This window comes from Azospirillum endophyticum, assembly GCF_016595245.1.
Classification (GTDB): Bacteria; Pseudomonadota; Alphaproteobacteria; order Azospirillales; family Azospirillaceae; genus Azospirillum; species Azospirillum endophyticum.
This window is the reverse complement of sequence record NZ_JAENHM010000060.1, coordinates 1-55,451: the sequence shown is the minus strand read 5'-3', so window position 1 is coordinate 55,451 and position 55,451 is coordinate 1. Positions and strand designations below refer to the sequence as shown.

At 66.4% G+C, this 55,451-nt stretch carries 55 protein-coding genes and 1 tRNA gene (1 of these 56 running past the window's edge); 36 read left to right on the top strand and 20 right to left on the bottom strand.

What is annotated here, in order from left to right; translation table 11 throughout:
- The 3 genes from JHL17_RS21575 to JHL17_RS21565 form a co-directional block, all read right to left on the bottom strand.
- Window positions 1–998: the 5' portion of a c-type cytochrome gene (locus JHL17_RS21575; protein ID WP_200196298.1), read on the bottom strand. It extends 193 nt beyond the left edge of the window; only the first 998 of its 1,191 coding nucleotides appear in the window; its start codon is at window positions 996–998; the stop codon falls past the left edge of the window.
- Window positions 999–1,002: 4 nt separating this feature from the next.
- Window positions 1,003–1,839, bottom strand: a complete 837-nt coding sequence (locus JHL17_RS21570; protein WP_200196296.1) for a cytochrome c oxidase assembly protein — start codon at window positions 1,837–1,839, stop codon at window positions 1,003–1,005.
- A 344-nt stretch (window positions 1,840–2,183) separates the two neighbouring features.
- On the bottom strand, window positions 2,184–2,984 hold the full coding sequence (locus JHL17_RS21565) for a DUF2243 domain-containing protein (RefSeq protein ID WP_200196294.1): 801 nt from the start codon (window positions 2,982–2,984) through the stop codon (window positions 2,184–2,186).
- Window positions 2,985–3,502: 518 nt separating this feature from the next.
- On the opposite strand from JHL17_RS21565, the gene JHL17_RS21560 reads away from it, so the two are divergent.
- Both JHL17_RS21560 and JHL17_RS21555 read left to right on the top strand, forming a co-directional pair.
- Window positions 3,503–4,666 (top strand): OpgC family protein, encoded by a 1,164-nt coding sequence (locus tag JHL17_RS21560; protein WP_200196292.1) that lies wholly within the window; start codon window positions 3,503–3,505, stop codon window positions 4,664–4,666.
- A 68-nt stretch (window positions 4,667–4,734) separates the two neighbouring features.
- Window positions 4,735–5,031 (top strand): hypothetical protein, encoded by a 297-nt coding sequence (locus JHL17_RS21555; protein ID WP_200196290.1) that lies wholly within the window; start codon window positions 4,735–4,737, stop codon window positions 5,029–5,031.
- 86 nt (window positions 5,032–5,117) lie between these two features.
- Here JHL17_RS21555 and JHL17_RS21550 read toward each other — a convergent pair whose 3' ends face one another.
- Both JHL17_RS21550 and JHL17_RS21545 read right to left on the bottom strand, forming a co-directional pair.
- Window positions 5,118–5,558 (bottom strand): PRC-barrel domain-containing protein, encoded by a 441-nt coding sequence (locus JHL17_RS21550; RefSeq protein ID WP_200196288.1) that lies wholly within the window; start codon window positions 5,556–5,558, stop codon window positions 5,118–5,120.
- 137 nt (window positions 5,559–5,695) lie between these two features.
- The gene (locus JHL17_RS21545) at window positions 5,696–6,322 is read right to left on the bottom strand and encodes an ATP-dependent Clp protease proteolytic subunit (RefSeq protein WP_200196286.1); all 627 of its coding nucleotides are present in this window, start codon (window positions 6,320–6,322) and stop codon (window positions 5,696–5,698) included.
- Window positions 6,323–6,574: 252 nt separating this feature from the next.
- On the opposite strand from JHL17_RS21545, the gene JHL17_RS21540 reads away from it, so the two are divergent.
- The 5 genes from JHL17_RS21540 (at window position 6,575) to JHL17_RS21520 (ending at window position 12,610) form a co-directional block, all read left to right on the top strand.
- Window positions 6,575–7,426 (top strand): glycosyltransferase family 2 protein, encoded by an 852-nt coding sequence (locus JHL17_RS21540; protein ID WP_200196284.1) that lies wholly within the window; start codon window positions 6,575–6,577, stop codon window positions 7,424–7,426.
- Window positions 7,427–7,520: 94 nt separating this feature from the next.
- The gene (locus JHL17_RS21535) at window positions 7,521–7,868 is read left to right on the top strand and encodes a hypothetical protein (RefSeq protein WP_200196282.1); all 348 of its coding nucleotides are present in this window, start codon (window positions 7,521–7,523) and stop codon (window positions 7,866–7,868) included.
- Window positions 7,869–7,971: 103 nt separating this feature from the next.
- Window positions 7,972–9,123 carry an efflux RND transporter periplasmic adaptor subunit gene (locus tag JHL17_RS21530; protein WP_200196280.1) on the top strand — a complete coding sequence of 384 codons (1,152 nt, stop codon included), beginning with the start codon at window positions 7,972–7,974 and terminating at the stop codon, window positions 9,121–9,123.
- Between the two features lie 4 nt (window positions 9,124–9,127).
- Window positions 9,128–12,223, top strand: coding sequence for an efflux RND transporter permease subunit (locus tag JHL17_RS21525; protein ID WP_200196278.1), 3,096 nt, complete (start codon window positions 9,128–9,130; stop codon window positions 12,221–12,223).
- A gap of 18 nt (window positions 12,224–12,241) precedes the next feature.
- Window positions 12,242–12,610, top strand: coding sequence for a response regulator (locus JHL17_RS21520; RefSeq protein WP_200196276.1), 369 nt, complete (start codon window positions 12,242–12,244; stop codon window positions 12,608–12,610).
- A gap of 134 nt (window positions 12,611–12,744) precedes the next feature.
- Here JHL17_RS21520 and JHL17_RS21515 read toward each other — a convergent pair whose 3' ends face one another.
- The 3 genes from JHL17_RS21515 to folK all read right to left on the bottom strand — a co-directional run bounded on the left by JHL17_RS21515 (window position 12,745) and on the right by folK (window position 14,229).
- Window positions 12,745–12,903, bottom strand: a complete 159-nt coding sequence (locus JHL17_RS21515; RefSeq protein WP_200196274.1) for a hypothetical protein — start codon at window positions 12,901–12,903, stop codon at window positions 12,745–12,747.
- A 293-nt stretch (window positions 12,904–13,196) separates the two neighbouring features.
- Complete coding sequence (locus JHL17_RS21510) at window positions 13,197–13,604, bottom strand: tunnelling fold family protein (RefSeq protein ID WP_200196272.1); 408 nt, start codon at window positions 13,602–13,604, stop codon at window positions 13,197–13,199.
- A 94-nt stretch (window positions 13,605–13,698) separates the two neighbouring features.
- The gene (folK, locus tag JHL17_RS21505; RefSeq protein ID WP_200196270.1) at window positions 13,699–14,229 is read right to left on the bottom strand and encodes a 2-amino-4-hydroxy-6-hydroxymethyldihydropteridine diphosphokinase; all 531 of its coding nucleotides are present in this window, start codon (window positions 14,227–14,229) and stop codon (window positions 13,699–13,701) included.
- Window positions 14,230–14,428: 199 nt separating this feature from the next.
- Between folK and JHL17_RS21500 the strand changes: the two genes are divergently transcribed.
- From JHL17_RS21500 to JHL17_RS21490, 3 genes are all read left to right on the top strand, one after another.
- Window positions 14,429–14,887, top strand: coding sequence for a hypothetical protein (locus JHL17_RS21500; RefSeq protein WP_200196268.1), 459 nt, complete (start codon window positions 14,429–14,431; stop codon window positions 14,885–14,887).
- Between the two features lie 151 nt (window positions 14,888–15,038).
- Window positions 15,039–15,818 (top strand): SRPBCC family protein, encoded by a 780-nt coding sequence (locus JHL17_RS37730; protein WP_282189343.1) that lies wholly within the window; start codon window positions 15,039–15,041, stop codon window positions 15,816–15,818.
- 130 nt (window positions 15,819–15,948) lie between these two features.
- Window positions 15,949–16,329: a c-type cytochrome gene (locus JHL17_RS21490; protein ID WP_200196264.1), complete on the top strand. Its 381-nt coding sequence runs from the start codon at window positions 15,949–15,951 to the stop codon at window positions 16,327–16,329.
- A gap of 116 nt (window positions 16,330–16,445) precedes the next feature.
- Here the strand turns inward: JHL17_RS21490 and pepN are convergent, their stop codons facing one another.
- From pepN to JHL17_RS21475, 3 genes are all read right to left on the bottom strand, one after another.
- A complete protein-coding gene (gene pepN / locus JHL17_RS21485; RefSeq protein ID WP_200196262.1) occupies window positions 16,446–19,103 on the bottom strand; it encodes an aminopeptidase N in 2,658 nt (885 codons plus the stop codon).
- 161 nt (window positions 19,104–19,264) lie between these two features.
- Window positions 19,265–19,882, bottom strand: coding sequence for a hypothetical protein (locus JHL17_RS21480; protein WP_200196260.1), 618 nt, complete (start codon window positions 19,880–19,882; stop codon window positions 19,265–19,267).
- 25 nt (window positions 19,883–19,907) lie between these two features.
- Window positions 19,908–20,354, bottom strand: a complete 447-nt coding sequence (locus JHL17_RS21475; protein ID WP_200196258.1) for a hypothetical protein — start codon at window positions 20,352–20,354, stop codon at window positions 19,908–19,910.
- Between the two features lie 299 nt (window positions 20,355–20,653).
- On the opposite strand from JHL17_RS21475, the gene JHL17_RS37200 reads away from it, so the two are divergent.
- The 4 genes from JHL17_RS37200 (at window position 20,654) to JHL17_RS21455 (ending at window position 25,336) form a co-directional block, all read left to right on the top strand.
- Window positions 20,654–21,130 (top strand): outer membrane lipoprotein, encoded by a 477-nt coding sequence (locus tag JHL17_RS37200; RefSeq protein ID WP_247893722.1) that lies wholly within the window; start codon window positions 20,654–20,656, stop codon window positions 21,128–21,130.
- Between the two features lie 23 nt (window positions 21,131–21,153).
- Window positions 21,154–21,774, top strand: a complete 621-nt coding sequence (locus tag JHL17_RS21465) for a YajG family lipoprotein (protein WP_247893721.1) — start codon at window positions 21,154–21,156, stop codon at window positions 21,772–21,774.
- A gap of 438 nt (window positions 21,775–22,212) precedes the next feature.
- A complete protein-coding gene (locus JHL17_RS21460) occupies window positions 22,213–23,250 on the top strand; it encodes a ParA family protein (RefSeq protein ID WP_247893720.1) in 1,038 nt (345 codons plus the stop codon).
- An 838-nt stretch (window positions 23,251–24,088) separates the two neighbouring features.
- Window positions 24,089–25,336 (top strand): tyrosine-type recombinase/integrase, encoded by a 1,248-nt coding sequence (locus JHL17_RS21455; protein WP_200196254.1) that lies wholly within the window; start codon window positions 24,089–24,091, stop codon window positions 25,334–25,336.
- A 246-nt stretch (window positions 25,337–25,582) separates the two neighbouring features.
- On the opposite strand, the gene JHL17_RS21450 is transcribed toward JHL17_RS21455, so the two are convergent.
- Both JHL17_RS21450 and JHL17_RS21445 read right to left on the bottom strand, forming a co-directional pair.
- Entirely contained in the window at window positions 25,583–26,152 is a 570-nt protein-coding gene (locus tag JHL17_RS21450; RefSeq protein WP_200196252.1) for a hypothetical protein, read from the bottom strand.
- Between the two features lie 63 nt (window positions 26,153–26,215).
- Window positions 26,216–26,452, bottom strand: a complete 237-nt coding sequence (locus tag JHL17_RS21445; protein WP_425599640.1) for a helix-turn-helix domain-containing protein — start codon at window positions 26,450–26,452, stop codon at window positions 26,216–26,218.
- A gap of 167 nt (window positions 26,453–26,619) precedes the next feature.
- On the opposite strand from JHL17_RS21445, the gene JHL17_RS21440 reads away from it, so the two are divergent.
- Window positions 26,620–27,189: a hypothetical protein gene (locus JHL17_RS21440; RefSeq protein ID WP_200196250.1), complete on the top strand. Its 570-nt coding sequence runs from the start codon at window positions 26,620–26,622 to the stop codon at window positions 27,187–27,189.
- Window positions 27,190–27,219: 30 nt separating this feature from the next.
- Here JHL17_RS21440 and JHL17_RS21435 read toward each other — a convergent pair whose 3' ends face one another.
- Window positions 27,220–27,756 (bottom strand): hypothetical protein, encoded by a 537-nt coding sequence (locus tag JHL17_RS21435; protein WP_200196248.1) that lies wholly within the window; start codon window positions 27,754–27,756, stop codon window positions 27,220–27,222.
- Window positions 27,757–27,917: 161 nt separating this feature from the next.
- Between JHL17_RS21435 and JHL17_RS21430 the strand changes: the two genes are divergently transcribed.
- From JHL17_RS21430 to JHL17_RS21395, 8 genes are all read left to right on the top strand, one after another.
- Window positions 27,918–28,157 carry a helix-turn-helix domain-containing protein gene (locus JHL17_RS21430; RefSeq protein WP_200196246.1) on the top strand — a complete coding sequence of 80 codons (240 nt, stop codon included), beginning with the start codon at window positions 27,918–27,920 and terminating at the stop codon, window positions 28,155–28,157.
- Window positions 28,158–28,177: 20 nt separating this feature from the next.
- Complete coding sequence (locus tag JHL17_RS21425; protein ID WP_200196245.1) at window positions 28,178–28,408, top strand: hypothetical protein; 231 nt, start codon at window positions 28,178–28,180, stop codon at window positions 28,406–28,408.
- A 3-nt stretch (window positions 28,409–28,411) separates the two neighbouring features.
- Window positions 28,412–28,690, top strand: coding sequence for a hypothetical protein (locus JHL17_RS21420; protein ID WP_200196244.1), 279 nt, complete (start codon window positions 28,412–28,414; stop codon window positions 28,688–28,690).
- A gap of 2 nt (window positions 28,691–28,692) precedes the next feature.
- Window positions 28,693–28,989, top strand: a complete 297-nt coding sequence (locus JHL17_RS21415) for a hypothetical protein (protein ID WP_200196243.1) — start codon at window positions 28,693–28,695, stop codon at window positions 28,987–28,989.
- The gene (locus JHL17_RS21410; protein WP_200196242.1) at window positions 28,989–31,445 is read left to right on the top strand and encodes a DUF927 domain-containing protein; all 2,457 of its coding nucleotides are present in this window, start codon (window positions 28,989–28,991) and stop codon (window positions 31,443–31,445) included. Before JHL17_RS21415 ends, JHL17_RS21410 begins: the two co-directional genes overlap by 1 nt.
- A complete protein-coding gene (locus tag JHL17_RS21405) occupies window positions 31,438–31,731 on the top strand; it encodes a hypothetical protein (RefSeq protein ID WP_200196241.1) in 294 nt (97 codons plus the stop codon). The genes JHL17_RS21410 and JHL17_RS21405 overlap by 8 nt, the downstream gene beginning before the upstream one ends.
- A 372-nt stretch (window positions 31,732–32,103) precedes the next feature.
- Window positions 32,104–32,595 carry a hypothetical protein gene (locus JHL17_RS21400; protein WP_200196240.1) on the top strand — a complete coding sequence of 164 codons (492 nt, stop codon included), beginning with the start codon at window positions 32,104–32,106 and terminating at the stop codon, window positions 32,593–32,595.
- Window positions 32,596–32,599: 4 nt separating this feature from the next.
- Window positions 32,600–34,096, top strand: coding sequence for a phage major capsid protein (locus JHL17_RS21395; protein WP_200196239.1), 1,497 nt, complete (start codon window positions 32,600–32,602; stop codon window positions 34,094–34,096).
- 295 nt (window positions 34,097–34,391) lie between these two features.
- Here the strand turns inward: JHL17_RS21395 and JHL17_RS21390 are convergent.
- The 4 genes from JHL17_RS21390 to erpA form a co-directional block, all read right to left on the bottom strand.
- Window positions 34,392–34,481: transfer RNA gene (locus tag JHL17_RS21390), tRNA-Ser, on the bottom strand.
- A gap of 72 nt (window positions 34,482–34,553) precedes the next feature.
- Complete coding sequence (locus tag JHL17_RS21385; protein ID WP_200196237.1) at window positions 34,554–35,126, bottom strand: hypothetical protein; 573 nt, start codon at window positions 35,124–35,126, stop codon at window positions 34,554–34,556.
- Window positions 35,127–35,260: 134 nt separating this feature from the next.
- Window positions 35,261–36,034, bottom strand: a complete 774-nt coding sequence (gene xth / locus JHL17_RS21380; RefSeq protein WP_200196235.1) for an exodeoxyribonuclease III — start codon at window positions 36,032–36,034, stop codon at window positions 35,261–35,263.
- A gap of 34 nt (window positions 36,035–36,068) precedes the next feature.
- Window positions 36,069–36,431: an iron-sulfur cluster insertion protein ErpA gene (gene erpA, locus JHL17_RS21375; protein WP_200196234.1), complete on the bottom strand. Its 363-nt coding sequence runs from the start codon at window positions 36,429–36,431 to the stop codon at window positions 36,069–36,071.
- Window positions 36,432–36,610: 179 nt separating this feature from the next.
- Between erpA and JHL17_RS21370 the strand changes: the two genes are divergently transcribed.
- The 13 genes from JHL17_RS21370 (at window position 36,611) to JHL17_RS21310 (ending at window position 49,841) form a co-directional block, all read left to right on the top strand.
- A complete protein-coding gene (locus JHL17_RS21370; RefSeq protein ID WP_200196233.1) occupies window positions 36,611–37,810 on the top strand; it encodes a deoxyguanosinetriphosphate triphosphohydrolase in 1,200 nt (399 codons plus the stop codon).
- Between the two features lie 59 nt (window positions 37,811–37,869).
- Window positions 37,870–39,630, top strand: a complete 1,761-nt coding sequence (gene argS / locus JHL17_RS21365; RefSeq protein WP_200196231.1) for an arginine--tRNA ligase — start codon at window positions 37,870–37,872, stop codon at window positions 39,628–39,630.
- Entirely contained in the window at window positions 39,627–40,694 is a 1,068-nt protein-coding gene (locus tag JHL17_RS21360; protein ID WP_200196230.1) for an SPOR domain-containing protein, read from the top strand. Before argS ends, JHL17_RS21360 begins: the two co-directional genes overlap by 4 nt.
- Window positions 40,666–41,742 (top strand): beta-N-acetylhexosaminidase, encoded by a 1,077-nt coding sequence (nagZ, locus tag JHL17_RS21355; protein ID WP_200196228.1) that lies wholly within the window; start codon window positions 40,666–40,668, stop codon window positions 41,740–41,742. Before JHL17_RS21360 ends, nagZ begins: the two co-directional genes overlap by 29 nt.
- 16 nt (window positions 41,743–41,758) lie before the next feature.
- Window positions 41,759–42,436: a site-2 protease family protein gene (locus JHL17_RS21350; protein ID WP_200196226.1), complete on the top strand. Its 678-nt coding sequence runs from the start codon at window positions 41,759–41,761 to the stop codon at window positions 42,434–42,436.
- Between the two features lie 10 nt (window positions 42,437–42,446).
- A complete protein-coding gene (locus JHL17_RS21345) occupies window positions 42,447–43,277 on the top strand; it encodes a segregation and condensation protein A (RefSeq protein ID WP_200196224.1) in 831 nt (276 codons plus the stop codon).
- Between the two features lie 6 nt (window positions 43,278–43,283).
- Window positions 43,284–43,901 (top strand): SMC-Scp complex subunit ScpB, encoded by a 618-nt coding sequence (gene scpB / locus JHL17_RS21340; protein ID WP_200196222.1) that lies wholly within the window; start codon window positions 43,284–43,286, stop codon window positions 43,899–43,901.
- Between the two features lie 172 nt (window positions 43,902–44,073).
- Complete coding sequence (locus JHL17_RS21335; RefSeq protein WP_200196220.1) at window positions 44,074–44,328, top strand: twin-arginine translocase TatA/TatE family subunit; 255 nt, start codon at window positions 44,074–44,076, stop codon at window positions 44,326–44,328.
- 74 nt (window positions 44,329–44,402) lie between these two features.
- Complete coding sequence (gene tatB, locus JHL17_RS21330; RefSeq protein WP_200196218.1) at window positions 44,403–44,933, top strand: Sec-independent protein translocase protein TatB; 531 nt, start codon at window positions 44,403–44,405, stop codon at window positions 44,931–44,933.
- Window positions 44,934–44,948: 15 nt separating this feature from the next.
- Window positions 44,949–45,737 (top strand): twin-arginine translocase subunit TatC, encoded by a 789-nt coding sequence (gene tatC / locus JHL17_RS21325; RefSeq protein WP_200196216.1) that lies wholly within the window; start codon window positions 44,949–44,951, stop codon window positions 45,735–45,737.
- 156 nt (window positions 45,738–45,893) lie between these two features.
- Window positions 45,894–48,563, top strand: coding sequence for an alanine--tRNA ligase (alaS, locus tag JHL17_RS21320; RefSeq protein ID WP_200196215.1), 2,670 nt, complete (start codon window positions 45,894–45,896; stop codon window positions 48,561–48,563).
- A 75-nt stretch (window positions 48,564–48,638) separates the two neighbouring features.
- Complete coding sequence (locus tag JHL17_RS21315; RefSeq protein WP_200196213.1) at window positions 48,639–48,971, top strand: DHCW motif cupin fold protein; 333 nt, start codon at window positions 48,639–48,641, stop codon at window positions 48,969–48,971.
- Window positions 48,972–48,998: 27 nt separating this feature from the next.
- Window positions 48,999–49,841: an AAA family ATPase gene (locus JHL17_RS21310; RefSeq protein WP_200196211.1), complete on the top strand. Its 843-nt coding sequence runs from the start codon at window positions 48,999–49,001 to the stop codon at window positions 49,839–49,841.
- Window positions 49,842–49,864: 23 nt separating this feature from the next.
- Here the strand turns inward: JHL17_RS21310 and JHL17_RS21305 are convergent, their stop codons facing one another.
- Complete coding sequence (locus JHL17_RS21305; protein WP_200196209.1) at window positions 49,865–53,626, bottom strand: AAA family ATPase; 3,762 nt, start codon at window positions 53,624–53,626, stop codon at window positions 49,865–49,867.
- On the bottom strand, window positions 53,626–54,867 hold the full coding sequence (locus JHL17_RS21300; RefSeq protein ID WP_200196207.1) for an exonuclease SbcCD subunit D C-terminal domain-containing protein: 1,242 nt from the start codon (window positions 54,865–54,867) through the stop codon (window positions 53,626–53,628). The genes JHL17_RS21305 and JHL17_RS21300 overlap by 1 nt, the downstream gene beginning before the upstream one ends.
- Between the last annotated feature and the right edge of the window lie 584 nt (window positions 54,868–55,451).

The window sequence follows — 55,451 nt, the reverse complement described above, 5'->3', positions numbered from 1 at the left end:
CCGTCCAGCGACGGGTAGCGCGTGTCGCGGGCATGGCGGGCGTCGCCATCCACCCCGCCATGGCATCCTGAACAGGCGGCCACGCCGTCTCCGGGGGCTCCGGAAGCCGCGATCCGCCGGCCGAGTTCCAGGCGTCCGGGAGAGGGATCGGCGTCTGCAGACGTTGCCGTTGCAGGCTTTTGCGCGGCGTAATGCCCGGCCAGCGCGCGGAGCGCGTCGTCGTCCAGCCCGGCGGCGACCGGCTGCATGATGCCGCTGAAGCGGTCGCCGCCGGCATAGGCCCGCAGCGTCTCGTACAGGTAATCCGCCGACTGCCCGGCGATCCGTGGGAAGGCGCCGGCGGTGTCGCCATTCCCGTCATAGCCATGGCAGCGGGCGCAACCCTGGAGGGCTGCGCCCAATCCAAGGCCTGCCGGGCCGCCGGCCGGAGCGCCGGTCGGACCGGTCAGCTCGGCCACATGGGCATGTCCATCGGCCTGCGCCCGACCGAAAGCGAGGCTGCGATACTCTTCCGCGCTCATCCCTTTGAGACGCAGGAGAAAGGCGGTAACCGCCCAGGGCTCGTCCGTGCGCTGCTGGGCCGGCCAAGCCGGCATGCCGGCATATTTGATGCCGTGCAGGGTGATCCAATACAGCTCCCTCGGCTTCCAATCCGCTACCTTGTCGGGCAGGTAGGGCGGTTCCGGCATCATGTGGCGGGAGATCGGGTTGCGCGGCGCATCGGGCGCGCCGTGGCAGGGCGCGCAGCCATCCTCGTAATGGCCCGCGCCGCGGCGGACCAGCGCCGGATCATCCAGACTGGGCAGATCGGGCGGCGGATCGGTGAAAGCGGCGTGCGTCTCGACCGAACGGCGCATCGCCATCTCGAAGAACATCTCGACGGGCGCCCAATGCTCCCGGCTCGCCGCGACGCTGTACAGGCCCGACCAGGCGAACAGGAGCCCGCCGATCGCGGCCGCCATCCCTGCAAGGGCGAGAGTCTTCAAGGTCCGCCGCATGCGCTCAACCGGCCCTTCGGCTGGAGAGCGGCCGGTCTTCGCCCAGACCCACCCCTCGCCGCAACCAGCCCGCCATCCCGGCCAGGACCAGCGCCACATAGGCCAGCGACCCGACGACCCCCATGATCAGGCCGCCCAACTGCTGGTCGGCCAATGGCGACAGGCCCCAGGGCGTGGTGGTGGTGAGATGGTAGGGGAACAGCGGCGTCCCGGCGAAGATCAGCAGAGCCGCCAGCATCGCCAAATGAACCGAGGTGCCGAAGGCGGCCAGCAGCCCGCGCAGGCGCATGGCGTCGTCCGCCGGCGCCAGCACCGTTCGCCATGCAGCGACCGCCCCGGCGAACAGCGTGGCGTGCATCAGCCAGAGCACCGCATCGTTCGCCAGTGCCACCATGTAGGGCCCCGGCAGGTGCCAGACCCACAGGGTGATGCCAAACAGGCCCCAGGCCAGCTCCGGCTTTCGCAGCGGCCTTGCCGCACGCCGCAGCGGCTGCGGCCAGCGCGGTCCCCTGGCTGGCCAGCCGAGCACGAACAACGGTGCGGCGACCTGGATGGTCAGCAGATGCTGGGCCACGCGGGCGGAAAACAGGGCGGAGGTCAGGCTGCACAGGGGGGAAACGAAGGCGACGCCCAGCGCCAGCCAGCCGGCGGCGAGGCACCAGGGCCGGGCCCCCACGCCAACACCGCTCGCGTCCGCCCGGCGCACGACCATCGCCAACCCGACCACGGAGAGCGCGAAGGCGGCGAGCAGCACCGGATCGGTGTTCCAGGCGGTCGACAGGTCGCCCGGCACCGGCGGGACGCCGCAATAGGGGATGAAGGGAAGGCTATCGGTCGCCATGGCGCGGCCTCACGGATTCCGGGGTCTCTGCAAGCTCTCCAATAAGCGGAATGGCGGGATGTTCCCGGAACAGGCAGTGTTTCCTCCAGAGGATGACCCGATGGGCAGGGAGCGGAAAGGCCGCTTGGGTGTTGATCCGCGCAAGGACAATCGGAAACGTCGCCGGAGACGACCATGTCCGCCGCCTCGCCGCCGACCGCTTGACGAGCCGGTGCTCGCCGCCGAGCTGAGCCGGCGCTTGAACCTGTCGCGCCAGCGCATCGGCCAGATCGAAGCGGCGGCGATGCAGACCGCCCGCAAGGCGGTTCTCGCCGGACGGGCCGCCCAGGCATCCCGCAAGCCGCCTAAAGCGCGGCCGGCCGGGGCTCCGCGCCTCGGCGAGCGGCGGCCTGTTCGGGGGCGGGCCTGAACCAGTCCAGGCAGCCGGCCGGAACCACGCCGTTGCTGACCAGCAGCGCGCCGCGCTGGTAGAGGCCGAGCGTGCCGGCCCCATCGGCCATGTCGATGGCCCAGAGCCGGCCGGTGGGATCGCTCCATACCGTGCGGCCATCGACGGAGGCCAGTGCACTCAGCGCCTCGGCCGGGGCGGTGCCCGGGCGGAACAGCACCAGCGTGGCGGTGGTGCCCGGCGGCGGCACGGTGGCGACCGCCCCGGCAATCCCGACCGCGAGCGCCAGCAGCAGCGGCACCGCCACCCGGTTCCTGCCGCTCGGAGGTCCGCTCTCCGCGCGCGTCAGCAGCCATCCGGCCAACATCACGGCGATGCCGAAGACGAAGAACCACACCAGGTCCCAGAACAGCTTGTTCTCCACATCCATGCGGATGCGGTGAAGGCCGAGCAGCCAATGGGACATCAGCCCGTCCAGGACGTGCCAGACGCCGAAACCCAGCAATGCCCACCCCATCAGCCGGCGTCCGCCGATCTGGGCCAGCCCCGGCCGGCCGCGCCACAGCAGCCACAACCCGATGGCGGCGATGACATACATCAGCGCGTGGAACACCCCGTCGGCCAGGATTTGCACCCCGATGTCGGCAAAGGCCGGGTTGGTGAGGCCGGACAGCAGATGGTGCCACTGCAGGATCTGATGCAGCAGGATGCCGTCGAAGAAGCCGCCCAGTGCGAAGCCCAGGCAGAAGCCGCCCAACAAAACGGTCCGTCCCGGTCCTTGAAGGTCCGACATCGGGAGCGGGTGCGGCAGGGGATCGGCGGCGCTCATCGGACGGTTCCATGATCTGTCGGCCATCCGGTTTGCGGCGGCCTCGCCACTCCAACAGGGCCGTCCGTGTGCTGTTCCCCCTCTTGGGGTATTCCGATAACGGGTTGGTTCCCGCTGCCGCCATAAGAAGGGTTTAACGCTTTTTCCTCTATGCGCCGCGTTGGAAGGATCCCACCATCGCGTTGGACACCCTGGCGTGGAAAGTGGCCATGGTGGACTACATCCGTCGTGGCGGCACGGCATGCGTGACGGTCCTGTGCTGCCATGGTTCGTCTGCCCACACAACAAATGGTAGGCCGCGCGTCCTGTCCGGCGGATATGGGCCGGGATGCGACATGGCATCGCGGCGCGGACGGCGCCGGGCCGCCAGTGTTGAGGGGAACGCGCCGACCCGAAGGGGCACTCGCCTCGAGAGGGAGCCGCGAAAGTTGGAGAGGCATGGCTGCATGCAGCAACGTCAAGCACGTGACCCACGGCTCGATCTGTTCAAGGGCATGGCCCTTCTCATCATCTTCATCAACCATGTCGGGGGAAACCCGCTGGCGAAGCTGATGCCGGCCCGCTTCGGACCTTCGGATTCGGCCGAGATCTTCGTCTTCATCTCCGGCTACGCCATTGCGCTGGCCTACGCCCCGGTGCTGGCGGAGCGCGGCTTCGCCGCGTGCCAGCGCAAGGCGCTCGACCGCTGCCGCCAATTGTGGGTGGCGAACATCCTGACCATGCTGGTCAGTGCGCTGGTGGTGGCGCTCGCCGTCCATATCGGCGATTTGCCGATGGCGGCGTCCAACCGCCTGCAGAGCTTCGCGCCGTTGTTCGACACCCCGGTCACCGCCATGGCGTGGAACCTGGTGCTGATGTACCTGCCTTTCGCCTTCGACATCCTGGCGCTCTACATCCTGCTGGTGGCGGTGGCGCCGCTGTTCCTGTGGACTTATGCCCGCTTCGGCTATGCGGCGATCGCAGTGTCGCTGCTGCTCTATCTGGTCGCTCAGGCGGCGCCCGGCCTGATCCCGCCGAACCTGTGGGACGAGGACTGGAACTTCAGCCCGCTGGCTTGGCAGTGCGTGTTCTTCCTGGGTACCAGCCTGGCGCTGATCGTACGCAGCGGGCGGGTCCGGCTGCCGCGCTCACGGTGGCTGCTGGGCAGTGCGCTGGCGCTGCTGGCCGGCATGGCGGTGTGGAAATTCGCGGCATCCGACATCGGCCAAGCCTTGGCCCCCGCGGCGCTCCGGGACTGGCTGCCCGAGGAGACGATCCCCTGGGCCGACAAGGACACGCTGGGCCCGATGCGGCTGCTGCATTTCCTGGCTCTGGCCTGCGCGGCGGCGTTGCTGGTGCCGCGGGATGCCGGGTGGCTGCGTTCCGCCCCCGCCCGGTTGCTGGTCGCCTGCGGCCGGCATTCGCTGCCGGTCTTCTGCGTCGGCGTGGTGTTGTCCATCGCCGGGTCCGCCCTGCTGGTGGCGGAGGATGGCGCCTTCATGGTCCTGGTGGTCAATATGGTCGGCATCGCCGTTCTGCTGGCGATGGCGCTGGTGCTGGAGCGGCGGCGGACCCGTCGGCAGTCCGTCAAGTCCGCCGTTCCTTCGGCGGCGATGGCTGAGACGCCGTGAATGCCGGGGCCCAAGCTCTGGCTGGGCTTCCTGTTGAATCCTGCGCCGGGTGAGCGCATGATCGGGACATGCAATTCAACCCGGCCATACCGTCCTACCAGACGCTGAAGCCGACGCCGCAGCTGAGTCCCGCGGCGCAGGTCGCCCTGTCCCCGGCGGTCCAGGCGGCGCAGCAGACGGCACCGGCGGTCCGCACGCAGACCGTGACGGCACCACAGGCGGCCGGCAAATCCGACCAGACCCGCGACGCCCGCACGGCGACCCAGGGCAATCAGGCGGTCGACACCGCCGCCGGCGCGCTTGGCGCCCGGGTGAACGCCCAGGGCTACCAGCCGCGCGGATCCCTATTGAACCTGTCGGTCTGAAAAGAGGTCGTTCGGGACATCACCCTTGGCCGTGTGGAACCGGCGGCGGAGGAGCTTCCCCCCGCCGCCTTCTCACAGGCCCCGGTTCAGCGCGACAGTTCGCTCAACGGACCCTTGCCCTTGATGGTCTCGTAACGGCCCTTCTGCCATTTTTCCAGGCCCTGAAGCTGCTGTTCGGTCATGTTGAGGGTAAGCTTGTCGCCCTTCATGTGCAGCTTGTTCAGCGGCAGGACGACGTCCTTGTCGCTGACGTCGATGGTGTGGTCGACGTCGATGACGGCATAGAGCTTGTTGTTGTAGCGGACGACGTCCTCGATCTCCGCCATGTTCTCGCCCTTGGCGCCGTAGATGTCCTTACCCTTCAACTGGTCGACATGCATCTTCATCAGCGCCGGATCGGCGCTGTCGTCGATGGCCGCAACCGAAGGATTGTTCGACTTGGTCACGCTGTGTTCAGACGACGCGGCCAGGGCGGGGGAGGCGGCGAGCAGCGCGGCGGTGCAGCCCAGAACGAGATAGCGTTTCATCGGTTGGCTCCATCTTTCGTGGATGTTGTGGCGGATCAACGCCTTTGCCGGCCGATTGGTTTCCCCTTTGCCAAAAGAAAAAGGGCCTTCCTCCGATTTGGAGAAAGGCCCCGTTTCTTCAGGCCGAGACGGAAGTCTTACTTCAGCTCGTCCATCGTGTTGATGATGTGGCTGACGATGCCGTAGTCCTTGGCTTCGTCGGACTGCATCCAATAGTTGCGGTCCGTATCCTTGGCGACCTTTTCAAAAGGCTGGCCGGTCTCGCGCGCGATGATCTTGTTCAGACGCTCGCGCATGCGGATGATTTCCTTCGCCTCGATGGCGATGTCCGTCGCCCGGCCGCCCGTTCCGCCCAGCGGCTGGTGGATCAGGAAGCGGGTGTTGGGCAGGCAGAACCGGTCTTCCTTGTTCGCCGCCAGATAGATGTGGCAGCCGGCGCTGGCGACCCAGCCCGTGCCCAGCATCTTCACCCGCGGCTTGATGAAGCGGATCATGTCGTGGATGGTGTCGCCCGCCTCGACATGGCCGCCCGGCGAGTTGACCACGACGGTGACGTCGTCGTCGCTCTCATGCGCGAACGCCAGCAGCTGGGCCGACACGACCTGCGCCAGCTTCATGTCGATCTGGCCGAAGATCAGGACCGTGCGCGCCTTGAACAGGCTCTGCTGCACGGCGGCGAACTGCGGCTGGGCGCTTTCCTTCGACTTCTCGTCCGGTTCCTTTTCGGGTTCGTCGTCGAACCGGGTGTATCCGACCTGCGCCATTGATGTTCTTCTCCCTGGTATCGGAAGCGGGGTATCGGGACCGGGATTCGTCGCCGGAGGGATGCCCCGACTGCTGTCCCGCTGCCGCATGCGCCTTGCCTGCTTCACCACATAGCCCGTCCGGGCTTCATGTTCAACGTCCGGCGGGCCAAAATCGATGGCGTCGGTCACGCCTCGGGTTGCGCGCGGATGGCCGGGCGGCCACACTTCGACCTGGACGGCCGGACCGGCCGGGAGCAGGAGTGCGGCGGAATGTCCGATGGCGGCGCGGGGCGGGGCGTATCGGTCATCGTCGCGGCCCACCGCGCCCACGACACCATCGCCCGCGCGGTCCGCAGCCTGCTGGCCCAGGACTGGACGGCTTGGGAGGCGGTGATCGTCAGCGACGACGGCACCGACTACCGCCCGACGCTGCAGGCCGCCGGAATCGACGACCCGCGCCTGGTCTTCGCAAGCACCGGCCGGATCGGGGCCGGTGCCCCCGCCGCGCGCAACGTCGGGCTGAAGGCCGCGCGGCTGGCACTGGTGGCGCCGCTGGATGCCGACGACCGTTTCCGTCCCGGCCGCCTGTCGGCCTTGGTGCCTCTTGCCGTCCGCCATGGTGCTGCCTTCGACAATGTCGCCGTGGTCCGCGACACGGACGGGTCGCCGCTGCGCTGCCTGTATGGGGATGAGCAGGCGCCGGCGCTGTTGGACGGCGCCTGCTTCCTGGAGACCTCCGTGCCGATGTTCCCGGTGGTGCGGCGGGATCTGGTGCCGGGCTGGGACGAGGATGTGGATTTCTGCGACGACGTTGTCTTCAATGTCCGGGTGCTCGACGCCGCCGGCCCGGTGCCGCTGGTTTCGACGCCTTTCTATGAATATCGCCAGCGTGCCGGCTCCATCACCTTCTCCGCCGACAGCGGAGAGCGTGCGGAGCGCTGCTATCGCCGTGCGCTGGACCGGCTGGCAGGGGACGGGTTCGGCATCCGGGACGAGTCGTTGCGCCACCGCTTCATGCAGGCCATCGTCGTCAAGCGCGCTCGGAACGCCGCCTATGACGCTGCCTTCCGCGCCGGCCGCTGTGCCAATTTCCAGGAATTCCTGGCGCTGGGGGAAGGGTAAACCCTGAAACGCCACGCTGCCGCTGGCTTTGCTTTACCATTTCGTGTCAGCTTTGTTGCATTGCACATCGCCGGACCGGACACGGGTAAACTCCATGAACGCCCCGACCTGCTGCCTTGCCCGCATCCCCGCCAACGGAAAATTCTGGCTGAAGAATGCGCGGGTTCACGACGGATTACGCGATATCCGGATCGAGGATGGCCGGGTCCGCGCCCTGGTGCCGGCCGGCGAGTCGCCCTGCTGCGCGCCGGGGCTCGACCTCGAGGGGGGCGATGTCCGCCGGATGGAGAGGGACGGCCCGGTGGTGGCTGGAGATCCCGCCGATCTGTGGGTGACCCTCTGCGGCGGCCGAACGGTGCCGATGCGGGCAGGAAGGCTGGAGGGTGGCGAAGGTCCGAAGGCGGCGGACATGATCGGTTCGACGGACGGTTCGATTGGCTGAACCTTCTCGACTCCGGATTTGAACTGAATGATATAGTTCGGCTTGCCCAGCGGACCCTTCGGTTGCGCCAAGGCAGCGCGAAACTCGCCTCGGTCCCGGTCCCATGCGCCATACCCTTCGCATCGCCGCACTCCTTGTCCTGGCCGCCCTGGCGGGCGGGGCCTATTGGTATTTCGTGAAGCAGGGCGGCACCGTCGCCGCGCTGACGGCGATGATGAGCGGTGCCGTCTCCGGCAATGCGCCGCCGCCCGGCGGCTCCGCCGGAGCCAAGCCGCCCGGCGGCGGCCCGCCGATGTCGGGGGCGATTGCGGTGGAAGCCGCGGCGGTTCGCGTCGGCGTGGTGGAGCGGACGGTGACCGCCGTCGGATCCCTGCTGTCCAACGAATCGGTGGTGATCCGCCCGGAGATCGCCGGCCGGATCAGCGAGATCGCCTTCAAGGAGGGGCAGCGCGTCGCCAGGGGCACGGTGCTGGTCCGGCTGGACGACGCCATCGCCCGCGCCACCCTCGCCCAGGCCCAGGCGAGCATCGCCTTCTCCCGCGCCGAGCTGTCGCGCGCCGACCAACTCGTCCGCCAGAACACCGGCCCCTTGCGCAACCGCGAGCAGGCTTCGGCCAAGCTGCTGGCCGACGAGGCGGCGGTGCAGCTGGCGAAGGCGCAGCTCGACAAGCAGGTCATCACCGCGCCTTTCGACGGGGTGCTCGGCCTGCGCAAACTGTCGGTCGGCGACTTCGTCCAGGCCGGCAAGGACATCGTCAACCTGGAGGACATCGACACGCTGAAGCTCGACTTCCGCGTGCCGGAGATGTTCCTGCCGGCGGTGAGGGTCGGGCAGACGGTGAAGGTGGCGGTGGACGCCTTCGGCGGACGCAGCTTCGATGGCGCGGTCTACGCCATCGACCCGCTGGTGGACGTCAACGGCCGCGCCCTGGCGATCCGCGCCCGCGTGCCGAATCCCGACGGCTCGCTGCGCCCCGGCCTGTTCGCCCGGGTGTCGCTGACGCTGACCACGGTGCCCGACGCGGTGCTGGTTCCGGAGCAGGCCGTCGTCGCCTTCGGCAAGGATCAGTACGTGTTCAAGGTTGTGGACGGCAAGGTGGCCCAGACCCGGGTGATGCTGGGCGAACGCCGCAATGCCGAGGTGGAGATTTCCAAGGGACTCGTCGCCGGCGACATGGTGGTCACCGCCGGTCAGCTGAAGATCCGCGACGGCGTGCCGGTGACGGTGCTGCCCGGCAAGCCGGCCGGGAGCTGAGGCCATGGTCCTCTCCGACATCTCCATCCGCCGTCCCGTCCTGGCGACGGTGATGAGCCTCGCCCTGATGCTGATCGGCGTCGTGTCGTACCAGCGCCTGTCGGTCCGCGAATATCCCAAGATCGACGAGCCGGTCGTCACGGTGGAGACGACCTACAAGGGCGCCTCGGCCCAGATCATCGAAAGCCAGGTCACCCAGACGCTGGAGGACAGCCTCGCCGGCATCGAGGGCATCGATGTCATGTCTTCGATCAGCCGGGCGGAGAAGTCGCAGATCACCCTGCGCTTCCGGCTGGACCGCAACGTCGATGTCGCCGCCAGCGACGTGCGCGACCGGGTGGGCCGCGTGCGCGCCCAGCTTCCCAGCGAGATCGACGAACCGGTGATCGCCAAGGTCGAGGCCGACGCTCAGCCGATCCTCTATCTCGCCTTCTCCTCCGACCGGCATTCGCCACTGGAGGTGACCGATTTTGCCGACCGCTACGTCAAGGACCGGCTGCAGAACCTGCCCGGCGTCGCCCAGGTCCGCATCTTCGGCGAGCGCCGCTTCGCCATGCGCCTGTGGCTCGACCCGCAGCGGATGGCGGCCTACCGGGTGACGCCGCAGGATGTCGAGAACGCGCTGCGCCGGCAGAATGTCGAAATCCCGGCCGGCCGCGTCGAAAGCGTGGCGCGCGAGTTCACCGTGGTCTCGGAAACCGACCTGCGCAGCCCGGCCGAATTCGAGGCCATCATCCTGCGCGACGATGCGGGATATCTGGTCCGGCTGCGCGACGTCGGCCGGGCGGAGCTGGGGGCGCTGGACGAGCGGGTCAGCGCCCGCTTCAACGGCCGCGGCGCCGTCGCCATCGGCGTGGTCAAGCAATCCACCGCCAACCCGCTCGACGTCTCGAAGGCGGTCAACGACGCGCTGCCGAAGATCACCGCCGCTTTGCCCGACGGCATGGGGGTGGACGTCGCCTATGACAGCTCGGTCTTCATCGCCAAGTCGATCGATGCGGTATTCCACACCATCTTCGAAGCGATCATCCTGGTCGTGCTGGTCATTTTCTTCTTCCTGCGCTCGCTGCGGGCGACGCTGGTGCCGCTGGTGACCATTCCGGTGTCGCTGATCGGCGGCTTCGCCCTGATGTATGCCTTCGGCTTTTCCATCAACACGCTGACCCTGCTGTCGATGGTGCTGGCGATCGGCCTCGTCGTCGACGACGCCATCGTCATGCTGGAGAACATCTTCCGCTACGTCGAAGAGGGGATGAACCCCTTCCATGCGGCGCTGAAGGGATCGCGCGAGATCGGCTTCGCCGTCATCGCCATGACCATCACGCTGGCGGCGGTCTATGCGCCGATCGGCTTCATGACCGGCCGCACCGGGCGGCTGTTCACCGAATTTGCCCTGACGCTCGCCGGTGCGGTGATCGTCTCCGGCTTCGTCGCGCTGACCCTGTCGCCGATGATGTGTTCCAAGCTGCTGAAGCACGAGACCAAGCACGGCATCGTCTACCGCGCCATCGAGCGGTTCCTGGAGGGAATGACCGATGGCTACCGCAGCCTGCTGCGCCTGTCCCTGCGGGTCCGCCCGCTGGTGCTGCTGATCGGGCTGGGTGTCGCCGCAGCCAGCTATGTGCTGTTCACCGGCCTGAAGTCGGAACTGTCGCCGGTCGAGGATCGCGGCACCATCGTCGGCATCGCCATCGCACCGGAAGGGTCCACGCTGGACTACACCATGGGCTATGCCCAGCGGATGGAGGCGCTGTTCCGCCAGATCCCGGTGCTGGAGAAGTTCTTCGTCGTCGTCGGCTTCCCGGTGGTGAATCAGGGCATCGCCTTCGTCCGCCTGATCGACTGGGACGAGCGCGACGTGAAGCAGCAGGCGATCACCGCCCAGCTGTTCCCCAAGATGTTCGGCATTCCCGGCATCCTGGGCTTCGTCACCAACCCGCCGTCGCTGGGCCAGAGCCCGATCGACAAGCCGGTCAACTTCGTTATCCAGACCTCGCTGCCCTTCGAGGAGCTGCAGGCGATGGTCAACGCCATGATGGCGGAGGCGCGCAACTTCCCGGGCCTGACCAACCTCGACACCGACCTCAAGCTGAACAAGCCGGAGCTGCGGGTCTCGCTGGACCGTGACAAGGCGGCCGACCTCGGGGTGGATGTCGACACCGTCGGCCGTACGCTGGAGACCCTGCTGGGCGGCCGGCAGGTGACGCGCTTCAAGAAGGACGGCAAGCAGTATGACGTGATCGTCCAAGTGGCGAACGTCGACCGCCGCAACCCGGACGACATCGCATCCATCTATGTGCGCGGCGGCACCTCTGCCACCGGCGGAGCGGGTCAGATGATCTCGCTCGCCAATCTGGTGAAGGTCGAGGAGCGGGTGGCGCCCAAGGAGCTGAACCACTTCAACAAGCTGCGCTCCGCCAGCATCACCGCGACGCTGGCGCCGGGAACCTCCCTGGGCGAGGCGCTGGCGGTGATGCAGGCGGCGGCGAACAAGGTGCTGCCGGCCACAGCCCAGACCGACTATGCCGGACAGAGCCGCGAGTTCCGCGAATCGGCGACCGGCCTCTATTTCGTCTTCGTCCTGGCTCTCGCCTTCATCTATCTGGTGCTGGCGGCGCAGTTCGAGAGCTTCATCGACCCCTTCGTCATCATGCTGACGGTGCCGCTGTCGATGACCGGCGCGCTGGCCGCCTTGCAGATGAGCGGCGGGACGATGAACGTCTATAGCCAGATCGGCCTCGTTACCCTGGTCGGTCTGATCACCAAGCACGGCATCCTGATCGTCGAGTTCGCCAACCAGCTCCAGCGGGCCGGGACCGACATCCGCAAGGCGGTGGAGGAGGCGGCGGTGCTGCGCCTGCGTCCGATCCTGATGACCACCGGTGCCATGGTGCTGGGAGCGCTGCCGCTGGCCTATGCCGAAGGCGCCGGTGCCGAAAGCCGGCAGGCCATCGGCGCCGTCATCGTCGGCGGCATGACGCTGGGCACGCTGCTGACCCTGTTCGTCGTGCCGACGGTCTACAGCTACCTTGCCCGCAAGAGGCCGATGCCGGATGACACGGCGGAGCAGGCGCACGGCTTGCCCCATCCGGCAGAGTGAGGAGGAGACAGTCGCGCCATGGCGAGCGTGCTGATCATCGATGACGACGACGTGGCCCGTGCGGTGCTGCTGCGCACGATGACGATGGCGGGTCACGTGGCGGTCGGCGCCCGGGACGGGGTGGAGGGGATGGAGCAATTCCGCGACCGTGCCGTGGACCTCGTCATCACGGACATCTTCATGCCGAACCAGGAAGGGCTGGCGACGATCATGGAACTGCGGCGCAACGCGCCGACGCTGAAGATCATCGCGATCTCCGGCGGCGGCGCCCGCGCCTCGCTCGATGTGCTTCCGGTGGCCGAAGCCTTGGGCGCGCACCGCACCCTGCGCAAGCCCTTCACCCCGGGGGAGGTGATCGAGGTCGTGCGCGCCGTTCTGCAAGGGTGAGGTTCCCGCTCCGGTCGGCCCCCCCGGAATCGCGAAGCGCCGCTCTCCGGGGACAGCGGCGCTTCGAATTGGAGGATTCCAGCCGATTGACCTGACCGGGTCTTATGCGACGCTCTGGTCAGGGAGCCCGCAGTTCAGGCGGCGAGCCGTTCTTCCTGTACTCGCCGGCTCCGGCGGAGGCGCTCGAAGAGTTGCTGGACACTGTCGGGATTGATCCCGTCGCGCGCCATGACGGCGATCACGATCGGATCCTCGAGCAGTTCGGAAAGGGTCGGCGTCGTGTTGCGGTCCATGCGTCCCTCCCTTGTGTCCGGCCTCCCGGAGCCGTTGCCGTCCCGGAAGGGGGATCGGCGGACGGTCGAAGCCGGCAATGGCGATTGGCCTAATCCCTGCTGCGCGCTCGTCTCGGCTTTCGGTGTTCGGATCGCCGCTGGGGATATACCCCCTTCGGTCCGGATTGTGGGTTAAAAATACAATATGGAGACCATAACTCAGACGAGGTCGTATTGTCACCCGTCCTTTTGTCAAGAGTCGCTATATCTTTGTGTATTGCAGTATTAAGTCGCGGGGGGACGGAACGGGCAGCTCACGCCCGGTCCGGCCGTGCGCGCGTCAGGCTTGTCCCGGCCGCCGAATCGCTCGAGTCGGCCGCAGGGACCGTGACGTCGACCTGGACCCGCCGCACCCTGCCGTGGGACAGGCACAAGTCCGCGGCACGGTCGGCCAAATAATCGGCACCCGGTACATTGGATTCGCGGCAAAGACGACGCAAGTCTTCGACGATGTCCTCGTAGGACATCACCGCTTCGATGTCGTCGGGGAAGCCGGGGCCGGGATGGGTCACGGTCAGCGTCAGGTCGAAGCGGACTTGTGCCCGGTCGGCGCGGCCGGCGAGCGCGACGGAGGCGGCGAACCCGCGCACCAGAATGGTGTAGGTGAGCGGTGCGCCGCCCGGCTGGACCAGCACGGCCCGTTTTGCGCTATCGTCCGACAACAGACTCTCCCGGCCGGCGAGCGGGCGCCGGCATTGCGTTCAGCCCGGCACTATAGGCGGTGTGGTTGCCGCGTGCCACCGCGCTCGGGCCGGTTCAGAGCGCGTCAGCGATGCGCAGAACGGTTTCGCGGCCCGGCACCTCGTCGCGCAGGGTATCGATCCGCCGATTCAGGACCGGATGGATCGTGTCGGCCGCGATGTCCGCCAGCGGGCAGAGGACGAAGGCGCGCTCCGCCATGCGGGGATGGGGGATTTCCAGATCCGGCTCCGCCACCACCCGGTCGGCATAGAGCAGGATGTCGATGTCGATGGGGCGCGGTCCGAAGCGCAGGCCGCCGAGATCGCGGCCGAGCGACGCCTCGATCTCCTTCAGGAAACGCAGCAGTTCCGCCGGGCCGAGGCGGGTGGTGCCGCGCACCGCCATGTTCAGGAAGGCCGGCTGGTCGGTCACATACATCGGCGCCGTCTCGTAGAGGGCGGACTGCGCATCGATCTCCACCGCTCCGGCCAGCCGCCGGATCGCTTCGGCGAGGTTGGCGGCGCGGTCGCCCAGATTGCCGCCCAGTGCCAGATGGACCGTGACGGCGGAAGAAGGCGAGGAAGAGGGGGGCGTAAGCTCGGCCATGGCGTTGGCGGTCCCGATATGCTGGTATGGACGGATGGCGGGAGTCCTAGCAAATCAAAGCCTTCCCGTCATGCCGCCCGTCGCGTCGGGATCGCTCCGCCGCTTTCGGGAACGGACGGGCGGCGGCGGGGTTTCAGCATTCTATCAACCGGTTGAGAAGAACCCGGCGATGACACGATATTCTGGTGGAGGACGAGACATGGGTAGGGCAAGGACCGTGGGCGCTGCGATGATCCTTCTCGGCGGCACCGCCGCCATCCTTGCCGGCTGTGCCACCGGCCCCGACCCGGAGGTGGCGCGCCGCGCCCAGACCGCCATGGTGGGCATGCCCAAGGCCGACCTGCTGGCCTGCGCCGGGGTGCCTGACCGGCAGGCGACGGCCTCCGGCCGCGAATACTACAGCTATGTCGCCCGGCCGGCCGTCGCCTACAGCCCGGGCAGCAGCATCGGCATCGGCGCCGGCAGCTTCGGGGGCAGCGGCGGGGTCGGGCTCGGCCTCGGCTTCGGGGTGCCGGTCGGCGGCGGGACCTCGACGGGTTGCGAGGCGACGGTGGTGATCGGTCCGCGCGGCACGGTGGAGCAGGTCAGCTACCCGGCCGGCGCGTCGCTGTCGTCCTGCACGCCGATCGTCAGCAACTGCATGGCGCCGCGGGGGTGAAGAAGCCGGCGCTTAAGACTTTGAGATGAGGCGGCCGGGGCTGTCGCGGCGCCCGGCGATGCCATATTCTCGACCATAAGCCCGGCTGCAGCCGGGGCACCGACGCCCGCGAAGGGCCGCATCAGGGTTGGAGGAACCACGAACCATGGACATGAGTGGAAGCCATCGGATCGAGGCCGGTCGCGAGGTAGTGTGGGCGGCGCTGAACGATCCGGACATCCTGCGCCAGTGCATTCCCGGTTGCGAGGAAGTCATCCGGCAGTCCGACACCGAGATGACGGCCAAGGTGGTCGCCAAGGTCGGCCCGGTCAGCGCCAAATTCGCCGGCAAGGTCACCCTGTCGGACCTGGACCCGCCCAACGGCTACACCATCACCGGTGAAGGGTCGGGTGGGGCGGCCGGCTTCGGCAAGGGCGGCGCCACCGTGACCCTGTCCGACGAGGGCGGCGCCACGCTGTTGAGCTATACCGCCAAAGCCCAGGTCGGCGGCAAGCTGGCGCAGATCGGATCGCGGCTGGTCGACGCCACCGCCCGCAAGATGGCGGAGGAGTTCTTCTCCCGCTTCACCCAGATCGTCGGCCCCGCTCCGACCGAAGTGCCCGCCGCAGAGGTGCAGCCGGCGTCGGACCCGGTGGTGACGCCCACCGTCCTGGCTGAACCGGCGGTGACCGAACCGGCTGTTGCGGCCCCTGCCGCCCAGCCGGCAACCCGGCCGGCCGTCTATTCCGATCCTGCGACATCCTCCGCGGCCGTCCCGCCGAAGCCGGCTGCAGCGAAACCCGCCACGCGCGTGGCGGAGCCCCCGCCGGAGATCCCGCTGCCGCTGCCGATCGGCCGTGGTCTCGGCGGCGGCAGCGGCAACTTCTACGTTCCGTGGGCGGCGCTGCTCGTGGTCGTCGTCCTGCTCGCGTCGCTGGCCTGGATGAATTAGCTTGGCCAATTGTTCATTGGTCGTACGGCTGCATCAAAGGGGGTTTGAGACCCTTTTGGAATGTGTATGCTGCCGCGCGATTCCGGTCGGCGCCGTCGGCCGGTCGATCCATCGGAAGGGAAGCCGAAGAATGAAGAAGCTGTTGATGGGCGTTGCCGCCATCGCCGCGGTCGTGATGGGTGCCGGTGCCGCCCAGGCGGCCGATGCCGCCGCCGGCAAGGATGTCTTCAAGGTCTGCATGGCCTGCCACACCGCCGAGCAGGGCAAGAACAAGGTCGGCCCGTCGCTGTTCGGCGTCGTCGGCCGTCCGGCCGCCTCGATCGAAGGCTTCAAATATTCCGCCCCGATGAAGGAAAAGGCCGCCGGCGGCCTGGTCTGGACCGCGGAGAACCTGGACGCCTACATCAAGGCGCCGAAGGAGATCGTCCCGGGCGGCACGATGGCCTTCGCCGGCCTCAAGGACGACGCCAAGCGCGCCGACCTGATCGCCTTCCTGTCCGAGCAGAAGTAACGCCGCTCTCCCCCGGCCGCCGGCCGGGGATCCTGGACGGCAAAAGGGCCGGTGGCGATGCCACCGGCCCTTCGTTTATCGGGCTGATCCCAGGCCTGGTCCTTTGGTCCCGAGTCTCAGCCTGCGGCCGCGAGACTCTTGCTCGCCACCTCGTAGACGTCCGGCGACAGCCCCGGCGCCGCGACGATCCGCTGCAATTCGGCCTTCATCAGCCCCTGGCGGGCCGCGTCATAGCGCCGCAGGCGGGAGAACGGCCCCATCAGCCGGGCGGCAACCTGCGGGTTCATCGGGTCGAGGCGCAGCACCTGGTCGGCGAGGAAGCGATAGCCGGCACCGCCCGCGTCATGGAAACGGACCGGGTTGCCGTTGGCGAAACCGCCGATCAGGGCATAGACCTTGTTCGGGTTCCGGATCTCGAAGGCCGGATGGCCGAGCAGGGCGGTCACGCGCTCCAGCGTGTCGGCGCGGTGGGACATCGCCTGCACGCCGAACCATTTGTCGACCACCAGAGCCTCGCCCTTCCAGCGCTCGTAGAAGTCGGCCAGCGCCTTCTCCCCGTCCGGCGAGGCGGCGTTGGACAGGAACTGCAGCGCCGCGATCTCGTCGGTCATGCCCCTGGCGGTGCGGTACTGCGTCAGGCAGAGATCCAGCGCCTCGGCGTCCTCCAGCGCCATCAGATAGGCGAGGCACAGGTTCTTCAGCGCGCGCTTGCCGATGGCCGCGGCATCGACGGAGAAGGGCTCCTGGCTGCCGTTGCGGCGGTAGAGGTCGAGGAAGCGGTCGCGCAGGCGTCCGGCCAGCGTCTTGCGGGCGAATTCCCGCACCGCATGGATGGCATCGGGATCGACCACCGCCATCTGCGTGCCGAGATAGGCCTCGGTCGGCAGCACCAGCGCCTGGGCGGCGAAGGCGGGGTCGCGCTCCGCATCCTCCAGGATCTTGGCGAAGGCGTCGGCATAGCCCTCCGGCAGAACCAGGGCGCGCCCGGCCTGCTGGTCGGCGACGAGCCCGAGCAGGATGCGGGTGCCCAGGATCTGCCCGGCCTCCCACCGGTTGAAGGCGTCGCTGTCATGCGCCATCAGGAAGGTCAGGTCGGCGTCGGTCAGGTCGGTCTTCAGCTTCACCGGGGCGGAGAAGCCGCGCAGCAGCGACGGCACCGGCCGGGCCGGGATGTCGCGGAAGGTGAAGCTCTGGCTGTCCGCGGTGACATGCAGGATGCGGCTGGTGCCGTCCGCAGCCTCTTCGCCGTCCAGACGCAGCGGCAGGTCCTGCCCGTCGGGGCCGAGCAGACCGACCACCAGCGGGATGTGCATCGGCTGCTTGGTCGGCTGGCCCGGCGTCGGCGGCACCGTCTGCTTCACCGTCAGGGTGAAGGTCTTGGCCGCGGCGTCGAAGCTGCCGGCGATGTCCAGTTCCGGCGTGCCGGACTGCCGGTACCACAGCTGGAACTGGGTCAGGTCGACACCGCTGGCATCGGCCATGGCGGCGACGAAATCGTCGCAGGTCACCGCCTGCCCGTCATGGCGCTGGAAATAGAGATCGGTGCCCTTGCGGTACTTCTCCGGCCCCAGCAGGGTGTGGATCATGCGGATGACTTCCGCACCCTTGTTGTAGACGGTGGGGGTGTAGAAGTTGTTGATCTCGACATAGCTGTCCGGGCGCACCGGGTGGGCCATGGCGCCGGCATCCTCCTGGAACTGCACGGTGCGGAGCCCCTGGACGTCGGCGATGCGCTTCACCGCGCGGGAATGCATGTCGGACGAGAATTCCTGGTCGCGGAAGACGGTCAGCCCTTCCTTCAGCGACAGCTGGAACCAGTCGCGGCAGGTGACGCGGTTGCCGGTCCAGTTGTGGAAATACTCGTGCGCGACCACCGCCTCGATGTTGAGGAAGTCGGTGTCGGTCGCGGTTTCCGGCTTCGCCAGGATGTATTTGGTGTTGAAGACGTTGAGCGACTTGTTTTCCATCGCCCCCATGTTGAAGTCGCCGACCGCGACGATGTTGAAGATGTCGAGGTCGTATTCCAGCCCATAGACCTCTTCGTCCCAGCGCATCGACTTGACCAGCGAGCGCATGGCGTGGTCGATCTTGTCCTCGTTCCCCGGCTCCACATAGATGCGCAGGGTGACGTCGCGCCCCGAGGCGGTGCGGAAGCGGTCCTCGCCATGGACGAGGGTGCCGGCGACCAGCGCGAACAGGTAGCAGGGCTTGGGGAAGGGGTCCTCCCAGCGCGCCCAGTGGCGCCCGCCCTCCAGCTCTCCCGACGCGGCGAGGTTGCCGTTGGACAGCAGCACCGGATAGCGCGCCTTGTCGGCGGTGATGGTGGTGCTGTAGCGCGCCATCACGTCCGGCCGGTCGATGAAATAGGTGATCTTGCGGAAGCCTTCCGCCTCGCACTGGGTGCAGAAGTTGCCGGAGGATTTGTAGAGCCCCTCCAGCGCGGTGTTCTCCTGCGGCTTGATGCGGACGATGGTTTCCAGCGTGTAGCGGTCCGGCACCTCCAGCACGATCAGGTGATCGGGGGTGACGGTGAACTCGTCCGGTCCCAGCGTCCGGCCGTCCAGCGCCACCGACACCAGTTCCAGCCGCTGCCCGTCGAGCGACAGCGGCTCGGTCGCCGCCTCCGGACGGTCGGGGTTGCGGCGGATTGCCAGAACCGCGCGGACGGTGGTGGCGTCCTCGCCCAGATCGACGAACAGGTCGACCGTGTCGATCAGATGCGCCGGCGGGCGATAGTCCTGGAGCCGGATGGCCTTCGGCGTGCCTTTGTCCATGTGCCTTGTCTCTGGTCTGTCGTACGGAACGGCCCTGCGGGACGGGTCCGAGGGGACAGGAACTGTAGCAAGGCGGAACCGGGCTGTCTCTGGCGGGAATGGGGGGAATGGGGTCGGAAATCAGGACGGAGCTGGGGTGCCGGCCGGAGCCGGCAGCCGCCTTATTTCTTGACCTCGGCCACCTTCAGCAGGGTGAAGGCGCCCATGTTGTCGAGATATTGCTGATAGAAGAAGCGCCACTTCTTGCCGTTGCGCACCCCGACCAGCGTGACCTTCACCCCGTCGGTGCCGGGCACGTTCATGTATTGCGACTTGTGCAGCGTGGTGGCGTGCAGGCGCATGCCCTGGCGCAGGCCGGCCTCGTCGATGCGGCCCTGGGCGGTCTGCAGGTTGCCGTGCGAGGCGGAATAGGTGCCGCCGCCATGGTCGCTGAAGCCGAAGGAGCAGCCGTCCATCGCCGGCGTGAACATCACGTCGGCCTCGTCGTCCAGCACCACCAGATGCTTGAAGTCCTGGTCATAGGGCAGCCAATAGGCGCTCCAGTTTCCCGGCCGGTTGCCCTGTTCGTAGCGCAGCGACCAGACGGCGGCGTTCTTCGTCTTGAACTGCGAGATGACGCCGGTGCCCTTCCGGGTGCAGGTCATGCCGTCGTCGTCCAGGCTGAAGTTCTTCACGCCGCCGACGCGGTAGTTGGGCTGGTAGGCCTGGTACTGGATCAGGATCAGGTTGTTCTTGAGGAAGCTTTCGGGATTCGCGACCAGATCGGCGACGTTCGGCATGTGCGGACCTCTCCTGTTCGCGAAGTCAGATGACGCCGGTGACGGACCGTTTGAACCCGGCCTCCGTCTCGCTGCCCGAGAGGAACCAATAGGGCTTCATCATCGCGAACTGCTGGTTGTTGTCGCGCAGCAGCACATAGGCGCAATAGACGGTGCCGTCCTCGGGTCGCAGGAAGGCGGAAATCCAGGCGTTCTGCTTGGTGCCGATGTGGGCGGCATGGCCAAGCTTGCGCGTGATGTCGTTGCGGTAGCCGACCAAAGTCGCCTTATGCCCCGGACGGAATGGTAAAGCCGCGAGTGCCTGATAGTCCTGGAGAATGGTGGGGTTGCCGTCGTTGCTCCCGTCCTCGGCATACCACTGGACCACTTCGTTGTAGTCGTTGAACCGCGCATTCGCCCGGTCGTAGCGCGCCTGCTTCTGGCCGTCGGTATGACCGGCGGCAGCCTTCTTCAGAAAGCTGATCAGTCCCATTGCTCCACCCCTTCCGATGTTCTTGGCCGATGTTCTTGAAGCGACGCTAGCAGAGCAATCGAGGGGTCGCAAAAGGATAGAGGTCCATACCAGCGTATGACATTCGGGGGTGTTGGGCAGCCACGCTGATGGTTAAGAGACCTTATGGTTGCTTTGTCTTCCCGTTGTGCTTGCCACTATCGACATATCCCCCGCGCCCTGGCATGTTCAGGTTGATTGTGCATGAAGGTATTCGTCATGAGGGGGCATTGTTGGTGATGATGAAGCGGTTTGTAGTAATCGTCGCAGGTCTATGCGTGATGGGCAGCCTTGCCGGTTGCGCGACGCAGGGTCAAAGCCGCTACAGCTTCCAGGATGTCGGTCGGGCATCGGCGGTTGAGTTTGGAACGGTGGTCGCTTCCCGCCCAGTCGATATCCGCGGCCAGAACACCGGCGTCGGTGGCGTCGTCGGTGGGACGGCCGGAGGGCTGGCCATGTCGAACGTCGGCCGTGGAAGCGGCAACGTCGCGGCGATCCTGGGCGGCGTCCTCGTGGGTGCCGCGGTGGGTGCGATCGCTGAACAGGCGGCGAGCGACCGTGTCGGGATCGAATACACCATCACCCTCGCCAACGGAAAGACCATCACGATCGTTCAGGAGCAGGCGGCGGGCGACCGGGTGTTCAACCCGGCCGACCGGGTGATGGTCCAGGCCAGCGGAACCTATCAGCGCGTGCTGTCCGCCGACCATCTGCCGAACCAGATCGCCCGTCCGCAGGGCATCAAGGTCGTCGATTGAAAACCCTCAGGATTGAAAAAGACATGAAGAAGCTCCTGGCTTGTGCCCTGCTTGCAGCCCTGGTTTCCGGCTGCGCCCTGACCGAGGACGCGATCCCGGTCAAATACTCGGCTCCCGCCAATATCTCGGTGGTCCAAGGCGCCAAGGACGTCACCATCAGCGTTTCGCCGGCCGATGGGCGTGTCGCCAACCGCGACCGGGTGTCGACCAAGAAGAATGGCTACGGCATGGAGATGGCGAAGATCACCGCTTCGAACGACATCGTTGCGGAGGTGGGGCAAGCCGTCCAGACCGAGTTGTCGTCGCTGGGATTCAACGTCGGCCCTGGTGGAATCGCCATCACGGTGCAGACCACCAATTTCTACAATGACTTCAAGCCCGGATTCTGGACAGCCGAGGCCGTGGCGGAGGTCGCGTTCGATCTGACCGCCAAGCGCCAGGACGGCACCCTGATCTACAGCCGCAGCTATCGGGCGGTCGGCGTCAACAAGGACGTCATGCTGATGATGGGCGAACAGGCCGCGCCGGCCCTGTCGGCCGCGCTGAGGGACGCGGTCCAACTGGTCGTCCAGGATGCGAACCTTCATCAGGCGCTTGTGCAGGCCGGATCCAAGCCGAAGGTTGCCGGGCTGCCTACATCGTGAGGTCAGGTTTTCCGGTGTTCGACTGACGCGTAGAGAGACGAGCTTGCCTTCGGGTGGGCTCGCGGGATGGTCGATGAACGCAGTAATTGAGTGGGGTAGTATTGATTTTATGCGAATAAATTCTCTTTACGATCTGCTTGAAGTATTTAATCTTGAGGAGACATATGCATGAGATTATCCTGAAAAATAGGATTTTCGTCTAGAACATGCTCAGCCGTTCCATCTGCAATCGACGAATTGGCCAATTTGTTTTTGACTGACGCAAGCTAATGTGCCCACACCGTAATGGCTCTAATCAAAATATGTTCGAAAGGGAGATTGTAGGTAAGAATTGAAAAACTGCTCTTGCGCATTTACAGTTTTTGCGAAAATATGATCTCGTAATAACATTTAAACCCTGTGTGAAGACAAAACCAAAACCTGAGGATGAGACCGAAAATGGCGAAGTTCATTAGTGTGTTTAATAACAAGGGTGGAGTTGGGAAGACTACATTAACGTGGAATGTTGCTGATGCTCTTGCAGAAAAAGGAAAAAGAGTTCTTCTTATTGATTTCGATCCTCAATGCAATTTATCCATTGCAATGCTCGGCGCTGATGCATTCAAATCACTTGTTTCCAATGCGGTTCAACCCAGAACAGTTCGCTCATTCCTTCAAGGTTATCTTCAAAATACCGGACCAGGTCCAATATCTATTCATGATGGTCCTCATACGAATGAGAACGTGAAGATTGTAGCCGGAGATTTCTGGCTAAACGTTTATTCTGACTCCTTGAGCGTGGGCAATGATCTCCTTACCGGAAATGGAATAGCAAAATTTACGGCAATTAGAACTTTAGAGGCAAAATTGCGTGAAGATGGAGAGGTGTTTGATTATGTTATGATCGATCTTCCACCTTCTTTTGGAGGCTTAGTAAGATCTGCGCTTTACTCTTCTGATTATCTTGTCATACCATGTACATCAGACACATTTAGTGAATATTGCATTAGCTTGATTGCTCAAATGCTTCCTCAGTTCATTGCCGATTGGGAAAATGGCATCGTTCGCTTTAAGCAAAATAACTATGGCTCTCCTGAGTATGACAACCTAGGAAAGCCTCAGTTTTCTGGATGGATTTTCAATGGGTATGATACTAGGTCAAGGAAAATGCTTAGAGCTGATCAAGCGCATTACCACAATATTGATGAGTCGAATAATAGGCTCGCGGAAAATCTTAATCAACATGTGAAATCTTATGCAGCGGTGAGAGAGATTGATGGAGAAAGTTACAATATAGGGAAAGTAGAGGACATGAATGTTCTTATGCAGAATAGCCTTTGGCTAAATGTTCCTGCAGCGAAGCTTGATCAACACAAGCAAGTAAAAAATTTAACTGGTGATAAACAGAAATGGTCTGAAGCTCAGTTGAAATTGATTGGGAAAGTCAGGAGACAAATAAATGCCATTGCCGATAAAATCATTCAAGAGCTTAAATAAATATTAGATAAAACTACTCTGATTAAATGTATGATTTCAACAGAGGGCCCGTCAATTCTTCTTGCGGGGCCCTCTTTCAAGATTTATGCACTGCTACGCTTTAGTCCCCCCGCCATTCGTACGAAATAAACTCCACATTGGATGAGTCACGAGCACCCCTAATTTTGCAATCGCTCATCTAATCGGTTGCTATAAGGTGGTCAGGCGCTAACAGAGTTTCTCCGCCTTTGCATAGATGCCCACACCTACAAACGCAACCCTCGCTGGTTAGCACTTTGCAGGGCACAGAATACTAACGACGCCAATCAGTCCCCCGATTAGCAGACACTCACAGACCCGGCAGTAGCTACACGGCCCAAAATGGAGGCGCTGAAAGAGTTCAACGGGGGCGATAACGATCGGCTGTAAGCCTAAATAATTATTCGATATCTCCAAAGGAATATTTGCCGATAGAACAGTGGAGACTTAAGGGCGCTGATTTGTCCCTAATATACAGCTTGTCCTCGACTGAAGACGCAATGCTCCATGCGAACGAAGATTTTTGTGATTCGTCGGAAAGCGAGGCTTTCGTCCACGAGCTATCGCTGGCAGCTGCGTCAATACCAAGAGCTAAAGCGTACTTTTAACCGCAATCAACGCTCTGGCCTATTTTGTGGCGGAAGAGGTGTCTTCAGAACAAGGCGTTTGCTGGTGTCCGCTAGCGTCCGCTAATATTCGATAAGCCATTGATCTGAGCGGAACTATTTTCCGCCAGCGTCCACGCTTGTCCATTGCCATCCGCCTGCACCCGAAACAGAATGTGGGGTGAGGTGTGGGGTAGGATTGGCAGGGAATCGAAATGACCAAGCGAACCGGGAGGCACCCCGAAAAGGCCCTGACTGCGGTTGCAGTGCGCAACGCCAAGCCCGGCCGGCATGCGGACGGCAACGGGCTGTATCTGGAGGTGGACGAGTCGGGCGCCCGGCGCTGGCTCCTGCGGATCATGGTGCAGGGGAGGCGGCGGGATATCGGGCTGGGCTCCACGTCCCTGGTGTCGCTGGCCGAGGCGCGGGATACGGCGACGGCCATGCGCAAGGTGGCCCGTGCCGGCGGCGACCCCTTGGCCGAGCGTCAGAAGGCTATGCGCGTCGTGCCGACCTTCGAGACCGCGGCCCGCGCCTGCCACACCGATCACAAGGACTCGTGGAAGAACGGAAAGCACGCTGACCAGTGGCTCACCACCCTGGAAACCTATGCCTTCCCGGTGATCGGCGCCATGACGGTGGACAAGATCGGCATGCCCGAGGTGCGGGACGTGCTCTCGCCGATCTGGCTGGAGAAGCCCGAGACGGCCCGCCGGGTGCGCCAGCGGATCGGGACGGTGCTGGACTGGGCTGCGACCAAGAACTACCGGGAAGGCGAGAACCCGGTGCGTTCCGTGGTCAAGGGACTGCCGAAGCAGAAGGACACGGCCGAGCACTTCACCGCCTTGCCCTATGACGACGTGCCGGCCTTCCTGACCAAGCTGCGGGTGACCGACCAGACCGGCCCGGTGGTCAAGCTGGCGATGGAGTTCCTGATCCTGACCGCGGTGCGGTCGGGGGAGATGCGAGCGGCCGTGTGGCGGGAGATCGACACCGCGGCCAAGCTGTGGACGATCCCGGCGGAGCGGATGAAGGCCGGCAAGCCGCATGTGGTGCCGCTGGCGCCGCGCGCCCTGGAGCTGCTGGAGGAAGCCCGCAAGCTGGCCCGCAAGCCGGATGACGTCGACGCCCTGGTGTTCGAGGGCAGCAAGCCCGGCAAGCCCATGTCGGACATGACCCTGACCATGGTGCTGCGGCGGATGAAGGTGGAAGCTACCGCCCACGGCTTCCGCTCCGCCTTCCGCGACTGGACGGCCGAGACGACGAACACCCCCAGCGACGTGGCGGAGATGGCGCTGGCCCACACCATCAAGAACAAGGTGGAGGCCGCCTATCGGCGCGGCGATCTGCTGGAGAAGCGGCGCGTGCTGATGCAGCTGTGGGCCGATTTCTGCCAGGGGGCTAAGGCCAACGTGGTGCCGTTGTCGGCCGCAAAGAAGCGGAAACGTGCAGGTGATGCCTGATTTCCGGTGTAACCGGTGTAACCGGTGTAACCGCATTGATTTTATTGACGGTTTTTCGGTTACACCAGCTCGGAAGCATGGTGTAACCGGTGTAACTGCGTGGTGTAACCGGCCGATCAGTGCATCGCGCGAGCCGAGGTTACCGGGGTTACCAACCGGGGATTACCGGCGCTCCGGAACGACGAAGCCCGCCACGGTAGGAGCCGGGCGGGCTCTTCTAATTCAGAGAAGAAGCGTCAACTTTTATTATTTTATATCTCTCGCTGCTCCGTCCTCTTTGTATTCGAATACATTCATCAATTCTAATGCGTGCTTATATTCTGGAAGGCCGTAATTTTTCCTGAGCAATTCGGCAATTTTCAAAGAAGCGATACCAATTCTTCTTGATACAACAATAAATTCATTAGCTCCGCCTTCGTTGTCATTAATTTCTATTTCAAAGTCTATATAATATTGAGCTTCTTTTACTTCATTTCTAAAAGAGAGAGCCGCCTCTGCTAGATCTACGTTTAAACATTTCCAGTCTGAATCAGTTGGATATTCAGGAATTTTTGGCAACATAATATACATGTTTCCAACTGCTCCACCTGTTGTAAAGTAGTTTTGATTGCTGGCCATAAGGTTTTGGCACTCATGAGCGAACCCCTCTAACGTAGTAGCCAACCTTATAGCTAAAAAAGTTCCCTCCCTCTTTACTCGATTACTTTCTATCTTTTCTTCATTACGAGAAGTCAAATAGTGACTAATTATCGAGTTTAATATTGCACTAAGAACCCCTGTTCCGAGAACTATTTTGATTATATCTGTAAAATTCACCGGAATTTTCCTTACTTTCTAACATATCCAATGTTTTGTTTCATTTTGCCTAAGCTGTGCAATTCATGCATTGCCTCTCTTCAACCTAACGCCAGCACCACCCCCATTCTCCGGAATGAACTCGACGCCGGCCGCTTCCAGGGCTGTTTGGATCGCGGCAAGGGTGCGCGGCTGAAGCTCTTCACCACGCTCCAGCCGTGACACAGTGTCAACCGACACGCCCGCTTCCTTCGCAAGGTCGCGCACACCCCACCCCACGGCAGCCCGAGCCATTTTGCTCTGTACGGCGGCAATCGTCATGACGTTGTACCGATTTCCTGTTGATGTCCCGATGGGATAATGATATCGGTACATTATACCGAAAACAGTACGAGATGCAACATCCGACGGACCCATTGCGAGCATTTCTCGCCACGCCCAAGCCTTGCCCGCCGTCGGTCCGCAGCCAGCCCCTTCAGGAGCCCACCATGGATAAGACCTGCACCCCGCTTTTTCGTGCAATCTCCGATGTGGAGTCGCCATTGACTTCCGCCGAGGCTGCCGTCACCACGCTCAACATAATCACCAATGGCCTGGGAAGAGGAGATGAGGAGGCCGCCATCGTCTACCTCGCGGACATGATCGAAACCCACCTCAGCGATCTCCGGAAGCGCTTCCGTAAAGCCTGGGACCTTGCGCGCATGGCCTCCATCGACGGGCCGGCGGAACGCATCGCCAGCGCGGTGGACACATCGACCATCATCCCCTCGCTCGACCAGACCTTCGCCGCCGCCAGCGCCATGGTGCTCACCCTGTTCGATGAGCACGCTGCCGCCGCCAAGGCCGGCTCCGACAACCTGCCGGATCATCTGGTGGTGGAAGCGTGCGACATCCGGCGCGCCGTGTTCACCACGCCGCCCAAGACGTCGGCCGACGCGATGGCCGTGCTGGAGCTGCTGGCGCATGACGTTGCCGGCATGGGCCAGGGCAATCAGGTGGAGGCGCAGGAAACCGCCTTGGCGCTGCTGCGCGACTTCATGAAGTCCGTCGCCGGATAGAGAGTTGCAACCGTCTCGCGCGCCTGATCGTCATCCCTTCCGATGGGCTGCCATCCGGCAGGCGGACGAACAGAAGATCGCATCGGCCCGGTTGGCTTCGAAGTATTGGCTGCACTCGCTGCAACGCTTGTACTTCGTTCCTTCCGCCAGAGATTGCGCCGCGCTGTACATCAACTCCGCTGCAAGACAGGTGGCGCGGACATTCAAAAGCAGGCCGGCTTGACCAACCTCGAAATATCCTTTGCCCCGCATCGTGGAGAGATGGTTCTGCACCCTGCGCTTGATCGGATCGGACTCAAGGCCATTCGTCAGGATTTCACGCCCGGCTTGGTCCCTCTGCGACCACAGGGCGGCAACCTCTGAAAGCTCCGTGTGCAGCGCCTGCCAGAAGCTCTGATCTTCGCCCCACTTCTCGGTAGGTCCCCAGCGGGTGGCAAGAGCCGCGACGTCCAGCGGAGCGTCGACAACGCGACGCCATACTGCTGGCACGTCCTGCGGGGTGTAGCTGGCCTCGACACCACCGATGACGCTGCGGATGACCTGGACATTGCCATCGTGGTCCACCATCGCCCCCGAAATCGGGCGTCTCCAGCTTAAAGCGTCCATTACGAACCACCTCGTTCAGTACGGCTGGTATCGTATCGTTCGCGCTTTACCCGTTGCAAGCCCCTTCGGACGCTGTTACGCATATAGCCGTAACGAACGCTCTTTTCCCCATGGAGGCTCTTATGGCCAAGCGGTTCATGACCATCGCCGAGTTCTCGACCGAAACCGGGCTGCCGCGCCCGACCGTCCGCAATCTGGTGCGCTACAGCAAGCTCCGGGGGACCAAAATCGGGCGCGCGTGGCTGATCCCCGCCGATGAAGTTGACCGTTTGGCCGCCCTGGCTGACGAGCGAATCGAGGTCCCGGCCGAGCAGGTGGACCGGCTGAGCTCCCCGGCCGGCGAGCACATCGAGGCCGACTGATGGATCGGGAGGGACACACCATGGCCAAGGTTGATCGCGGCCAGCCGGGCAAGGTCCCGGAGCCGCCCCGCGTCGACAAGGCGGGCTATTCGGTGCCCGAGTTCTGCTATGGCGCCGGCATCGGCCGGTCCAAGGCGTACGAGCTGATGGGAGACGGTCTCATCCGCTTCGTCACCGTCGGGCGCCGCAGGATCATCACCGATTCGCCCGCCGCCTTCCTGGCGCGGCTGGCCGGCAACACGGGAGGTTGAGCCATGCCCGACGCTCCCGCCCCCCTATCCACCAAGGCGCAGATCATCCCGGCTATCGGCTGGTTCGCTGAATATGTCGACGACTTGGGCATTGCCGGCGGTCGCCCGATCCGCAACCGGTTGGCCGCCTGGGCGCTGCTGACCGAGGTGGGGAGCGAAGGGCAGCCCGTCATGAAGCTGGTCGGCTTCCTGCCGGAAGGCGATCAAGCCGACCGGCTGCACGGCTTTCTTCGCTACGGCTGGGCCCCGGTCACCAAGCCGCAAGATCCGTGGGGGGACTGACCATGCGCGCCCGTCTCGACTTCGAGCGGATCAACGCCGCCGCGCTGGCCGTGCTGCCGGTGCTGGTGGCGCGCTGGCTCCCGGACGGCTGCCGGGCCGGTGTGGAGTGGGTGGCGCTCAACCCGCGCCGTGCTGATCGCAAGCCGGGATCCTTCAAGGTGAACCTCACCACCGGCAAGTGGGGTGACTTCGCCACCGGAGACCGGGGCCGCGACGTGGTGTCCCTGGCCGCCTTCCTGGCCGGCTCCACCCAAGCCGAGGCGGCCCGGAACCTGTCCGACATGCTGGGAATGAGATGATGCCCGATGACAATGCCGGCATGTTCGCGCCGTTGACGCCCGAGGAAGCCAAGGCCAGCCGAGCGGCCGGGCCGGCGAAGGGTGCCGACAAGGTGCCTATCCTGCCGGTGCCCGAGCGCGCGCCGCCGGTTTCCAACTTCAAACATACGAAGCACGGCGCCCCGTCAAAGCTCTGGCCCTACCATGACGCCGCCGGTCGGCTGCTGGGCTACGCCGCGCGCTTCGATTACACCGCCAGCGACGGCACCCCAGCCAAGGACGTGTTGCCGCTCACCTATTGCGACCTGGGAGGCACCAAGCGCGGTTGGCGCTCGAAGGGCATTCCCGATCCGCGGCCGCTCTACAAGCTGCCCGAGCTGATCGCCCGCTCCGACGCCTTGGTGATCGTCACCGAGGGCGAGAAGGCCGCCGATGCCGCCGCCGAGCTGCTCCCCGAGTGCGTGACCACCACGCCGATGCACGGCGCCAAGTCCCCCCACAAGACGGACTGGTCCCCGGTGACGGGCCGTGAGGTGGTGATCTGGCCTGACCATGACGAACCGGGCGCCTCCTTTGCCCAAGCCGTTGCCGAGCTGGCGACGAAGGCGGGGGCCGCCCGCGTCCGGGTGGTGAAGGTGCCCGCCGACTGGCCGTCCGGATGGGATCTTGCCGACGAACCGCCGGCTGGTGTCACGGTGGAGACATTGCGCGCCATGATCGAGGCTGCCGGGCCGTGGGAGCCGCCGCCCAAGGCCCCCGCCGGCCAGCGCCGCGGAATGCCGCCGGAAATGCTCGCCTTCGTCATGCGCGACTATGGCCTGTATCACCGCGACCCCGACACAGGCGATACCCTACTGTCCGGGCCGTTCGAGGTGGTGGCCGAGACGCGCGACTCCACCGGCGGAAGCTGGGGCGTGCTACTAGCGTGGAAGGATCCGGATGGGCGGCGCCACGAATGGGCAATGCCCCGGTCCATCCTGGCCGGCGACGGAACCGAGTTCCGCCGTGTCTTCCTCGATGGGGGACTGTTCGTCGCGCCGGGCCGGAAGGCGCGCGACATGTTCATGGTCTACCTCGCCAATGTGCGGGCGGAGACCTATGCGACCTGTGTCGATCGCACTGGCTGGCATGGCCGGGTCTATGTGTCGGCGACCCAAACCTATGGGGACACCCAGGGCGACCCTGTGATTCTGCAGGGTGTCACCGCAGCGGCCGACACCAAGCCCCGTGGCACCCTGGACGGATGGCAGGACGAGGTTGCGGCGCTGGCCATCGGAAACAGCCGGCTTGCCTTCGCCTTGTCTGCCGCCTTTGCCGGCCCGCTGCTCTACCTGCTGAATGCCGAGTCCGGCGGGCTGCACTTCCGCGGCGCCTCGTCGATCGGCAAGTCGAGCATGCTCACCGTTGCCGCATCCGCCTGGGGCTGCCCGGTCTACAACTGGCGGGCCACCGACAACGCGGCCGAGGCGCTGGCCCGTGCCGCGAACGATGCCCTGCTCTGCCTGGACGAGCTGGGACAGGCGGACGGCCGGGCAGCCGATGCCATGGCCTACATGCTCTCCAACGGCGTCGGCAAGGCCCGCATGGCGAAGGACACCAGCGCGCGGCCGGTCATGACCTGGCGCGCGGTGTTCGTCTCCACTGGCGAGATCGGCTTGGCGGAGAAGGTGGCGGAAGCCGGCCGCAGGACGCGGGCCGGGCAGGAAATCCGAATCCTCGACATTCCCGCTGATGCTGGCGCCGGGCTGGGGGCGTTTGAGGCCCTGCATGGATCCGTCGACGGCGACGCCTTCGCCCGCCGGCTTCGGCTGGCCACCGAGACGCACCGCGGGCACGCCGCCCATGCCTTCCTCGAGCGCATCACCGCCGGTGACCTCGACGAGCTGGCCACCGCCGTCCGGGCCGGTGGCGATCGGTGGAAGGCCGAGCATCTGCCAGCCGGTGCGGATGGGCAGGTGCAGCGTGCCGCCGGCCGCTTCGCCCTGATCGCCGCCGCGGGCGAGCTGGCCGCCACGATGGGCGTGCTGCCCTGGCCGGATGGTGAGGCCAGCCGCGCCGCTGCGGCATGCTTCACTGCCTGGATTGAGGCGCGGGGCGGCAAGGGGCCGGCCGAAGTCACCGCCGGGATTGCGCTGGTTCGGGGCTTCCTCGAAGCCCACGGCATGAGCCGCTTTGAACCGGCCTGGGAGACCGACGCCACCGGCCAGCCGATGGAGTCCCGCACCATCAATCGTGTGGGCTTCCGCCGCAAGGACGCGCTGGGCCAATGGGAATTCTACGCCATGGCCGAGGGCTTCAAGGAGATGACCAGGGGCTTCAACTCCAAGGAGCTGGCGGCCGAGCTGGTCAAGGCGGGGATGCTGCTGGCCGACAACAACGGGAAGACGTCCAAGTCGGTCAAGGTTCCCGGCCATGGGTTGGCGCGCCTCTACCACTTCCCGGCCAATGCGCTTTGCGATGGCGCCGAAGATGCGTGACCTGTTCGCACGGTGGGCAGGTCCAGTTACACCGCCCGGTCACACCGGTTACACCGCCCCCAAGACGGGGTGTAACCGGAAAAAATCCAGCGATATCAATGCGGTCACACTGGTTACACCGGTCACACCAGAAAACTGGGCACTCCGACACGCCGAACGGTCGCAAGACCTGCTCGACGCCTTCGAGGAACGGGCCGCCATCCTCGAATTTGATGGCCGGCTGTCGCGCTCCGAAGCCGAGCGCCGGGCAAGGCTCGAAGTGTCCGGGCAGGCTGCCGCCGGCTAACCCGAGGGGGGTGGTCGAAAGTCTGGGGGCCACGTTGCCGGGGGACCGCGCCTCCCCCCATTCAGAGTTTTTTCCCCTCCGGATGAATTTGAGGTGCGCACTTTGCCCCTGTGATGCGCACTTCGGCTGCTAACAAATGCCGGGATTTGCAGGCTCTAAACGGCAGTTTCGCGCGGGTTTCCAAAGGGTTGATTGCTGCGCGCTTGCTAACCTCTGCTAACCCTCCAGCAAGTGCGCAGTGCGCACCGGGTGCGCACTGCGCACTTCTACATTTTGTCTATTGTAGTTTCTACAAATGAAGATAACCTCCACCTCATTCGGATTTTCTCCAAATGAGGTGGCTCGATGCGAGCTCGGCAATTCGAAAGCTTGATGACGACCCTGGCCAACTGGCCAGCATCGGACTTGGATGTTCGCACCCGCCAGCTTCGAGAACGCGACATGCTTCCCAAGGGCGGCCGCGGTCTGCATGCGCCGGACATTGGTCCGGACCACGCCGCGACCATCCTGATTGCAATGGCTTCCGCGTCGAAGGCAGTGGATGCCGGCGTTCGCGTGCTCGACTACTGGGGTCTTGCTTCCGCCGCCATCGTCGACGGCCTGGGCGCTGCGACCTTCCACGATGGTTTGACCGCTGTTCTGTCCGACCCCGCCCTTGCGAACCGCGTGGACCACGTTCGGGTGTGCCGCTCCTGGCCGGAAGCTCGCATCAGCATCCAGGGGGCGGAGCTGGTCTATCGGAATCCCTGCGCCCCGATCGACAAGTCGCATGTTCGGGAAGACCTGACCTTTGACGGCGCCTTGATCCACCAACTTGCCATCGTGCTCAAAACCGGCGGAGCGTCCGCCGCTTATCAGGAGTGACCACATGAAAGCTCGGCTCTCTTCTTCGGTGCCGGCGGCTCTGTTCGCGATGCTGGCCGGCGCCTTCGCCCTCTATGTCTTCACCCCCACCGCCGCGCTGGCCGCCACCATGCAGGGCACGCCGTTTGACGCGGGCGCCCTGGCCGACCTTCTGCCGTTCGCCCTGGGTGGCTTCACCCTGAACGAGCTGCGCCAGAAGCGGTCCAAGCTGATCGACCAGATGGAGCAGTTGACCAAGGGCGAGCTGACCGAACAGACCCGCAGCCAGTTCGACACGCTGGAAGCCGAGGTGAAGACGCTCGACGATGATATTCGCCGTGCTCAGTTGGTGGAGGACACGCGCCGCGCTGCTGCCGCAGCTCAGGCGTCACAGGGCGACCTCATCGAGCAGCGCGCCCAACAGCACCCGGTGGGTGGTGGCGCTGTGCCGGTGGGCGAGCAGCGCGCCGAACCCGCAACTCGGATCATCGGCAACGACGGCGACAGCGTGCGCGCCCTGACGCTGCGCCAGTCGGTGCGCTCCGCCTTCCTGCCCGACCATCGGAACGGCCAACGCGACGATCTGAACCTCGGGCGCTACTTCCGGGGCATGGTCACGGGCGATTGGGCTGGCGCCGAGCTCGAGCGCCGCGCCATGAGCGAGGGCGTTCTGGCCGACGGCGGCTACACGGTCCCGACCGTCCTCTCCGCCGACGTGATCGACGCCGCCCGCAATCAGACCCGGGTGCTGCAGGCTGGCGCACTGACGATCCCGATGACCAGCCAGACCATGCGCATCGCTCGCGTGCTGACCGATCCGGCGCCTGGTTGGAAAGCCGAGAATGCCGCCATGGCGGAAGGCGCCATGACGTTCGAACCGGTGGATATGAAGGCTCGCACCCTGGCGGTGCTGGTCAAGCTCAGCCGGGAGCTGTTCATGGATTCGGCCAACGTCGAGTCGGTGGTGCGCAACGCCCTTGCCGCCGGGCTGGCGCTGGAGCTCGATCGGGTGGCGTTGTTCGGCACGGGCGTTGGCGAGGAGCCCAAGGGGCTGCTGAACACGACCGGCATCCAAACCGTCACCGTATCCGCCAACGGCGACGTTCTGACCAGCTATGATCCGTTCTCCATCGCCGTCGAGAAAGTGGCCGAGGCCAACGGGCAGGCGAACGCGGTGATCTTCTCGCCGCGCACCGCCGGTACGCTGGACCGCATGAAGGACAGCACCGGCCAGCCGCTCATGGCTCCGGAGAGCTTCAAGGCGCTGACCAAGCTGCCGACCAAGCAGGTTCCGAACAACCTCACCCACGGCACGGCGACGAACGCCAGCGTCGCTGTGGTGGGCGAATACCCCAACCTGCTGGTGGCGGTTCGCGAGAACCTCGTGATCGAGATGAGCAACGCGGCCGGCGACGCCTTCAGCAAAATGCAGGTGTGGATCCGTGCGTTCCTGCGCGCCGACATCGCCGTTGCGCGCCCGGACAAGTTCTGCACAGTGCCGGGCATCATCCCGGCGCCCTGACAGTCCAGGAACGCGGGGAGCTTGTGATGATGGAGCGCCCCGCGATGCGCCGGCTTCCTACCGGTGCCGATCAAGTCGGAGAGTGATCGCAACAACCCCGACAGCCTGCGGCCTACAGCGGCGGCGCGGCAGGCACAAAAGCCCCCGGTGAAGCCCGGGGGCTTTTCTATTGGCCTATCCGCGAACGTCCGCTGACAGCGGCGTCAATCCACCGAAAAATGTGGGGTAAACTGTGGGGGACGCATCTTCCAGAAATGAAAAAGCCCAAGCAAATCAATTGCTTGGGCTGATTTCGTGGCGGAAGAGGTGGGATTCGAACCCACGGTAGGCTCACACCTACGGCGGTTTTCAAGACCGCTGCCTTAAACCACTCGGCCACTCTTCCTTCGGCCCACGGAAGTAGCGAATGAGCGCGGATGGGTCAAGCGTCGCGCGGTCCCCGTGCGCGATTTGCGCGTCAGCTCCGGATCGGACGGCCGAGCGTTCGCAGGCGGCGCCTCGGCTTCGGGGGCGACGGGTTGTCGGAGAAGTCGGGAAGGCTGGGCGCGCGGGCGATGGTCTTGCGGATCAGGTCGGCCGTCGCGTCCAGATCCTCCAGCATGTCGCCCGTCGCACTATTGGCATAGCGCGGACCCAGCAGGCGGGTGCGGGTCTGGTCGATGCTGCGCAGCTCCGGCTCGAACAGGTCGCGGGCGCCGATCGGCAGCACCTGATCCTCGCGCATGCCGGAGAAATAGCGGCGCATCGACCGTACCAGCATCCGGGTCAGCAGCAGGTCCATCCGCTCGAACTCGGCGTGCAGGTCGCTCAGACGCGCCTCCTCGATGCCCTGCAGGCGCTCCTCGGTCAGGATGAACAGGGCGCGGATTTCCTCCACCTTCCGGCGGAAGTCGAGAAAGGAGGCGAAGCGGTCGCTGTCCATGTCGCGCTGTGCCCGTTCGGCCAGCCGGGAAGCCTCCGACGCTTGGCGTTCCAGCGCCGCCAGCAGCCCCTTCACCTCGTCCCGGCTGTCCTTGCGCCCCCAGGCCATGCCCGCCCTTCGCTTCCAGGGTCATCGCAGGCACCGGAAGCGAATCCAAGGTGCTGCGATCATCCTAGAAGAGAAAGTTTTAACGAAATGCTGCCGTTCAGGCGATTCCGCATCCGGGAAATCCCGGCCCGCGGTCAGGCGTCGCGCAGTTCCAGAACCACCGCGGTGTGGTCCGACGCCTTCTCCGCCCCGCGCGGCCCGCGGTCGATGCTGCAGCCGGCCAGACGGTCCGCCGCTTGCGGCGACAGCAGGAAATGGTCGATGCGCAGGCCATTGTCACGCGGCCAGCTGCCGGCTTGGTAATCCCAGAAGGTATAGGCGCGGTCGTCGTCATGCAGGGCGCGATAGGCTTCGGTCAGGCCGAGATTCAGCAGGGCGCGGAACTTGGCCCGCGACTCCGGCCGGAACAGCGCGTCGCCGGCGAAGGCCTGCGGCGAGAAGACGTCGCGCGCCTCGGGGATGATGTTGTAGTCGCCGCCCAGCACCACCGGGATCTCCTGCGCCAGCAGGCCGCGGGCATGGTCGTACAGCCGGTCCATCCAGCGCAGCTTGTAGGCGAACTTCTCCCCCGGCACCGGGTTGCCGTTGGGCAGGTAGAGCGAGGCGATGCGCACGCCGGACACGGTGGCCTCGACATAGCGGGCCTGTTCGTCCTCCGGCTCTCCGGGCAGGCGGGTCAGCACATCCTCCGCCGGGGTCTTCGACAGCAGGGCGACGCCGTTGTAGGCCTTCTGCCCGACGGTCTGGACGTGATAGCCGAACTCCTCGAAGGCCGCGCGGGGGAAGGCGGCGGTCTCGCATTTGATTTCCTGGAAGAGCGCGACGTCCGGGGACGCCGCGCGCAGCCAGTCGGTGATCAGCGGAAGGCGGGCCTTCGCCGAGTTGACGTTCCAGGTGGCGATCTTCACGAAACAGGCCTGCCTTCTTCTTGTTCTTGTGATCTTAGACGGCGAAGGAGTTGCCGCAGCCGCAGGACGCGCTGGCGTTCGGGTTCTTGATCTGGAAGGCGGCGCCCATCAGGTCCTCGACGTAATCCAGCGTCGCCCCGGCCAGCAGGTCGAGCGAGGCGTCGTCGGTCACCACCCGGGTGCCGTCCTTCTCGAACACATGGTCCTCGTCGGTCACGGCCTCGTCGAAGCTGAAGCCGTACTGGAAGCCGGAACAGCCGCCGCCGGATACGGTCAGGCGCAGCATCAGCTTGGGATTGCCCTCCTGCGCGATCAGGAAGGCGACGCGCTTGGCGGCGCTTTCGCTGACGGCGAGGATGCGGGCTTCGGTGTCGGTGGGGAATGCGGTGTCGGGCATGGGATGGCCCCTCTGGTGCGGTGCGGGAGTTGCAACGAATGTAAGGGGGATCGCCGGCTTCGTCAAAGTATGGGCACCGTTGCGCTTCTGGCACGCCCGGCCGCCACCCGGCCCCCTGGCCGGGGCATAGCACGCCTTCGCCGTTGCACCCGCCTGTCCCCGCCGGTAGTGTCCGCCCCATGACGGCGGACTGCTCCCACGATCGGCTGGCTCCCTATGCCTGCAACCCGGCGGACACGCGCGGGCGGCTGGTGCCGGAGCCGGAAAGCCCGACGCGCTCGTGCTTCCAGCGCGACCGCGACCGCATCGTGCATTCCGGGGCCTTCCGCCGGCTGAAGCACAAGACCCAGGTCTTCGTCTATCACGAGGGCGACTATTACCGCACCCGGCTGACCCACAGCCTGGAGGTGGCGCAGATCGCGCGCTCGATCGGCCGCACCCTGGCCCTGAACGAGGATCTGGCGGAGGCGGTGGCGCTGGCCCACGACCTCGGCCACACCCCCTTCGGCCATGCCGGGGAAGAGGCGCTGAACGCCTGCATGGAGCCCTTCGGCGGCTTCGCCCACAACGACCAGACCCTGCGCATCCTGACGCGGCTGGAACGGCGCTATGCCGAGTTCGACGGGTTGAACCTGACCTGGGAAGCGCTGGAAGGGGTGGTGAAGCACAACGGCCCGCTGCTGCCGCTGCCCGCCGGCCGGTCCCTGCCGACGACCATTGCCGCCTTCCGCGACGACTGGGATCTGGAGCTGCACACCAATCCCGGCATCGAGGCGCAGGTGGCGGCGCTGGCCGACGACATCGCCTACAACAACCACGACATCGACGACGGCCTGCGCGCCGGGCTGTTCACCGTCGACGAGGTGGCGGAGCTGCCGCTGGTCGGCCCCCTCGTCCGCGAAGTCTGCGACCGTTACCCGGGTCTGGAGCGCTCCCGCCTGATCCATGAGACGGTGCGCCGGATGATCAACGCCATGGTCGTCGATCTGGTGACGGAGACGCGGCGGCGGCTGGCGGAGCACCGGCCGGGTTCCGCGGCCGAGCTGCGCTCCCTGCCGCTGGCGATGGTCAGCTTTTCCGACGCGATGCTGGAGGCGCAGCGGCCGCTGCGCGCCTTCCTGCGCCAGCGCATGTACCGGCACTATCGCGTGAACCGCGAGATGAGCAAATGCAAGCGCGTGGTGCGCGCCCTGTTCCAGCTGTTCATGGACGAACCCAACACCCTGCCGACCGAATGGCAGCGCGACATCGGCAAGCAGGGGGGCGACACCGATCTTGCGGTGCGCGCCCGCCATGTGGCCGATTACATCGCCGGCATGACCGATCGCTACGCGCTGGCCGAACATGACCGGCTGTTCGACCTGCATGTGAAGACCTGACATGCGACGACCTGAGCCCGGGCGGCTCCCGTTACCTCCTGAAAAGACGACCTGAGACGATGAATATTTTCAAGGCCTTCGAGACCGATATTCGCAAGCTGCTCGACGAACTGGCGGCGGAGGGTGCGATTCCCGCCGGGCTGGACGGCAGCCGTCTGACGGTCGAGCCGCCGCGCGAGGCCTCGCATGGCGACCTGTCCACCAACGCCGCCATGATCCTGGCGAAGCCGGCGAAGATGGCGCCGCGCGCCCTGGCGGAGCTGCTGGTCGCCAAGCTGAAGGGCCGCGCCGACGTGGCGTCGGTCGAGATCGCCGGTCCGGGATTCGTCAACCTGCGCCTGACGCCGGACGTCTGGCGCGACCGCATCCGCGACGTGCTGACCGCTGGCGCCGCCTATGGCGACAGCGAGCTGGGCGGCGGGACGCCGGTCAATGTCGAGTATGTGTCGGCCAACCCGACCGGTCCGCTGCACGCCGCCCACGGCCGCGGCGCCGTGTTCGGCGACGCGCTGGCCTCGCTGCTGCAGAAGGCCGGCTACGCCGTCACCCGCGAATACTACATCAACGACGCCGGCGCCCAGGTCGACGTGCTCGGCCGTTCTACCTTCATCCGCTACCGTGAGGCGCTGGGCGAGGAGGTCGGCGAGATCCCGGCCGGCTTCTATCCCGGCGAGTATCTGAAGGAGGTCGGCCAAGCCCTGGCGGAGCGCGACGGCAACCGCTGGGTCGGCGCCGACGAGGCGGACTGGCTGCCGGCCTGCCGCGATTTCGCCATCTCCGTGATCATGGGCTGGATCCGCGAGGATCTGGGCGCTCTCGGCGTCACCATGGACGTCTACAGCAGCGAGCGCGCCCTGGTGACGGCGGGGGCCGTTCAGACGGCGCTGGCGGCACTGGAGGAGCGCGGCCTGATCTACACCGGCGTGCTGGAGCCGCCGAAGGGCAAGAAGCCCGAGGATTGGGAGCCGCGGCCGCAGACCCTGTTCAAGTCGAGCCAGTTCGGCGACGACGTCGACCGGCCGCTGAAGAAGTCCGACGGCTCCTTTACCTATTTCGCCAACGACATCGCCTATCACTACGACAAGTACAAGCGCGGGGCGGCGTCCCTGATCGACGTGCTGGGTGCCGACCATGGCGGCTACGTCAAGCGCATGCAGGCGGCGACGCGGGCGATCTCCGGCGGCGAGGCCGAGCTGGACGTCAAGCTCTGCCAGTTGGTGCATCTGATGCAGAACGGCCAGCCGGTGAAGATGTCCAAGCGCGCCGGCACCTTCGTGACGCTGCGCGACGTCATCGATCAGGTCGGCAAGGACGTCGTCCGCTTCATCATGCTGACCCGCCGCAACGACCAGACGCTGGACTTCGATTTCGCCAAGGTGACGGAGCAGTCGAAGGACAACCCGGTCTTCTACGTGCAGTACGCGCACGCCCGCTGCCGCTCGGTCCTGCGCCATGCCGCGACGGCCTTGCCGCAGCTCGACCAGGCCCCGGCCTCGCTCGCGGCGTCGGCGAACCTCTCCCGCCTCGAATCCGAGGAGGAGATGGCGCTCGCCAAACGCATGGCGACCTGGCCGCGCGTGGTCGAGGCGGCGGCCGAGGCGCATGAGCCGCACCGCATCGCCTTCTTCCTCTACGATCTCGCCAGCGACTTCCACGCGCTGTGGAACCGGGGCCGCGACGACGCCTCGCTGCGCTTCCTGATCGAGGGCGATGCGGAACTGACGACGGCCCGTCTGGCGCTGATCGCGGCGGTGGCGACGGTCATCGCCTCGGGCCTGACGGTGATGGGTGTGGAGCCGGTGGAGGAATTGCGTTCATGAAGTACGACGGCGACGTCAACTACGCGGCCAACCCCTACGGGATGCCGCCCCGGCAGTCCGCCAGCAGGCGCGGGCTGTTCGCGCTCGGCTTCGCCGTGGTTGGCGTCGTTGCCTTCGCCGGTGCGGCTGTGGTCGGGCTTCGCGGCCCGTCCCGGCTGTCCGGCGACGGGCCGCCGCTGCTGACCGCCGATGCCGGCCCCGCCAAGGCGCGCCCGGACCAGCCCGGTGGGATGGAGGTGCCGCACCAGGACATCCTGGCCTATGAGCGGCTGCGCGACCATGACGGCGGGCGCGGCAACCAGGTGGAACGGCTGCTGCCGCCGCCGGAGGTGCCGCTGCCGCGCCCGGTGGTGACGCCGCAGATGCCGGCCGTCGTGCCGCTGCCGTCGGTGCCGTCGGTGGCCCAACTGCCGCCGGGCGCCACCGCCACGGTGCCGCGCGACAACGTCGCCGCGGCGGTCGCGGCGGCGGCTCCGTTGGCCGCTCCGGAACCGGCGCCCGGTTTGCCCGTCGCCACCACTGCCGTTCCTCCGGCCGGTCAGGCGCCGGCCGCGCCGACGCCGTTCGTCCAGGCTCCGCAAAGCGTGGCCGCCAAGCCGCAGCAGCCCCCGGCCGCTTCGGTCAAGCCGATCCCTTCTCCCCAACAGCAGCCCGCTTCCGCCGCCAAGCCCCCGGCGCCGCCGGTGCAGCAGAACGCCGCGCCGTCAATGGGGCAGCTGATCGCCAAGCTGGAGGCTGCGTCCCTGCCTGCCACCGCGGCCAAGGCGGCGCCCCAGCCGGCGAAGCCGGCGGCGGCGCCCGCCGTGACCGGCGGCAGCGGCAGCTGGCGCGTCCAGCTGGCCTCGGTGCGCAGCGAGGGCGAGGCCGCGGCCGAGTGGCGCCGCCTCGCCGGCCGCCATCCCGATGCGCTCGGCGGCTTGGCGATGCAGGTCGCCAGGGTCGATCTGGGCGAGAAGGGCATCTTCTACCGGGTGCAGGGGGCCGGCGCCGATGAGGCGCGGGCCAAGTCGGCCTGCGCCCAGCTGCGCGCGCAGAATGTGGGGTGTGTGGTTGTCCGTCCCTGATCTGGTGAGTTTTGCCACCCCGTCCGCCCGTCCGCGCGCCGTCGTCTTCGGCTGCGCCGGGCTGGAGGTGACGGCCGACGAGGCCGCCTTCTTCCGCGACGCTGATCCGCTCGGCTTCATCCTGTTCCGCCGCAACTGCGACAGCCGCGACCAGATGCGCCGGCTGGTCGACGATCTGCGCGCCAGCGTCGGCCGGGCGGACGCGCCGGTCCTGATCGACCAGGAGGGCGGCCGGGTCGCCCGCATGCGCCCGCCGCACTGGCCGGCCCACCCGCCGATGGGCGTGTTCGGCCGGCTCGCCGAACGCGATCCCGCCGCCGGGCGCGAGGCTGCCTGGATCAACGGCCGGCTGCTCGCCCATATGCTGGCGGAGGTCGGCATCACGGTGGATTGCGCGCCGGTCTGTGACGTTCCGGTGGAGGGCGCGCACGACATCATCGGCGACCGCGCCTTCTCGCGCGATCCCGCCCTGGTGATCGCGCTCGCCCGCGCCACCGCCGACGGTCTGCTCGCCGGCGGGGTTCTGCCGGTGATCAAGCACATTCCCGGCCATGGCAGGGCCTTCGCCGACAGCCATGCCGAACTGCCGGTGGTGGAAGCCGACCGTGCGGCATTGGAGGCGACCGATTTCGCGCCTTTCCGTGCCTTGGCCGACCTGCCTCTGGCGATGGTCGCGCATGTGGTGCTGAAGGCGATCGACCCGGCCGCTCCGGCCAGCACCTCGTCCATCGTGGTGCGCGAGGTGGTGCGGGGTCCGTCCATCGGCTTCGGCGGCCTGCTGTTCAGCGACGATCTGTCGATGAACGCGCTGCGGGGCGACCCGAGGACGCGGGCCGAAGCGGTGCTGGCGGCCGGCATGGATGTCGTGCTCCATTGCAACGGCGATCTGGCCGAGATGCGGGCGCTGCTCGGCGCCGTGCCGGTGCTGAGCGGTGCTGCGGCCGACCGCTGGGCGCGGGCGGAGGCGATGCGCCACCCGCCGGAACCGGCGGACATCGCCGCATTGACCAACCGGCTGGCCGAGCTTCTCGGCCCGGCCCAAGCCTGACGGACGGGAGCGGACGATGGAGGAATGGATCTTCCAGGTGACGGCCGTGGCCCTGCCGGCCATCCTCGCCATCACCCTGCACGAGGCGGCGCACGGCTTCGTCGCCTGGCGGCTGGGCGACGACACCGCCTACCGGCTGGGCCGCGTCACCTTCAACCCGATCCGTCACATCGATCCGTTCGGCACGATCCTGCTGCCGGCGCTGATGTATTTCACCACCGGCTTCGTCTTCGGCTGGGCCAAGCCGGTGCCGGTGAACTTCGCCCGGCTGGACCATCCGCGCCGCGACATGGTCTGGGTGGCGCTGGCCGGCCCCGGCACCAACTTCCTGCTGGCGGTGGCGTCGGCGGTGATCTGGCGGCTGGTCGATCCGGGGAACGGCATGGTCGAGCTGTGGATCTATTCCGCCGCCCAGGTGTCGGTTCTGGTCAACGTCATCCTGATGGTCTTCAACCTGATCCCGCTGCCGCCGCTGGATGGCGGTCGGGTGGCGGTCGGCATCCTGCCGGATTTCCTGGCCGTGCCGCTGGCCCGGCTGGAGCGCTTCGGGCTGCTGATCCTGATGGCGGCCTTCTTCCTGCTGCCGATGCTGGGGCGCCAGATCGGCGTGGATCTCAGCATCATGCATTGGGTGCTGGGTCCGCCGGTCGACGCGGTGATCGACTTCATCCGCGCCCTGACCGGCAACGGCTGAAAGCGGTCCTATGGTCGATTGGGTTGCCGAGCGCGAGGCCGACTCCGCCGCATCCGCGGAGGCGTCGCCGTCCGAACAGCTTCTGCTGGTGCTGGACGGCTTCGAGGGACCGCTCGACATGCTGCTGGCGCTGGGGCGCGACCAGAAGGTCGACCTGACGCGCATCTCGATCCTGGAACTGGCCGACCAGTATCTCGCCTTCGTGGCGGAGGCGCGGAAGGTGCGCCTGGAACTGGCGGCCGACTATCTGGTGATGGCGGCTTGGCTGGCCTATCTGAAGTCGCGCCTGCTGTTGCCCGAACCGGAGGGGGAGGAGCCGTCCGGCGAGGATATGGCGGCGGCGCTGGCCTTCCAGCTCCAGCGGCTGGAGGCGATGAAGGGGGCTGCCGCGCAGCTGTTCGCCCGCCCGCGGCTGGGCATCGCCGTCCATTCGCGCGGCGCGCCGGAGGATCTCGACCTGCGCCGCAAGTCGGTCTACGAGGTCACCCTGTTCGACCTGCTGCGCGCCTACGGTCAGCAGCGCGCCCGCAAGGACGCCGGCGTCCTGCACATCGCCCCGGTCCGCCTCTATTCGATGGAGGAGGCGGTGCGGCGCCTCTCCTCCCTGCTCGGCCACATGCCGGACTGGGCGACGCTGGCGAGTTTCCTGCCGGGCGGGGAGGGCGGTGGGCTGCTGACCCGCTCCGCGCTCGCCGCCCATTTCGCGGCGACGCTGGAACTGGCCAAGTCCGGCCGGGTGGAGCTGCGCCAGGAGGGCGCCTTCGCCCCGCTGTATGTCCGGGGGCGCAGGCAGGGCGGTCGGGACGGCGACATCTCGGAAGAAACGCACTCGCATGATTGAGCCGGCATGATCAAGGAAGTCACCGACGCCCCCGAGGCCGAGGCCCGCATCGGCAGGCTGCGCCTGCTGGAGGCGCTGCTGTTCGCCTCCGCCGATCCGCTGGACGAGGAGACGCTGGCCGGCCGTGTCGGGCCGGAGGTCGGCGTGCTGCTGGAGGAGCTGCGGGCCCATTACGCCCCGCGCGGCGTCAATCTGGTGCGCACCGGCGGCGGCTGGGCCTTCCGCACCGCGGTCGATCTGGCGCCCGAGCTGCGGCGGGAAGAGGAGGTGTCGCGCAAGCTGTCGCGCGCGGCCATCGAAACGCTGGCGATCGTCGCCTACCACCAGCCGGTGACCAGGGCGGAGATCGAATCCATCCGCGGCGTGGCGACCAGCAAGGGCACGCTCGATCTGCTGATGGAGCATGGCTGGATCCGGCCGGGCAAGCGGCGGGAGACGCCGGGGCGGCCGCTGACCTGGATCACCACCGACCATTTCCTCGATCATTTCGGGCTGGAGACCCTGCGCGACCTGCCCAGCGTCGACGACCTCCGCGCCGCTGGCCTGCTGGACAGCCGTCCGGTCCTGCTCGGTCTCGGGACGACGGGCGACGACAGCGCGCTCGGTGCCGACGACGAGGCATGAGTCCCGCCCGGGGCGGCGTTCCTCTCCGGCGTTTTTCGCCGGGTCCGCGCGAATTCCCGTGAAACCTCAATGACAACCGGTTAAGGATGGTGGGGCGAACGTTGCGGCACCCTGGCCTTTCTGCCATAGTGCCGGCCCGCCGCAAAGGCCGTTCAAACGTGATAGGCGCGCCATGGGTTCCTTCAGCATCTGGCACTGGATCATCGTTCTTCTGATCGTTCTTCTCCTGTTCGGCGCTGGAAAGCTGCCGAAGGTGATGGGCGATCTCGCCAAGGGCGTGAAGTCCTTCAAGGCGGGCCTGCAGGACGACAGCGACGATGCCACCCCGGGCGCCAATGCTCCGGGCGCCAACGCCAAGACCATTCCGAACCAGCCTGCCAACACGGCCGAAACCGCGGCCAAGAAGGACGAGGCGGTCCGCAGCTGACCGGCGGGCGTGCGGCGTTCCTGCACGGACGCCGCACGCCACCCTGCCCACCGCATTCGTGAAGCCGGAAGAACATGTTCGACATCGCTTGGTCCGAACTGATGGTGATCGCCGTCATCGCCCTTGTGGTCATTGGCCCCAAGGATCTGCCCAAGGCGATCTTCACGCTCGGCAAATGGGTGCGCAAGGCGAGAGGCGTCGCGCGCGAATTCCAGACCCACATCGACGACATGATGCGGGAGACCGAGTTGGACGAGCTTCGCAAGGAAGCGCTGAAGACCCGCGACCTGAACATCAAGAAGATGATGGAGGACACCATCGACCCGCAGGGGGAGGTGGGCAAGGCCTTCGACCCCAAGGGCTTCGATGTCGGCCTGAACGGCCATGCCGGCAGCACCCCGGAACCGGACCTGCCGCAAGCGCCGTCGCCGGTCGTGGACGCTCCCGCCGCTCCCCTGGTCACCGACAGCGTGGCGCCTTCGGCGGCCCCGTCGCCGATCACCATCGAACCGCCGCAACCGGTTCCGGCACCGGTGCCGCAGCCCGCCCCGGCCCCCCGGCCGGACGCCGTGGCCGCCGCCCAGCCGACCGACAAGCAGACCTGAAGACAAAGACGGGCCATGACCGGCGACACCCAGCAGGACGAACTCGAAGAAAGCAAGATGCCGCTGATCGATCACCTGATCGAGCTGCGGAACCGGCTGATGTGGTCGATCGGTGCCATCCTGATCGCCTTCCTGCTGTGCTATGCAGTGTCGGACAAGATCTACAATTTCCTCGTCCAGCCGCTGGCCGACCTGCTGGCGGGGCAGGGGCGGCGGATGATCTACACCGGCCTGACGGAAGCCTTCTTCACCTATGTGAAGGTCGCCTTCTGGGCCGGCTGCTTCATCTCCTTCCCCATCATCGCCAGCCAAATCTGGATGTTCGTGGCGCCGGGCCTGTACAAGCACGAACGCAAGGCGTTCCTGCCCTTCCTGGTGGCGACCCCGGTGATGTTCCTGACCGGCGCCGGCATCGTCTATTACTTCATCTTCCCGATGGCCTGGCGCTTCTTCCTGGGCTTCGAATTCCACCCCGACGGCAGCAACGCCCTGCCCATTGAGTTCGAAGCCCGCGTCGGCGAATACCTGCATCTGGTGATGTCGCTGATCTTCGCCTTCGGCATCGCCTTCCAGCTGCCGGTCCTGCTGACCCTGCTGGTCCGCGTCGGCATCATCAGCACCGACGCGCTCGCGTCCAAGCGGCGCTATGCCATCGTCGGCGCCTTCATCGCCGCGGCGGTGCTGACTCCGCCGGACGTCATCAGCCAGGTCAGTCTGGCGGTGCCGCTGATCGCGCTCTACGAGATCGCGATCATCATCGGCCGCCGGATCGAAAAGGCGCGGGCGGCGGAGCAGGCCGAATAGTCCGGAAGCCGTTCGGCCGCGGCGCGTCGCCTGCGGCCAAGAGCCTACCGTGACGCAGGGTAATAATCCGTCCGTCGTGGACATGCCGCCATTCTCGCGCTAAAAGCACGGTTCGGCCGATGGAAGGCCGCGCCGCGCACCCGGAGCCTTGACCGTATGCAGACCGCCAACGACATCCGTCGCACGTTCCTGGATTTCTTCGCCAAGCAGGGCCATCAGAAGGTCGACTCGTCGCCGCTCGTGCCACGCAACGACCCGACGCTGATGTTCACCAACGCCGGCATGGTCCAGTTCAAGAACGTCTTCACCGGTGCCGAGGCGCGGCCCTACAAGCGCGCCGTCACCTCGCAGAAATGCGTGCGCGCCGGCGGCAAGCACAACGACCTGGACAATGTCGGCTACACCGCGCGGCATCACACCTTCTTCGAGATGCTGGGGAACTTCTCCTTCGGCGACTATTTCAAGGACGACGCCATCGCGTTCGCCTGGAATCTGATCACCAAGGAATATGGCCTGCCGGCCGACAAGCTGCTGGTGACGGTCCACACCTCGGACGAGGACGCGGCGGCGATCTGGCGCAAGGTCGCCGGTCTGTCGGACGACCGCATCATCCGCATCCCGACCGACGACAATTTCTGGCGCATGGGCGACACCGGTCCCTGCGGCCCCTGCTCGGAGATCTTCTTCGACCACGGCCCGTCGATCGCCGGCGGCCCGCCGGGCAGCCCGGACCAGGACGGCGACCGCTTCATCGAGATCTGGAACCTCGTGTTCATGCAGTATGAACAGCTGGGTCCGGACAATCTGGTGCCGCTGCCCAGGCCGTCGATCGACACCGGCATGGGGCTGGAGCGTCTGGCCGCCGTCCTGCAGGGCAAGCACGACAACTACGACATCGACCTGATGCGGGCGCTGATCATGGCGTCGGCCGAGGCGACCAAGACCTCGCCCGACGGCGCCCATGCCGTGTCGCATCGCGTCATCGCCGACCATCTGCGCTCGACCTCCTTCCTGATCGCCGACGGCGTGCTGCCGTCGAACGAGGGCCGCGGCTATGTGCTGCGTCGCATCATGCGCCGCGCCATGCGCCACGCCCACATGATCGGCGCGCGCGAACCGCTGATGCACCGTCTGGTCCCGGCGCTGATCCAGCAGATGGGCGATGCCTATCCGGAGCTGAACCGCGCCCGCGCCCTGATCGTCGAGACGCTGAAGCTGGAGGAAACCCGCTTCAAGCAGACGCTGGAGCGCGGCCTGCGCCTGCTGGAGGACGAGGTCGGCCATCTCGGCGAAGGCCAGCCGCTGGCCGGCGATGTCGCCTTCAAGCTGTACGACACCTTCGGCTTCCCGCTCGACCTGACGCAGGACGTGCTGCGCGGCCAGGGCCGCGGCGTCGACGAGGCCGGCTTCAAGGCGGCGATGGACGAGCAGCGCCGCAAGGCCCGCGAATCCTGGGCCGGCTCGGGCGAGGTCGGGACCGAGAAGCTGTGGTACGAGATCAAGGACGAATTGGGCGCTACCGAGTTCCTTGGCTACGACGCCGAGATGGCCGAGGGCAAGGTGACCGCCATCGTCAAGGGCGACGCCCGTGTCGAGACCGCCACGGCCGGCGATCAGGTGATGATCGTCGTCAACCAGACGCCCTTCTATGGTGAGTCGGGCGGTCAGGTCGGCGATGCCGGCGTGATCTTCTCGGCCGGGGGCACCGAGGTCGCGGTTTCCGACACGCTGAAGAAGCTGGGCGCGGTGTGGGCCCATGTCGGCACCGTCACCAAAGGCACGCTCACGGTCGGCGACGTCGTTGAACTGCGCGTGGACGGCCAGCGCCGTTCCGCCATCCGCGCCAACCACTCCGCCACCCACCTGCTGCACGAGGCGCTGCGCCACCGGCTGGGCGACCATGTCACCCAGAAGGGCTCGCTGGTCGCGCCGGAGCGTCTGCGCTTCGACATCAGCCAGCCGACCGGCCTGACCGGCGCCGACATCGCCGCCATCGAGGACGAGGTGAACCGCCGCGTCCTTGCCAACAGCGAGGTCATCACCCGCCTGATGTCCCCGGACGAGGCCCGCGCCCAGGGCGCCATGGCCCTGTTCGGCGAGAAGTACGGCGACGAGGTCCGCGTCGTCTCCATGGGCGGCCCGCATGGCGAGCAGGATCGCGATTACTCGATCGAGCTGTGCGGCGGCACCCACGTCCGCCGCACCGGCGACATCGGCGTGTTCAAGATCGTCTCCGAAGGCGCCGTCGCCGCTGGCGTCCGCCGCATCGAGGCGCTGACCGGCACCGGCGCCAAGGCGTGGCTGTCCGAGCGTGACCATCTGCTGACCGAGGCGGCGAGCGTCCTGAAGGTGAAGCCCGACGAGGTTCCGACCCGCGTGGCGGCCCTGGTCGAGGAGCGCCGCAAGATGGAGCGCGAACTGGCAGACCTGCGTCGCCAAGTGGCGATGGGGGGCGGTGCCAAGGCCGATGGCGGCAACGAGGCCAAGGACGTCGCCGGCGTCAAAGTCGCCGCCCGCGTGGTCGAAGGCCTGCCGGCCAAGGACCTCAAGCCGATGGCCGACGAGCTGAAGAAGCAGGTCGGCTCGGGTGTGGTCGTGCTGATCGCGTCGAACGAGGGCAAAGCCTCCATCGTCATCGGCGTGACCGATGATCTTACCGGAACCTTGAGCGCCGTCGATCTGGTTCGCGTCGGCGCCGAGGCGCTGGGCGGCAAGGGTGGCGGCGGCCGGCCGGACATGGCCCAGGCCGGCGGCCCCGACGCCTCGCTGGCCCCGGCCGCGGTCGAGGCCATCGAAAAGGCGATCGCGGCCAGGAAGGCTTCCTGATCCCAATGAAATCCGGCCCCCGGTTCGCTCCGGGGGCCGTTTTTCTGTTCATGCCCTTTCTGCCAAGGTCCGGCGATGGAACTCCCGACTCTTCCCTTCACCGTGACCGACTGGTCCGCCGTTCCCGTCACCGAACATCCGGGCGAGACCGGCCTTGCCCGCTGGCGCAGCTTCCACGCCGGAGACCTGCGGGTCAGGTTGGTCGAATACACGCCGGGCTATCTGGCCGACCATTGGTGCGACCGCGGCCATGTGCTGTTCGTGGTCAGCGGCGAACTGGTCACCGAGTTGAAGGACGGCCGCCGCTTCGTCCTGACCGCCGGCATGAGCTATCAGGTGTCCGATTTCGGCGACCATCCGCACCGGTCCTCGACCGAAATCGGCGCCGCCCTGTTTATCGTGGATTGAAACCTTCTCGCTTGAGGGAACCCACCCATGCGCTTCACCGGAACCGACCGCTATGTCGCCACCGACGACCTGATGGTGGCGGTCAACGCCGCCATCACGCTGGAGCGGCCGCTTCTGGTGAAGGGCGAACCGGGCACCGGCAAGACGGTGCTGGCGGTGGAGATCGCCCGCGCGCTGAACAAGCCGCTGCTGTCCTGGCATGTGAAGTCGACCACCAAGGCGCAGCAGGGCCTGTACGAATACGACGCCGTCAGCCGCCTGCGCGACAGCCAGCTAGGCGAGGCGAAGGTCCACGACATCGCCAACTATATCGTCCGTGGCAAGCTGTGGGAGGCCTTCGAGGCGCCGGACTCCCCGGTCCTGCTGATCGACGAGATCGACAAGGCCGACATCGAGTTCCCCAACGACCTGCTACTCGAACTCGACCGCATGGAATTCCATGTCTACGAGACTCGGCAGACGATCAAGGCGGCCAAGCGCCCCATCGTCATCATCACGTCGAACAACGAGAAGGAACTGCCGGACGCCTTCCTGCGCCGCTGCTTCTTCCACTACATCCGCTTCCCCGAGCGCGAAACGATGGAACGCATCGTCGAGGTCCATTATCCCGGCCTGAAGGCGGTGCTGCTGCGCGAGGCGTTGAACCTGTTCTACGACCTGCGCGAAGTTCCGGGCCTGAAGAAGAAGCCGTCCACCTCCGAACTGCTGGACTGGATCAAGCTGCTGATGGTCGAGAACGTCGATCCCGAAACCCTCCGCGCCAAGGACGCCCGCACGCTGATTCCGCCGCTCTGCGGCGCGTTGCTGAAGAACGAGCAGGACGTCCACACGCTGGAACGGTTGGCCTTCCTGGCGAAGCGGGGGCGGTGATCGGGGAGGGGGACGCCTTCCCCTCAAACCCCCTCCACCTCTTCCATTGCCACGCCCAGTGCCATCCCCGTTACCGATTGCACCGTCACCCGGCTGCGCCCGCCGCCCAGCGGCATGACGCGGATTTGCGTGCCGATGCGTTCGACCATCGCCGGAACGTGGCTGATGACGCCGACCTGACGGCCGCCAGCCTGCAACGCCTCCAGGCAGGATAGCGCCACGTCCAGGCTGTCGGGGTCGAGTGTGCCGAACCCCTCGTCGATGAACAGCGTGCCGATCCCGCCGGAGGTCCCCGCCGCCATCGCCGACAGCCCGAGCGCCAGCGCCAGCGACACCAGGAACAGCTCGCCACCCGACAGGCTGTGGACGCCGCGCCGTTCGTCGCCCATCTCGCGGTCGACCACCTGGATCTCCAGATCCGCCCCGGCCACCCGTTCCAGCCGATAACGGCGAGCCAGATCCTCCAGATGGCGATTGGCATGGGTCAGCAGCAGATCCAGGCTCAGGCTTTGGGCGAAGTTGCGCATCTTCTGCCCGTTCGCCGAACCGATCAGCTGCGCCATCTTGCCCCACAGCGCACAGCGCGCCTGCTGCGCCTCGATCGCGGCAGTCAGCCCCGCCAGCCGTTGCCGGTTGGCGTCGTCGGCCTCCAGCCGCCCACGCGCCGAGCCCAGCCGGTCGCGGTCGCGGTCCAGCACCGTCCGGATGGTCTCCGCCGTTGCCGCGGCCTCCTCGACGCTCTGCACCGGCCGGCCGGCGGCATTGTGGTCGGCGCGCTGCCGCCGCCGTTCGGCGACCACCAGCGCCGCATCTCCACGCGCCCGCTCCAACACCGCCAGCGCCAGTTCCTCCGTCTCCAGTTCGCTTTCGGGAGCAGCCAGCAGCCGGCGGATCTCCTCCAGCCCGACCCCACGGTCGGCCACGGCCCTTTCCAGCCGCTCGCCGGCCGCCTTGGCCTGGTCGGCGCAGCGTCTCGACGCTTCGCCACGGGTTTCCCGTTCCTGTTCCGCCGCCGACAGTCGGGCGACGGCGTCCTGCCGTGCGAAGGTAGCTTTTTCCAACAGGGCTTCGGCCTCATGCCGCTCCCCTGCCAGCGCCTTGCGCACCTCCGCCACCGGTCGTCCGCCCAGCAGGGCAGCGCGCGCCGTCCGCGTTTCCGCCAATCGCCCGGCAAGGTCGGCCGCCCGTGCCCGCGCCTCCTCCTCCGCCCGGAACGCTGCTTCCAGTTCCGCACTCTGCACCGCCTGCTCGCCGCTCGCCCGCTCAACCTCACGGACAGCGCGGGCCAGCGCCTCGCTCTTCTCCCGGTATTCGCCCACTCTGGCCGACAACACGGTCCGGTACGCCTCCGGCCCCTGGTCCAGCCGAGACCGCCAGCCGGCTTCCCCCGCCAAGCCTTCTGCCAGTTCCGCCAGCGCAGCCTCCCTGTCGGCCTCCGCCCGCTCCAGCGCCGCCACCGCCAAGACCAGGGCCTGCCGTCCATCGGCCAGCCGCTGCCGGGTCGTTTCGCACTCGCTCGCCAGACCGGCCGCCGCGGTTTCCAGCCGCCGGTGCTCCTGCTGTGCCGCATCGACCCGCCGGCGATGGTCGAGCGCCCGCTCCTCATCCCGCGCGATGGTCGCAAGCCGATGATCGACCGCCTCGACCTCCCCGCGGATGTCGCTGAGCGTTCCACGCCCGGCTTCCCAGCCGACCCCCGCCGCCTGCGCGGTCCAGCGCGCCGCCAGCCCTTCGATTTCCTGAGCGATGGCCGCCTGCCGCGCCGTCACCCCCTCGGCCCCTTTGCGCGCCGCCTGTTCCGCCGTCTCCAATGCGGCGTGGCGGGCTACCGTCCCGGCGAGCGCCTCGCGCAATCCGGCAAGATGCCTTTCCTGATCCTGCGTCACCCGGCCGAGCGGCGTCGCCCCGGCCCCGGCCCAGGGATGCTCGACCGAACCGCAGACCGGGCAGGGCTCCGCCTCGACCAGCCGCCCGCGCAGGCCTTCCACATCCTCGCGTTGGGCCAGCAGCAGCCGTTGCAGGGTGCGTTCCGCCTCTTCGACCGTGGCGCGCTGTCCGACGCGGCGTTCCGCTAGCTCCCGCGCAGCTGTCCCATCCCGCTTCGCTTCGTCCAACAGTCGCAGCCGTTCGCCCTCGGCCGCCGCCCGCTCCGTCTCCAGGCGGTGTCGCGTCTCTGCGATGGCGAGCAGAGCCAGCAGACCGTCGCGCCGGCGTCCGGCGTCCGACCGTGCCTGTCGTGCCTCCTCCAGAGACGGCACCGCTTCGCCGCGCAACTCCTCCAGCGCCCGTTCGGCGGAGCGACAACGCCCCCGCGCCTCCTCCAGCCGGCTTTCCATAACCCGCGCCGTGGCTTCCGTCGCCGCAAGCTCCTGCTCCAACCGCCCACGTTCCTGACCGGCGGCCTTACCGGTCCGCCCGTCGGCGATGATGCGGGTCAGCAGCCGGTCCCAGCGTTCCCACTGCCCGGCCACCCCGGCAAAGCCGGCCTCTCCCCGCAGCCAACTCTCCAGCCGGGCCGCGTCGTTGCGCGCCGCTGATAGAGCGGTGTCGATGTCCTGTACCGCCTTCCGCAGCATGCCGCTGCGCTGGGTCGCCGCCTTCGCCGCCGCCTCGGCAGTCCCCTTTTCACCGGTCAGGGTCGCGATCCGCCCATCGAGGTCGGCCGCAAGTTCAAGATCGGGTTCAGCATTGGTCTGTTCGGCGCAGGTCGCCTCGAAGCGCCGCCGGGCCTCGCCATGGCGACCGGTCGCTTCCTCCACCGCAAGCCGTGTCGCGGCCAAAGCCGCTTCCGCCCGCTCCATCGCCGCTGCGGTCTCCGCCGCCTCTCCGCCCGCCCGGTCGGCATCAATCAGCACCGGCCGTACCGGCTGCAACCCGCGCAACCGGATGGCGGCTTCGCGCCTGCCTTCGGCCTCGCTCCAGGCTTGGTTCGCCGCTTCCGCCACCTCGACCGCTTTGTTCTCGGCCGCCGCGAGTTGCCCGTCGCGGTCGTGCCAGGCCAACGCCGCCTGGACGAGCGCCAGCGCCTGCTCGCCACTCCGCACGGCCTCCGCAGCGTCGCCGGCTTCCGCCTGCAAGGCCGCGCGGTCATCGTCGTTCAGCACCCCGATGCCGCCACCCTGCGCCGCCAGTCTTTCGAGCGTCTGCTTCTCCGCAGTCGCCCGCTCATGCGCCGCGACCGACAGACGCGAGTAAATCTCCGTCCCCGTCAGCAATTCCAGCAGGGCGGAGCGCTCGCGCGGCGGCGCCTTCAGAAAGGTGGCGAAATCGCCTTGGGCCAGCAGGACCGCCCGCCGGAACTGCTCGAAGGTCAGGCCGAGCCGCCGCTCGATCTCCTCCAGCACGCTCTTCTTGCCGTCGCCGAAGCGGCGCTCGCCGTCCAGGCTGCTCAGCGACATGCTCTGCTGCTGCAGGGCGCCTTGCGCCTTGTGCCGCGCCCGTCGCAGATCCCAGCGGGCGCGATAGGCCTCGCCGTCAACACCGACGAAATCCACCTCGGCCCAGCCGAAGCCGGCGCCTCGTCGCAAGACCGTGCGCACATCGGTGGTGCGGATGCTGTTGGGATCGCCCTCCGATCCCAGCATCTCGCCGCGTCCTTCGGGTAGTCGCGGCATGCGGTCGAACAAGGCCAGGCACAGGGCGTCCAGGATCGTGCTCTTCCCGGCGCCGGTCGGCCCGGTGATGGCGAACAGCCCGGCCCGCCGCAGCGGCTCCCGGTCGAAGTCGATGGCGAAGGGACCGTCGAGGCTGGTCAGGTTGGCGCCGCGCACCGCGAGAATCCGCATCACATCGTCTCCTGCACGCCGGTCAGCAACTCGTGGAAGGCCGCCATCAAATCGGGGTCGGGATCGCCCTCATGGCTGCGGCGGTAGAGACGGCGGAACACCTCTTCCGGCTCCAGAGAGGCCAGATCGACCGGTGGCGCGCTGTCGGCCAGCGTCTGCCCGCTGCCGGTCAGACGCACCCCCAGCTTCAGCAGCCGCACCGGCCGGCCGGCCAGCACCGCCTCGACTTCGTCGCGCAGCGCAGGGCGCGGCTCCGGCAAGGTGACCGTCACCTCCAGGAATGGCCAGGCGTCGCGTGGCAGGGCTCCATCCAGGTCCAGCCGCTTCAGCCTTTCAAGCGCCGCTTCCGGGCTGGCCTCGCTGACCCGGTGAATGGCCACATGGCGGGGAACCCGCAGCGCCTCCTGTCCGATCAGCCGGCCTGCCGCGAACTCGGCCAGCACCACCTGATGGGGATAGGGCTGTTCGTCCAGTGCCAGCGGGATCGGCGAACCGCTGTAGCGCACCGCTTCGCGCCCGCCCACCGCCTGCGCCCGGTGCAGGTGGCCCAGCGCCACATAGGCGGCATCTTCCGGGAAGATGTCGACGGGCAGGGCGTGCAGGTTGCCGCCCAGGATCTTGCGCTCGCTCAATTCGGACAGGGTGCCGCCGCGCATATAGCAGTGTCCGGTCAGGATCAGCGCCTCTCCCGGTCCACAACGCCCACGCCCGCCGGTCCAGGCTTGGGTGTAGAGTCGCCGGACCCCTTCGATCAGCGGATCGACGTCCTCCGCCTCCTCGACCGCCGGCAGGTCGGAGGGCCGGAGATAGGGCATGGCGACACAGCGGGCGGCGACTGTTCCATCGGCGTCATGCAGCGGCACGATCAGCCGGGACGGATCGAACAAGCCCTCGGCGGAGGGCAGGGTGCCGATCACCCGCACCCCCATCTCCGTCATCAATGGCGACGGAGCCTCCAGCCGGCTGGCGCTGTCGTGGTTTCCGGCGACGACGACGATGTCCAGCCGTGGATGCAGCGCCTTCGCCCTCGCCACGAAGCGATAGAAGAGCGCCAAGGCCGGGATCGGCGGATTCTGTCCGTCGAACACATCGCCCGCGATCACCAGCGCGTCGACCCGATGATCGCCGATGCGGTCGATCAGCCAGTCGAGGAAACGCCCATGCTCGGCGTCGCGGGGAATGCCGTGCAGAGTCTGGCCGAGATGCCAGTCGGCGGTGTGGAGAAGACGGAAGCTCCGCATGGTCCTGTGCTCGCAACGAAACGATGCGCCACTCTACGGATCGCGCCATGGGCTGCGCCTGCGAAAAACGACGCGATCGAAAAAATGACGAAGCGACGAAAAAAGCGCTTGCGCGGTTCGGGATGAGGCGCCTATAAACCGCTCCACCGACGGCGGGGCGCTGATTGAGGCGCGGCGCCGGCGGAGAAACGGAAGAGAAAACAGCAGCTTAGCAGTTTCACTCTTCCGGCTTCGACCGAAATATCTCCGGTCACTCTGACCCGATCCCCTGAAGAAGGGGATGCGGAAGAGCGGCCGGTGCGACGCGTCTCAGCGTTGCGGGCTCTTTGACAAGTACATACCGTGTTGTGAGAAGGGATGCGCAGGCGGCGGTAGTTGGTAGCCGTTGCGGCCTTGGGGTGTTGGTTTCCTTTGGGGATCGGCGCAATCGAGGATCGTCTGTGCATCTTTTGGACAGAGAAACTGTAACAGTATCGACGTTTCAGGAGATCGCTATGGCGGTCCTGTCAGTCGTGGCTTCGGTCGCGATCTGAACCTGAGAGTTTGATCCTGGCTCAGAACGAACGCTGGCGGCATGCCTAACA

Bases quoted from the DNA above. Each gene is read 5' to 3' on its own strand.
- JHL17_RS21570 (WP_200196296.1), bottom strand. From the start codon at position 1,839: ATGGCGACCGATAGCCTTCCCTTCATCCCCTATTGCGGCGTCCCGCCG.
- JHL17_RS21560 (WP_200196292.1), top strand. From the start codon at position 3,503: ATGCAGCAACGTCAAGCACGTGACCCACGGCTCGATCTGTTCAAGGGC.
- JHL17_RS21555 (WP_200196290.1), top strand. From the start codon at position 4,735: ATGCAATTCAACCCGGCCATACCGTCCTACCAGACGCTGAAGCCGACG.
- JHL17_RS21550 (WP_200196288.1), bottom strand. From the start codon at position 5,558: ATGAAACGCTATCTCGTTCTGGGCTGCACCGCCGCGCTGCTCGCCGCC.
- JHL17_RS21545 (WP_200196286.1), bottom strand. From the start codon at position 6,322: ATGGCGCAGGTCGGATACACCCGGTTCGACGACGAACCCGAAAAGGAA.
- JHL17_RS21540 (WP_200196284.1), top strand. From the start codon at position 6,575: ATGTCCGATGGCGGCGCGGGGCGGGGCGTATCGGTCATCGTCGCGGCC.
- JHL17_RS21535 (WP_200196282.1), top strand. From the start codon at position 7,521: ATGAACGCCCCGACCTGCTGCCTTGCCCGCATCCCCGCCAACGGAAAA.
- JHL17_RS21530 (WP_200196280.1), top strand. From the start codon at position 7,972: ATGCGCCATACCCTTCGCATCGCCGCACTCCTTGTCCTGGCCGCCCTG.
- JHL17_RS21525 (WP_200196278.1), top strand. From the start codon at position 9,128: ATGGTCCTCTCCGACATCTCCATCCGCCGTCCCGTCCTGGCGACGGTG.
- JHL17_RS21520 (WP_200196276.1), top strand. From the start codon at position 12,242: ATGGCGAGCGTGCTGATCATCGATGACGACGACGTGGCCCGTGCGGTG.
- JHL17_RS21515 (WP_200196274.1), bottom strand. From the start codon at position 12,903: ATGGACCGCAACACGACGCCGACCCTTTCCGAACTGCTCGAGGATCCG.
- folK (WP_200196270.1), bottom strand. From the start codon at position 14,229: ATGGCCGAGCTTACGCCCCCCTCTTCCTCGCCTTCTTCCGCCGTCACG.
- JHL17_RS21500 (WP_200196268.1), top strand. From the start codon at position 14,429: ATGGGTAGGGCAAGGACCGTGGGCGCTGCGATGATCCTTCTCGGCGGC.
- JHL17_RS37730 (WP_282189343.1), top strand. From the start codon at position 15,039: ATGAGTGGAAGCCATCGGATCGAGGCCGGTCGCGAGGTAGTGTGGGCG.
- JHL17_RS21490 (WP_200196264.1), top strand. From the start codon at position 15,949: ATGAAGAAGCTGTTGATGGGCGTTGCCGCCATCGCCGCGGTCGTGATG.
- pepN (WP_200196262.1), bottom strand. From the start codon at position 19,103: ATGGACAAAGGCACGCCGAAGGCCATCCGGCTCCAGGACTATCGCCCG.
- JHL17_RS21480 (WP_200196260.1), bottom strand. From the start codon at position 19,882: ATGCCGAACGTCGCCGATCTGGTCGCGAATCCCGAAAGCTTCCTCAAG.
- JHL17_RS21475 (WP_200196258.1), bottom strand. From the start codon at position 20,354: ATGGGACTGATCAGCTTTCTGAAGAAGGCTGCCGCCGGTCATACCGAC.
- JHL17_RS37200 (WP_247893722.1), top strand. From the start codon at position 20,654: ATGGGCAGCCTTGCCGGTTGCGCGACGCAGGGTCAAAGCCGCTACAGC.
- JHL17_RS21465 (WP_247893721.1), top strand. From the start codon at position 21,154: ATGAAGAAGCTCCTGGCTTGTGCCCTGCTTGCAGCCCTGGTTTCCGGC.
- JHL17_RS21460 (WP_247893720.1), top strand. From the start codon at position 22,213: ATGGCGAAGTTCATTAGTGTGTTTAATAACAAGGGTGGAGTTGGGAAG.
- JHL17_RS21455 (WP_200196254.1), top strand. From the start codon at position 24,089: ATGACCAAGCGAACCGGGAGGCACCCCGAAAAGGCCCTGACTGCGGTT.
- JHL17_RS21445 (WP_425599640.1), bottom strand. From the start codon at position 26,452: ATGACGATTGCCGCCGTACAGAGCAAAATGGCTCGGGCTGCCGTGGGG.
- JHL17_RS21440 (WP_200196250.1), top strand. From the start codon at position 26,620: ATGGATAAGACCTGCACCCCGCTTTTTCGTGCAATCTCCGATGTGGAG.
- JHL17_RS21435 (WP_200196248.1), bottom strand. From the start codon at position 27,756: ATGGTGGACCACGATGGCAATGTCCAGGTCATCCGCAGCGTCATCGGT.
- JHL17_RS21430 (WP_200196246.1), top strand. From the start codon at position 27,918: ATGGCCAAGCGGTTCATGACCATCGCCGAGTTCTCGACCGAAACCGGG.
- JHL17_RS21425 (WP_200196245.1), top strand. From the start codon at position 28,178: ATGGCCAAGGTTGATCGCGGCCAGCCGGGCAAGGTCCCGGAGCCGCCC.
- JHL17_RS21420 (WP_200196244.1), top strand. From the start codon at position 28,412: ATGCCCGACGCTCCCGCCCCCCTATCCACCAAGGCGCAGATCATCCCG.
- JHL17_RS21415 (WP_200196243.1), top strand. From the start codon at position 28,693: ATGCGCGCCCGTCTCGACTTCGAGCGGATCAACGCCGCCGCGCTGGCC.
- JHL17_RS21410 (WP_200196242.1), top strand. From the start codon at position 28,989: ATGCCCGATGACAATGCCGGCATGTTCGCGCCGTTGACGCCCGAGGAA.
- JHL17_RS21405 (WP_200196241.1), top strand. From the start codon at position 31,438: ATGCGTGACCTGTTCGCACGGTGGGCAGGTCCAGTTACACCGCCCGGT.
- JHL17_RS21400 (WP_200196240.1), top strand. From the start codon at position 32,104: ATGACGACCCTGGCCAACTGGCCAGCATCGGACTTGGATGTTCGCACC.
- JHL17_RS21395 (WP_200196239.1), top strand. From the start codon at position 32,600: ATGAAAGCTCGGCTCTCTTCTTCGGTGCCGGCGGCTCTGTTCGCGATG.
- JHL17_RS21385 (WP_200196237.1), bottom strand. From the start codon at position 35,126: ATGGCCTGGGGGCGCAAGGACAGCCGGGACGAGGTGAAGGGGCTGCTG.
- erpA (WP_200196234.1), bottom strand. From the start codon at position 36,431: ATGCCCGACACCGCATTCCCCACCGACACCGAAGCCCGCATCCTCGCC.
- JHL17_RS21370 (WP_200196233.1), top strand. From the start codon at position 36,611: ATGACGGCGGACTGCTCCCACGATCGGCTGGCTCCCTATGCCTGCAAC.
- argS (WP_200196231.1), top strand. From the start codon at position 37,870: ATGAATATTTTCAAGGCCTTCGAGACCGATATTCGCAAGCTGCTCGAC.
- JHL17_RS21360 (WP_200196230.1), top strand. From the start codon at position 39,627: ATGAAGTACGACGGCGACGTCAACTACGCGGCCAACCCCTACGGGATG.
- nagZ (WP_200196228.1), top strand. From the start codon at position 40,666: ATGTGGGGTGTGTGGTTGTCCGTCCCTGATCTGGTGAGTTTTGCCACC.
- JHL17_RS21350 (WP_200196226.1), top strand. From the start codon at position 41,759: ATGGAGGAATGGATCTTCCAGGTGACGGCCGTGGCCCTGCCGGCCATC.
- JHL17_RS21345 (WP_200196224.1), top strand. From the start codon at position 42,447: ATGGTCGATTGGGTTGCCGAGCGCGAGGCCGACTCCGCCGCATCCGCG.
- scpB (WP_200196222.1), top strand. From the start codon at position 43,284: ATGATCAAGGAAGTCACCGACGCCCCCGAGGCCGAGGCCCGCATCGGC.
- JHL17_RS21335 (WP_200196220.1), top strand. From the start codon at position 44,074: ATGGGTTCCTTCAGCATCTGGCACTGGATCATCGTTCTTCTGATCGTT.
- tatB (WP_200196218.1), top strand. From the start codon at position 44,403: ATGTTCGACATCGCTTGGTCCGAACTGATGGTGATCGCCGTCATCGCC.
- tatC (WP_200196216.1), top strand. From the start codon at position 44,949: ATGACCGGCGACACCCAGCAGGACGAACTCGAAGAAAGCAAGATGCCG.
- alaS (WP_200196215.1), top strand. From the start codon at position 45,894: ATGCAGACCGCCAACGACATCCGTCGCACGTTCCTGGATTTCTTCGCC.
- JHL17_RS21315 (WP_200196213.1), top strand. From the start codon at position 48,639: ATGGAACTCCCGACTCTTCCCTTCACCGTGACCGACTGGTCCGCCGTT.
- JHL17_RS21310 (WP_200196211.1), top strand. From the start codon at position 48,999: ATGCGCTTCACCGGAACCGACCGCTATGTCGCCACCGACGACCTGATG.
- JHL17_RS21305 (WP_200196209.1), bottom strand. From the start codon at position 53,626: ATGCGGATTCTCGCGGTGCGCGGCGCCAACCTGACCAGCCTCGACGGT.
- JHL17_RS21300 (WP_200196207.1), bottom strand. From the start codon at position 54,867: ATGCGGAGCTTCCGTCTTCTCCACACCGCCGACTGGCATCTCGGCCAG.